57 protein-coding genes, 3 tRNA genes and 2 pseudogenes (2 of these 62 running past the window's edge) are annotated in these 54984 nt (G+C 69.0%); 32 read left to right on the top strand and 30 right to left on the bottom strand.

All coding sequences use genetic code 11. The features are described 5' to 3' along the window. The 4 genes from gyrA to ACQ7HM_RS05455 all read left to right on the top strand — a co-directional run. Window positions 1-293: the 3' end of a DNA gyrase subunit A gene (gyrA, locus tag ACQ7HM_RS05470; protein ID WP_434215199.1), read on the top strand. Its footprint begins 2221 nt before the window's first position; only the last 293 of its 2514 coding nucleotides appear in the window; the start codon falls outside the window, past its left edge; the stop codon is at window positions 291-293. 53 nt (window positions 294-346) lie between these two features. Beyond that, window positions 347-1429: a DUF3566 domain-containing protein gene (locus ACQ7HM_RS05465; protein ID WP_434215198.1), complete on the top strand. Its 1083-nt coding sequence runs from the start codon at window positions 347-349 to the stop codon at window positions 1427-1429. Window positions 1430-1483: 54 nt separating this feature from the next. Then, window positions 1484-1557: transfer RNA gene (locus tag ACQ7HM_RS05460), tRNA-Ile, on the top strand. Between the two features lie 125 nt (window positions 1558-1682). Continuing rightward, window positions 1683-1755 (top strand) — tRNA-Ala (locus ACQ7HM_RS05455). A 25-nt stretch (window positions 1756-1780) separates the two neighbouring features. Here the strand turns inward: ACQ7HM_RS05455 and ACQ7HM_RS05450 are convergent. Further along, on the bottom strand, window positions 1781-2188 hold the full coding sequence (locus ACQ7HM_RS05450; protein WP_434215197.1) for a DUF4190 domain-containing protein: 408 nt from the start codon (window positions 2186-2188) through the stop codon (window positions 1781-1783). A 279-nt stretch (window positions 2189-2467) separates the two neighbouring features. After that, complete coding sequence (locus ACQ7HM_RS05445; RefSeq protein WP_434215196.1) at window positions 2468-2932, bottom strand: hypothetical protein; 465 nt, start codon at window positions 2930-2932, stop codon at window positions 2468-2470. A 134-nt stretch (window positions 2933-3066) separates the two neighbouring features. Between ACQ7HM_RS05445 and ACQ7HM_RS05440 the strand changes: the two genes are divergently transcribed. Together ACQ7HM_RS05440 and ACQ7HM_RS05435 are read left to right on the top strand one after the other, a co-directional pair. Further along, window positions 3067-3594, top strand: a complete 528-nt coding sequence (locus ACQ7HM_RS05440; protein WP_434215195.1) for a peptidylprolyl isomerase — start codon at window positions 3067-3069, stop codon at window positions 3592-3594. A 155-nt stretch (window positions 3595-3749) separates the two neighbouring features. Next, the gene (locus ACQ7HM_RS05435; protein ID WP_434215194.1) at window positions 3750-4472 is read left to right on the top strand and encodes a rhomboid family intramembrane serine protease; all 723 of its coding nucleotides are present in this window, start codon (window positions 3750-3752) and stop codon (window positions 4470-4472) included. Between the two features lie 27 nt (window positions 4473-4499). Here the strand turns inward: ACQ7HM_RS05435 and ACQ7HM_RS05430 are convergent, their stop codons facing one another. Both ACQ7HM_RS05430 and crgA read right to left on the bottom strand, forming a co-directional pair. Continuing rightward, complete coding sequence (locus ACQ7HM_RS05430; protein WP_434215193.1) at window positions 4500-4988, bottom strand: PH domain-containing protein; 489 nt, start codon at window positions 4986-4988, stop codon at window positions 4500-4502. A gap of 75 nt (window positions 4989-5063) precedes the next feature. Beyond that, window positions 5064-5354, bottom strand: a complete 291-nt coding sequence (crgA, locus tag ACQ7HM_RS05425; protein ID WP_434215192.1) for a cell division protein CrgA — start codon at window positions 5352-5354, stop codon at window positions 5064-5066. A gap of 183 nt (window positions 5355-5537) precedes the next feature. Here crgA and ACQ7HM_RS05420 point away from each other — a divergent pair, with 183 nt between their 5' ends. Continuing rightward, entirely contained in the window at window positions 5538-6218 is a 681-nt protein-coding gene (locus tag ACQ7HM_RS05420) for an aminodeoxychorismate/anthranilate synthase component II (protein ID WP_434215191.1), read from the top strand. 18 nt (window positions 6219-6236) lie between these two features. Here ACQ7HM_RS05420 and pknB read toward each other — a convergent pair whose 3' ends face one another. The 7 genes from pknB to ACQ7HM_RS05385 form a co-directional block, all read right to left on the bottom strand. Then, window positions 6237-8141 carry a Stk1 family PASTA domain-containing Ser/Thr kinase gene (gene pknB, locus ACQ7HM_RS05415; protein WP_434215190.1) on the bottom strand — a complete coding sequence of 635 codons (1905 nt, stop codon included), beginning with the start codon at window positions 8139-8141 and terminating at the stop codon, window positions 6237-6239. A 3-nt stretch (window positions 8142-8144) separates the two neighbouring features. Then, the gene (locus ACQ7HM_RS05410) at window positions 8145-9527 is read right to left on the bottom strand and encodes a serine/threonine-protein kinase (RefSeq protein ID WP_434215189.1); all 1383 of its coding nucleotides are present in this window, start codon (window positions 9525-9527) and stop codon (window positions 8145-8147) included. Between the two features lie 22 nt (window positions 9528-9549). Beyond that, window positions 9550-11058 (bottom strand): peptidoglycan D,D-transpeptidase FtsI family protein, encoded by a 1509-nt coding sequence (locus ACQ7HM_RS05405; protein ID WP_434215188.1) that lies wholly within the window; start codon window positions 11056-11058, stop codon window positions 9550-9552. After that, window positions 11055-12482, bottom strand: coding sequence for an FtsW/RodA/SpoVE family cell cycle protein (locus ACQ7HM_RS05400; RefSeq protein WP_434215187.1), 1428 nt, complete (start codon window positions 12480-12482; stop codon window positions 11055-11057). Before ACQ7HM_RS05400 ends, ACQ7HM_RS05405 begins: the two co-directional genes overlap by 4 nt. After that, on the bottom strand, window positions 12482-13975 hold the full coding sequence (locus ACQ7HM_RS05395; protein ID WP_434215186.1) for a protein phosphatase 2C domain-containing protein: 1494 nt from the start codon (window positions 13973-13975) through the stop codon (window positions 12482-12484). Before ACQ7HM_RS05395 ends, ACQ7HM_RS05400 begins: the two co-directional genes overlap by 1 nt. Next, entirely contained in the window at window positions 13972-14442 is a 471-nt protein-coding gene (locus ACQ7HM_RS05390) for an FHA domain-containing protein FhaB/FipA (RefSeq protein ID WP_434215185.1), read from the bottom strand. Before ACQ7HM_RS05390 ends, ACQ7HM_RS05395 begins: the two co-directional genes overlap by 4 nt. Window positions 14443-14638: 196 nt before the next feature. After that, on the bottom strand, window positions 14639-16066 hold the full coding sequence (locus ACQ7HM_RS05385; protein WP_434215184.1) for an FhaA domain-containing protein: 1428 nt from the start codon (window positions 16064-16066) through the stop codon (window positions 14639-14641). A gap of 229 nt (window positions 16067-16295) precedes the next feature. Between ACQ7HM_RS05385 and ACQ7HM_RS05380 the strand changes: the two genes are divergently transcribed. Beyond that, window positions 16296-16378 (top strand) — tRNA-Leu (locus ACQ7HM_RS05380). Window positions 16379-16447: 69 nt separating this feature from the next. On the opposite strand, the gene ACQ7HM_RS05375 is transcribed toward ACQ7HM_RS05380, so the two are convergent. After that, window positions 16448-17062, bottom strand: coding sequence for a MarC family protein (locus ACQ7HM_RS05375; protein ID WP_434215183.1), 615 nt, complete (start codon window positions 17060-17062; stop codon window positions 16448-16450). A gap of 27 nt (window positions 17063-17089) precedes the next feature. Next, window positions 17090-18130: a beta-ketoacyl-ACP synthase III gene (gene fabH / locus ACQ7HM_RS05370; protein ID WP_434215182.1), complete on the bottom strand. Its 1041-nt coding sequence runs from the start codon at window positions 18128-18130 to the stop codon at window positions 17090-17092. A gap of 140 nt (window positions 18131-18270) precedes the next feature. Between fabH and ACQ7HM_RS05365 the strand changes: the two genes are divergently transcribed. Then, a complete protein-coding gene (locus ACQ7HM_RS05365) occupies window positions 18271-19011 on the top strand; it encodes a pirin family protein (RefSeq protein WP_434215181.1) in 741 nt (246 codons plus the stop codon). A gap of 23 nt (window positions 19012-19034) precedes the next feature. Here the strand turns inward: ACQ7HM_RS05365 and ACQ7HM_RS05360 are convergent, their stop codons facing one another. Further along, window positions 19035-19616: a TetR/AcrR family transcriptional regulator gene (locus ACQ7HM_RS05360; protein WP_434215180.1), complete on the bottom strand. Its 582-nt coding sequence runs from the start codon at window positions 19614-19616 to the stop codon at window positions 19035-19037. Window positions 19617-19636: 20 nt separating this feature from the next. On the opposite strand from ACQ7HM_RS05360, the pseudogene ACQ7HM_RS05355 reads away from it, so the two are divergent. Then, window positions 19637-20212, top strand: a pseudogene (locus ACQ7HM_RS05355) (nitroreductase/quinone reductase family protein); the annotation flags it as partial. 38 nt (window positions 20213-20250) lie between these two features. Here the strand turns inward: ACQ7HM_RS05355 and ACQ7HM_RS05350 are convergent. Genes ACQ7HM_RS05350 through ACQ7HM_RS05335 form a run of 4 tightly spaced genes read right to left on the bottom strand, consistent with a single transcriptional unit; the run spans window position 20251 to window position 23867 of the window. After that, window positions 20251-21222 carry a glycine betaine ABC transporter substrate-binding protein gene (locus ACQ7HM_RS05350; protein ID WP_434215179.1) on the bottom strand — a complete coding sequence of 324 codons (972 nt, stop codon included), beginning with the start codon at window positions 21220-21222 and terminating at the stop codon, window positions 20251-20253. Window positions 21223-21230: 8 nt separating this feature from the next. Next, window positions 21231-22001 carry an ABC transporter permease gene (locus ACQ7HM_RS05345; protein WP_434215178.1) on the bottom strand — a complete coding sequence of 257 codons (771 nt, stop codon included), beginning with the start codon at window positions 21999-22001 and terminating at the stop codon, window positions 21231-21233. Then, on the bottom strand, window positions 21998-23215 hold the full coding sequence (locus ACQ7HM_RS05340; protein ID WP_434215177.1) for an ABC transporter ATP-binding protein: 1218 nt from the start codon (window positions 23213-23215) through the stop codon (window positions 21998-22000). The genes ACQ7HM_RS05345 and ACQ7HM_RS05340 overlap by 4 nt, the downstream gene beginning before the upstream one ends. 1 nt (window position 23216) lies before the next feature. Further along, a complete protein-coding gene (locus ACQ7HM_RS05335) occupies window positions 23217-23867 on the bottom strand; it encodes an ABC transporter permease (RefSeq protein ID WP_434215176.1) in 651 nt (216 codons plus the stop codon). 332 nt (window positions 23868-24199) lie between these two features. Between ACQ7HM_RS05335 and ACQ7HM_RS05330 the strand changes: the two genes are divergently transcribed. From ACQ7HM_RS05330 to ACQ7HM_RS05315, 4 genes are all read left to right on the top strand, one after another. After that, window positions 24200-25192, top strand: a complete 993-nt coding sequence (locus tag ACQ7HM_RS05330; protein WP_434215637.1) for a TauD/TfdA dioxygenase family protein — start codon at window positions 24200-24202, stop codon at window positions 25190-25192. A gap of 43 nt (window positions 25193-25235) precedes the next feature. Next, entirely contained in the window at window positions 25236-25673 is a 438-nt protein-coding gene (locus tag ACQ7HM_RS05325) for an SRPBCC family protein (RefSeq protein WP_434215175.1), read from the top strand. Between the two features lie 129 nt (window positions 25674-25802). After that, complete coding sequence (locus ACQ7HM_RS05320; RefSeq protein WP_434215174.1) at window positions 25803-26846, top strand: diguanylate cyclase; 1044 nt, start codon at window positions 25803-25805, stop codon at window positions 26844-26846. A 47-nt stretch (window positions 26847-26893) separates the two neighbouring features. Next, a complete protein-coding gene (locus tag ACQ7HM_RS05315; protein WP_434215173.1) occupies window positions 26894-28405 on the top strand; it encodes an ATP-dependent DNA ligase in 1512 nt (503 codons plus the stop codon). A 10-nt stretch (window positions 28406-28415) separates the two neighbouring features. Here the strand turns inward: ACQ7HM_RS05315 and ACQ7HM_RS05310 are convergent, their stop codons facing one another. The 5 genes from ACQ7HM_RS05310 to ACQ7HM_RS05290 all read right to left on the bottom strand — a co-directional run bounded on the left by ACQ7HM_RS05310 (window position 28416) and on the right by ACQ7HM_RS05290 (window position 32790). Continuing rightward, window positions 28416-28739, bottom strand: coding sequence for a barstar family protein (locus ACQ7HM_RS05310; protein ID WP_434215172.1), 324 nt, complete (start codon window positions 28737-28739; stop codon window positions 28416-28418). Beyond that, a complete protein-coding gene (locus tag ACQ7HM_RS05305; protein ID WP_434215171.1) occupies window positions 28736-29158 on the bottom strand; it encodes a ribonuclease domain-containing protein in 423 nt (140 codons plus the stop codon). The genes ACQ7HM_RS05310 and ACQ7HM_RS05305 overlap by 4 nt, the downstream gene beginning before the upstream one ends. An 82-nt stretch (window positions 29159-29240) precedes the next feature. Continuing rightward, entirely contained in the window at window positions 29241-30125 is an 885-nt protein-coding gene (locus tag ACQ7HM_RS05300) for an SAM-dependent methyltransferase (RefSeq protein WP_434215170.1), read from the bottom strand. Window positions 30126-30134: 9 nt separating this feature from the next. Further along, window positions 30135-31553 carry an FAD-dependent oxidoreductase gene (locus ACQ7HM_RS05295; protein ID WP_434215169.1) on the bottom strand — a complete coding sequence of 473 codons (1419 nt, stop codon included), beginning with the start codon at window positions 31551-31553 and terminating at the stop codon, window positions 30135-30137. A 1-nt stretch (window position 31554) separates the two neighbouring features. Further along, window positions 31555-32790, bottom strand: a complete 1236-nt coding sequence (locus ACQ7HM_RS05290; RefSeq protein WP_434215168.1) for an MFS transporter — start codon at window positions 32788-32790, stop codon at window positions 31555-31557. Window positions 32791-32853: 63 nt separating this feature from the next. On the opposite strand from ACQ7HM_RS05290, the gene ACQ7HM_RS05285 reads away from it, so the two are divergent. After that, window positions 32854-33813 carry a LysR family transcriptional regulator gene (locus tag ACQ7HM_RS05285; RefSeq protein WP_434215167.1) on the top strand — a complete coding sequence of 320 codons (960 nt, stop codon included), beginning with the start codon at window positions 32854-32856 and terminating at the stop codon, window positions 33811-33813. On the opposite strand, the gene ACQ7HM_RS05280 is transcribed toward ACQ7HM_RS05285, so the two are convergent. Next, entirely contained in the window at window positions 33800-34006 is a 207-nt protein-coding gene (locus tag ACQ7HM_RS05280) for a tautomerase family protein (RefSeq protein ID WP_434215166.1), read from the bottom strand. The two genes, ACQ7HM_RS05285 and ACQ7HM_RS05280, sit on opposite strands and share 14 nt — an antisense overlap. A 122-nt stretch (window positions 34007-34128) precedes the next feature. After that, a complete protein-coding gene (locus ACQ7HM_RS05275) occupies window positions 34129-35043 on the bottom strand; it encodes a LysR family transcriptional regulator (protein ID WP_434215165.1) in 915 nt (304 codons plus the stop codon). Between the two features lie 141 nt (window positions 35044-35184). On the opposite strand from ACQ7HM_RS05275, the gene ACQ7HM_RS05270 reads away from it, so the two are divergent. The 6 genes from ACQ7HM_RS05270 to ACQ7HM_RS05245 all read left to right on the top strand — a co-directional run bounded on the left by ACQ7HM_RS05270 (window position 35185) and on the right by ACQ7HM_RS05245 (window position 41091). Beyond that, window positions 35185-36474: an MFS transporter gene (locus ACQ7HM_RS05270; RefSeq protein WP_434215164.1), complete on the top strand. Its 1290-nt coding sequence runs from the start codon at window positions 35185-35187 to the stop codon at window positions 36472-36474. A gap of 259 nt (window positions 36475-36733) precedes the next feature. Next, window positions 36734-37666: a hypothetical protein gene (locus tag ACQ7HM_RS05265; RefSeq protein ID WP_434215163.1), complete on the top strand. Its 933-nt coding sequence runs from the start codon at window positions 36734-36736 to the stop codon at window positions 37664-37666. Next, entirely contained in the window at window positions 37663-38445 is a 783-nt protein-coding gene (locus ACQ7HM_RS05260) for a hypothetical protein (RefSeq protein ID WP_434215162.1), read from the top strand. The genes ACQ7HM_RS05265 and ACQ7HM_RS05260 overlap by 4 nt, the downstream gene beginning before the upstream one ends. Next, window positions 38442-39527 (top strand): isocitrate/isopropylmalate dehydrogenase family protein, encoded by a 1086-nt coding sequence (locus ACQ7HM_RS05255; protein ID WP_434215161.1) that lies wholly within the window; start codon window positions 38442-38444, stop codon window positions 39525-39527. The genes ACQ7HM_RS05260 and ACQ7HM_RS05255 overlap by 4 nt, the downstream gene beginning before the upstream one ends. Beyond that, window positions 39524-40222, top strand: a complete 699-nt coding sequence (locus ACQ7HM_RS05250; protein WP_434215160.1) for an RraA family protein — start codon at window positions 39524-39526, stop codon at window positions 40220-40222. Before ACQ7HM_RS05255 ends, ACQ7HM_RS05250 begins: the two co-directional genes overlap by 4 nt. Then, a complete protein-coding gene (locus ACQ7HM_RS05245) occupies window positions 40219-41091 on the top strand; it encodes a DUF6282 family protein (RefSeq protein WP_434215159.1) in 873 nt (290 codons plus the stop codon). Before ACQ7HM_RS05250 ends, ACQ7HM_RS05245 begins: the two co-directional genes overlap by 4 nt. A gap of 10 nt (window positions 41092-41101) precedes the next feature. Here ACQ7HM_RS05245 and ACQ7HM_RS05240 read toward each other — a convergent pair whose 3' ends face one another. Beyond that, window positions 41102-41518: a YccF domain-containing protein gene (locus ACQ7HM_RS05240; protein ID WP_434215158.1), complete on the bottom strand. Its 417-nt coding sequence runs from the start codon at window positions 41516-41518 to the stop codon at window positions 41102-41104. Between the two features lie 81 nt (window positions 41519-41599). Here ACQ7HM_RS05240 and ACQ7HM_RS05235 point away from each other — a divergent pair, with 81 nt between their 5' ends. From ACQ7HM_RS05235 to ACQ7HM_RS05215, 5 genes are all read left to right on the top strand, one after another. Continuing rightward, a complete protein-coding gene (locus ACQ7HM_RS05235; RefSeq protein ID WP_434215157.1) occupies window positions 41600-42469 on the top strand; it encodes an SDR family NAD(P)-dependent oxidoreductase in 870 nt (289 codons plus the stop codon). 63 nt (window positions 42470-42532) lie between these two features. Further along, complete coding sequence (locus ACQ7HM_RS05230) at window positions 42533-43804, top strand: GAF domain-containing protein (RefSeq protein WP_434215156.1); 1272 nt, start codon at window positions 42533-42535, stop codon at window positions 43802-43804. A gap of 54 nt (window positions 43805-43858) precedes the next feature. Further along, the gene (locus ACQ7HM_RS05225; protein ID WP_434215155.1) at window positions 43859-44332 is read left to right on the top strand and encodes a winged helix-turn-helix transcriptional regulator; all 474 of its coding nucleotides are present in this window, start codon (window positions 43859-43861) and stop codon (window positions 44330-44332) included. Window positions 44333-44384: 52 nt separating this feature from the next. After that, window positions 44385-45827, top strand: coding sequence for an MFS transporter (locus ACQ7HM_RS05220; RefSeq protein ID WP_434215154.1), 1443 nt, complete (start codon window positions 44385-44387; stop codon window positions 45825-45827). Between the two features lie 90 nt (window positions 45828-45917). Continuing rightward, window positions 45918-46691: an acetoacetate decarboxylase family protein gene (locus ACQ7HM_RS05215; RefSeq protein ID WP_434215153.1), complete on the top strand. Its 774-nt coding sequence runs from the start codon at window positions 45918-45920 to the stop codon at window positions 46689-46691. 24 nt (window positions 46692-46715) lie between these two features. On the opposite strand, the gene ACQ7HM_RS05210 is transcribed toward ACQ7HM_RS05215, so the two are convergent. The 3 genes from ACQ7HM_RS05210 to ACQ7HM_RS05200 form a co-directional block, all read right to left on the bottom strand. Next, window positions 46716-47000, bottom strand: a complete 285-nt coding sequence (locus ACQ7HM_RS05210; protein WP_434215152.1) for a hypothetical protein — start codon at window positions 46998-47000, stop codon at window positions 46716-46718. A gap of 482 nt (window positions 47001-47482) precedes the next feature. Continuing rightward, complete coding sequence (katG, locus tag ACQ7HM_RS05205) at window positions 47483-49696, bottom strand: catalase/peroxidase HPI (RefSeq protein ID WP_434215151.1); 2214 nt, start codon at window positions 49694-49696, stop codon at window positions 47483-47485. 84 nt (window positions 49697-49780) lie between these two features. Continuing rightward, complete coding sequence (locus ACQ7HM_RS05200) at window positions 49781-50197, bottom strand: Fur family transcriptional regulator (protein ID WP_434215636.1); 417 nt, start codon at window positions 50195-50197, stop codon at window positions 49781-49783. Between the two features lie 113 nt (window positions 50198-50310). Here ACQ7HM_RS05200 and ACQ7HM_RS05195 point away from each other — a divergent pair, with 113 nt between their 5' ends. From ACQ7HM_RS05195 to ACQ7HM_RS05185, 3 genes and pseudogenes are all read left to right on the top strand, one after another. Beyond that, window positions 50311-51141 carry a DUF1206 domain-containing protein gene (locus ACQ7HM_RS05195; protein ID WP_434215150.1) on the top strand — a complete coding sequence of 277 codons (831 nt, stop codon included), beginning with the start codon at window positions 50311-50313 and terminating at the stop codon, window positions 51139-51141. Window positions 51142-51198: 57 nt separating this feature from the next. Beyond that, window positions 51199-51645: pseudogene (locus tag ACQ7HM_RS05190) on the top strand (GNAT family N-acetyltransferase); the annotation flags it as partial. Window positions 51646-51934: 289 nt separating this feature from the next. Further along, window positions 51935-52234: a GNAT family N-acetyltransferase gene (locus ACQ7HM_RS05185; RefSeq protein WP_434215149.1), complete on the top strand. Its 300-nt coding sequence runs from the start codon at window positions 51935-51937 to the stop codon at window positions 52232-52234. A 15-nt stretch (window positions 52235-52249) separates the two neighbouring features. Here the strand turns inward: ACQ7HM_RS05185 and ACQ7HM_RS05180 are convergent, their stop codons facing one another. Further along, entirely contained in the window at window positions 52250-52717 is a 468-nt protein-coding gene (locus tag ACQ7HM_RS05180) for an SRPBCC family protein (RefSeq protein WP_434215148.1), read from the bottom strand. Window positions 52718-52868: 151 nt separating this feature from the next. On the opposite strand from ACQ7HM_RS05180, the gene adh reads away from it, so the two are divergent. From adh to ACQ7HM_RS05165, 3 genes are all read left to right on the top strand, one after another. Next, window positions 52869-54392 (top strand): aldehyde dehydrogenase, encoded by a 1524-nt coding sequence (gene adh / locus ACQ7HM_RS05175; protein WP_434215147.1) that lies wholly within the window; start codon window positions 52869-52871, stop codon window positions 54390-54392. A 1-nt stretch (window position 54393) separates the two neighbouring features. Continuing rightward, on the top strand, window positions 54394-54807 hold the full coding sequence (locus tag ACQ7HM_RS05170; RefSeq protein ID WP_434215146.1) for a DUF779 domain-containing protein: 414 nt from the start codon (window positions 54394-54396) through the stop codon (window positions 54805-54807). Between the two features lie 120 nt (window positions 54808-54927). After that, on the top strand, window positions 54928-54984 hold the 5' end (the start) of the coding sequence (locus ACQ7HM_RS05165; protein WP_434215145.1) for a DUF779 domain-containing protein. The gene runs 330 nt beyond the window's last position; the window shows 57 of its 387 coding nt (coding positions 1-57); its start codon is at window positions 54928-54930; its stop codon lies off the right edge, out of view.

Raw genomic sequence — 54984 nt, 5'->3', positions numbered from 1 at the left:
CCATGGAGGACTATCCGGTACAGGGGCGCGGCGGCAAGGGTGTTCTCACCATCCAGTACGACCGCAGGCGCGGCGAACTGGTGGGTGCCCTCATCGTCGACGACAACAGCGAGGTCTACGCCATCACCTCCAACGGTGGCGTGATCCGCACGTTGGCGAAGCAGGTGCGCAAGGCCGGTCGTCAGACGAAGGGCGTCCGCCTGATGAACCTCGACGAAGGAACTACGCTCTTGGCAATTGCCCGCAACGCCGACGAGCCCGACGAGATCGACGGTTCGTCCGACGGGCGGTAGCGCGGACATCGTCTCCATCGGCAGACACCGCACACACGAGGTGAAGGAATAAGGTGACCACACCCAACGAGCCCGACGGACAGCGCACAGGGTCCGACCCGGTCGGTGGCCCCCACGGCGATCGGAACACCGACGATCGCGGAGTTTCCACCGGTGAGTGGTCGCGGACGCCCGGCCGTCCCGGCGCATCGGTGGCCGATCGCCCGCAGGGCGACCCCGGCGGCAACGGTGCAGCGGGTGCGACCAACGGTGATGCCCGTCCGTCGGCCTCCGATGCCGACGCGCAGCGTCCGTCCTCGGGTACCGGAGCCGGCGGGAAGCCGCCGTGGCAGCGTGTCGGTTCGCAGTTGCCGCCGACAGGCGGTCCGGTGCAACCCAACCGTCCCGACCAGGCGCCTGCGTCGGGTCAGGCGGCAGCCACCGGTCAGCAGCCGGCGAACCCCAAGCCGTACCGGCCGCTGGTGACGGGGACCGCGGCACCGAAGCCGTCGGGTCAGCAGTCGGCCGGCCCGACCGAGCGGGCGCCGATCTCGAAGCTCGACGCGCAGGGCAACGTGGGTCAGTCGGGGCAGCCGCAGGCGAATCGGGGTCGGAACTCGTTGGCCGGCAAGGTCATCGACGGTCCGACCCGCAACATCGATCGCAGCGACATCCCCGAGGATCTGCCCGATCTCGACGCGATCCACCATCCGACCACGGCACCGACCGCACAGGCGCCGCAGTCGGGCGCGGCGTTCCGTTCGGTGGAGTCGGTGGCCCCCGGACCGCGTGGTCCGTTGCGCGCGGCCGTGCAGCTGCGACGTGTCGACCCGTGGTCGACGTTCAAGATCTCGTCGGTGCTCGCGATCGCGCTGTTCCTCATCTGGATGATCGCGATCGGCGTGCTGTACGTGATCCTCGACGGCATGGGCGTCTGGGACCAGGTGAACAGCTCGTTCGGCACGCTGGTGTCGAGCGACACCACCGCCGACACCTCGTTCCAGATCACCGCCGGCGGTGTGTTCGGCATCGCCGCGCTCGTCGGAGCGGTCTACGTCGTGGTGTTCACCGCCCTCACCACGGTGGGTGCGTTCATCTACAACATGAGCGCCGACCTCGTGGGCGGTGTCGAGATCACCCTGGCCGACCGCGACTGATCGGCGCCGGTTTTGTTTCTGACGCGGACAGTCGGTAATCTTTCCGAGGTTCACGGGCCTATAGCTCAGGCGGTTAGAGCGCTTCGCTGATAACGAAGAGGTCGGAGGTTCAAGTCCTCCTAGGCCCACGTGGTCAAGATCGTTGTCGTGGTGGTCGGGCTGGTGACGACGCTGGTCGTCGGGCTCGTCGCCGAGTCGAAGCGGAACACGATCGTGTGGCATTCCCTCCCCACCCGCTAGAGCGATCTGGCACGGGGCCTTAGCTCAGTTGGTAGAGCGCTGCCTTTGCAAGGCAGATGTCAGGAGTTCGAATCTCCTAGGCTCCACAACCTCTTTCACGCGCGTCGCGCGTCACGAACCCTGGCCGGCGATGGCGAAGTACACCACGAGGCACAGCACCGCGGCGAAGATGTAGAACCATCCGATCCAGAGCGCGGCCGTCGCCAGCGACGAGCCCTGCTCCTTGCTCTCGCGGATCTGTCGGCGGGACACGTAGGCGCAGATGACGCCGAAGATCGAGGTGATCCCCAGGAACGACAGGATCAACGCGACGACGGACAACTTGTTGGTCGAGTTGCGGGGTGCGGCGCTCATCGCCTCGGACTCCTGCTCGGCCTCGGCGTCGGGTCTGATGAACTCGGCGGGGCGGTAGGGATCATGGACTTCTGTCTGTGCCTCGGAGGGGTGGGGCTCGGCCGGACGGCGCTCGGACATCATCGAATAGGCGGCGTTCGCCGTGGCCCCCGGACCGCTCAGCACACCGGGTGGCTGTGCGCGGGTCTGCGAACCGTCGCGGTCGAACGGAGGCCGTTGCTCGGGGCGCGGCCGATCCGGATGTTGCGGGGCGCCGTGCGCCGGGCCGGGTCGACCGGCACCGGGTGGCGGCGGGGCCTGACGATGCTGTGGACCGGTCGGTGGACGCTGATCACCCCGTCGGGGGTCGGGCTGGTTCGGCGCCGCGGGGCGTCGAGGGTCGAATCGCCCGGCGTCGGGGTGACCGCTGTCGTAACGCCCGTCCTGTGGATGCACGCCTACAAGCTACTCGGAGCGGCCGGCGCCGTCGGCGGCCGACGTGGGGACGTCCTCGACCCGGGGCGGATGCGCGGCCACGGGCGGCGGTGTCCGGCGGCCCGAGCGCAGCGCGACGGCCGCGGCACCGCCACCGGCCACCACGGCGATCCCGAGCACGATGAGGCCGGTGCGCGCGCGGCGTGACGGGCTCTCACGCGTGACGACCGACGGCAGGCTCGGCTTCGGGACCGACGGCAGCGACGGCGTGGGCACCGAGATGCGCGGGATCGACGGCGTCGTCGCACCCTTCTCCGATGAGTTCTTGCGGGCTGCGCGACGGGCCAGCAGGCGGGAGGTGATCATCCGCACCGGCGTCGACCACGGCGCGACATAGCCCAACGCGGCCGACCCGACGGCCGACCGCACGGGATGCTGCGAGCCGGTCGCGGCATGCGCGAGGCCCTTGTCTCGAACATCTGAGGTACCGATCACGGCAGCCACCTCTTCCCGTCGACGTGCCGTCGACCTACGTCGCCTCCCGCGGATGCGGACACTGTTGGCTCCACCCTGCCAGGCCGGTGTGAACCGCGGGACGCCGACACGGGGGCGGGTGGCACCATGGAGGGGTGAGTACACCACAGAAAACCGCGACCGCGACCCTGCACACGAACCAGGGCGACATCGTCATCGACCTCTTCGGCAACCACGCGCCGAAGACCGTCGAGAACTTCACCGGTCTGGCCACCGGCAGCAAGGACTACAGCCAGCCGAACGCCTCCGGCGGCGACAGCGGCCCGTTCTACGACGGCGCGGTCTTCCACCGCGTCATCGAGGGCTTCATGCTGCAGGGCGGCGACCCGACCGGCACCGGTACCGGCGGACCCGGCTACCAGTTCGGCGACGAGTTCCACCCCGAGCTGTCCTTCGACCAGCCGTACCTGCTGGCCATGGCGAACGCCGGCCCGGGCACCAACGGCTCGCAGTTCTTCATCACCGTCACCAAGACGCCGCACCTCAACCGCAAGCACACGATCTTCGGTGTCGTCGCCGACAAGGACTCGCAGGCCGTCGTCGACAAGATCGCGACCGCTCCGACCGACCGTCGCGACAAGCCGCTCGACGACGTGATCATCGAGAAGATCGAGATCAGCTGAATCAGTACCCACCGCCGCCGGGGTATCACCCCCCGGCGGCGGTCTGTGTCCGCCACCCCGACCGTCCGACGGGTCTCGCCTGCAGCCGGTGCGGGCGTCCGGCGTGCCCGCAGTGCCTGACCCCGGCGGCCGTCGGGCAGCACTGCGTCGACTGTGTGCGCCAGGCCGCCGGCAGCGTTCCCGCCGCCCGCATGATGGGCGCCACCCGACCGCTCGTCACCTACGGGCTGATCGCGGTCAACCTGGTGATCTTCGTGCTGACCGCCGCGCAGGCGCACAGTGCCTCCGACGTCGGGCCCGGCACGTCACGTGTGTTCTTCGACGGCGTCCTCTTCGGCCCCCTCGTCGAACAGGGCGAGTACTGGCGCCTGTTCACCTCGGGGTTCCTGCACTTCTCGGTGATCCACGTCGGTCTGAACATGCTGACCCTGTACATCCTCGGCCGCGATCTCGAGATGGCGATCGGATCCAAACGCTTCCTCGGCATCTACGTGACCGCGCTGTTCGGCGGTAGCGCGGCGGTGTCGGTGTTCTCGCCCGACGCCGCGACCGCCGGGGCGTCCGGAGCCATCTACGGCGTGATGGGCGGGCTGCTCGTGGCCGTGCTGCGCGCGAAGCTGCCGGCCGGTCAGATCGTCGCGCTGATCGCGATCAACATCGTCATATCGCTGTCGATACCCAACATCTCGCTGTGGGCGCACCTCGGAGGTCTGGCCTTCGGTGCCGCCGCCACGACAGGCGTCCTGATGGCGCCTCGCTGGGTGCTTCCGGAGGGACGACGCACCGCGGCGGCCGCGAGCCGCGTCGGATGGATCGCGATCGTGGCGCTCACCCTGGTGGCCATCGCCATCAGCGCGGTCGCCGTCGCCACCGTCTGACCGGCACGACCCCGGCGGTCGAGTCCGCTACGAGTCCTCGGGATCGCCCCCGCGGTAGCGCAGGTCCTTGCTGTCGGTGATGTCGTGGCCCAGATCGGCCAACGCCTCGGCGACGTCGACCGGTGCCGCCCCCAGTTCCCACCGACCGAGGATCACCAGTTTCTCGTCCGACCCGTTACCGGTCGCCTCGCCGAGGACGTCGATCTCCAGATTGGGTACCCGCCGCCCGAAACGGGGGTAGCTGACCACGCGGATCCGGTCGATCGACGCCCGCGGGTAGGTGTGACGACCGGTGACGGTGCGCACGGTGAGCGCTTCGCGCGTCGCGGCGAGGCGCGGCCGGATCAGCAGCGACGACACCCCCAGCGAGATCAGCAACAGGCCCGCGACACCCATGATGACCAGGCCCGCAGGGTCCGATCCGGACAGTGCGGCCGCGGCGAGCAACACGACGCCCCCGACGGTCAGTGCACAGCCCACGGGCACAGGTGTGGCCCACGACGCGGAGTTGTCCACAGCCTCTATCCCCAATGTGGATGAATTACACACATGTCATTCCCCAGGTTGGGGAGAGAGCCGACGTCGGAGCCGTCAGCGCCACTTCATCGTCATGAGAAGCCCGGTGATCATGAAGCCGAAGCCGATGAGGAAGTTCCAGGCACCGAGGTTGTACATCCAGTGCAGCAGCTTGCCGTCGGCACCGAGGCTCGACGGGGTCGCGACGAGGTAGAACACGATCAACCATGCGAGACCGATCAGCATGAGGCCGAGCATCGCGGTCACGTAGATCTGGCTCGAGGGACCGGCCTTCACCTTCACCGGCGTACGGCTCGCCGGGTTGATGGTGTAATCGGTCTTCTTCCGGACTTTGGACTTCGGCATGTCTTCCTCGCTGTGAAACCTCGGTCGGCCGCACCCCTCGCGGGGTGGCATCTGGGGCGACTCGATGGGGGTCGGTGGTGCTCACGGATTCGGTGTCCCCACGGTATCCCACCGGCCGTTTCCCACCGATCACGGCGAGAAACCGATGTGAGAACGCACCGTCCGCGGCGGTAGCGTGGCGGCGTGAGCACTCAGAACGGCGGTCCGTCGGTATCGGTCCCGTCGGTATTGGTCGTCGACAACTACGACAGCTTCGTCTACAACCTCGTGCAGTACCTGGGGCAATTGGGCGTGACCGCGACGGTGTGGCGCAACGACGACGAGCGGTTGTCCGATCTCGACGCCGTCGCCGAGCGGTTCGACGCGATCCTCCTCAGCCCCGGCCCCGGCACCCCACAGCGCGCGGGTGCCACCATGCCGCTCGTCGACGTCGCCGCGCGCACCGGGACACCGCTGCTCGGCGTATGCCTGGGGCACCAGGCGATCGGCGCGTCGTTCGGGGCCACGGTCGATCGCGCGCCGGAACTGCTGCACGGCAAGACCTCGACGGTGTTCCACGACGCGAGCGGTGTGCTCACGGGGCTCCCCGACCCGTTCATCGCGACGCGCTATCACTCGCTGACGGTGGTACCCGAGACGATCCCCGCCGAACTCGTCGTCACCGGGCGGACCGAGACCGGCATCGTGATGGCCATGGCCCATCGCGACCTGCCCATCCACGGGGTGCAGTTCCACCCCGAGAGTGTGCTGACCCAGGGCGGGCACCGGATGCTCGCGAACTGGTTGCGAATCAGTGGATTCGAGATCGACGAGACGCTCGTGTCGCGGCTCGAGGAGACCGCGGCCGCTGCCGTCGGTGCCTGAGCCTGAGCCCCGCCCCGGTCAGCCGGGTAGCAGGCTCGCCTGACCGACGACGACGTTGATCGCGCCGTTGGTGTTGATCAACGAGTTCGCGGCCGGCTGCTGGGAGATCACGCGACCGGCATCCGGTGAGCCCAGGCCGACGTTGCGCGGCGTCTGGTTGAGCGTCGTGTCACGCCAGCCGGCGGCGGTCAGGGTGTCGATGGCCTGCTGCACCGTCTTGCCGGTCAGGTCGGGCATTCGGAACTGATTGCCGCGCGAGACGGTCACCGTCACGGTGCTGCCCTCGTCGACCTGCGTACCCGAGGCGGGACTGCTGGAGAGCACGGTCCCGGCGGGCTGATCGGAATCGGCCTGCACGATCTGCGCCTTCAACTTGGCCTGATCGAGGGTCTCCGACGCCTGGTCGGAGGTCTGGCCGGTGAGCGTCGGGACCGCGACCCGACGCGGTCCGGTGCCGATCTGCACGGTGACGAGGGTGTTGACGGCCTGCGAGGTACCGACCGCCGGCGACAACCCGGCGACCTTGCCGCGGAGCTGGTTCGTCGAGGCCACGTTGCCCTGGCGGACGTCGGTGAACCCGAGGTCGCGCAGCGCCTTGGCGGCCTCGTCGTAGGTCTTGCCGGTGAGATCGGGAAGGTCCTGACGCACCGGTCCGGTCGAGATGTAGAGCGTGATCTGCGAGTTCTTGTCGGCCCGGACGCCCTCCGAGGGGGCGGTGCGGGTCGGGCTGCCCGATGCGACGTCGTTGCTGGACTCCTGCAGCTGGTTCACGCGGAACCCGAGCCCCTCCAGCGTCGACCGCGCCTCGGCGGCCGACATGGACGTGACGGCCGGGATCGCGACCTGATCGGCGGACGAGTCGGCCCAGGGGCGGGTGAGCAGGAGCGCGACGAGCACGATCGCCGCGACCACGGCGGCACCGATCGCGAGGATCTTCGGCATCGCACTGCGGCGACGATCGTCGTCCTCGGGCTCGGGACGCCGGTGCGACGTGGGACCCACCCGGGTCGACCGCGCACGCGGCACCTGCTCGATGACACCGGTCTTGTCCTCGTCGGAGAGCAGCATCGGCGCGCTGGGTCGCCCGCCGGCGAGCACCTTCATGAGGTCCGAGCGCATCTCGCCCGCCGACTGGTACCGGTTGGCGGGGTTCTTGCTCATAGCCTTGAGGATCACCGAGTCGAGCTGCGGGGGGATCTCCCGGCGGATGCTCGACGGGACCGGCGGGTCCTCGCGCACGTGCTGATAGGCGACGGCGACGGGTGAGTCGCCGGTGAACGGCGGCTCACCGGTGAGGAGCTCAAACAGCACGCACCCCATGGAGTAGACGTCGCTGCGTGCGTCGACGCTCTCGCCGCGGGCCTGCTCGGGGGAGAGGTACTGCGCGGTGCCGATGACCGCCGACGTCTGGGTCATCGCGCTGCTGGCGTCCGACATCGCACGCGCGATGCCGAAGTCCATCACCTTCACCGCGCCGGACTTGTCGATCATCACGTTCGCCGGCTTCATGTCGCGGTGCACGATGCCGTTCTGATGCGAGAAATCCAGTGCCGCAGCGACATCGGCCATCCAGGTCATGGCCTGGCGGGGTGACACATGGCCCTGGGCCCGCAGCACGTCGCGCAGCGTCTCGCCGTCGACGTACTCCATCACGATGTAGGGGATGGGACCCTCGGGGGTGTCGGCCTCACCGGTGTCGAACACCGACACGATCGTCGGATGGTTCAGCGCGGCGGCGTTCTGCGCCTCCCGACGGAACCGCAGATAGAAACTCGGGTCGCGCGCGAGGTCGGCTCGGAGCACCTTGATCGCCACGTCCCGGTGCAGACGCAGATCGCGTGCGCCGTGCACCTCGGACATGCCGCCGAAACCCAGCGTCTCACCGAGTTCGTAGCGGTCGGACAGGTGGCGAGGAGTCGACATCTGTCACCTCTCCGCGTCGGTGGGCGCGTTGCGATCGAGCCCGTCCGGGGTCTGACCGCCATGGTAGTTCTGGCCCAGACCGGGGATCAGCGAGCCGAGATCGGGCAGCAACCCACCCGGGGCGGTCGTCGTGGTCGTCGTCTCCGGGGTCGTGGTGGTCGTCTCCGGCGTGGTCGTCGTGGTGGTGGTCGTCGTGGTCGTGGTGGTCTCGTCGGTGGTGGTCGTCGGCTCCGGGGTCGTCTCCTCGGTGGTGGTCACCACCGAGGAGGACGACGGCGCGGGCGTGGTGCCGCTGCCGCTGTCGTTCGTCGCCAGCCAGTACCCGACGAGTCCCAGCGCGGCGAGCAGCAGCAACACCGCGACCGCGGCCAACGCCTTCTGGCCGCCCGTCCAGCTCCCGGTGTCGGGGGCCGGTGCCGCGGGGATGGGGCGACGCGAGGTCGCGGTCGGGGGCGGCGGACCGGCGGGACGCGGGATCGGTGCCGACATCTCCCGGGTGTGCGGGGGCGGTGCGGCCACCACGGCGCCGGCGCGCGGCGGCGGAGGACGTCGTCCGGCGCGCACGGCCGCGACCGCGTCGGCGAACTCGCCGCCGTTGGCGTAGCGCTGCTGCGGATCCTTCGCCATGGTGATGGCGATCAGTTCCCGGATGCCGCCTGGCAGGTCGCTCGGCAGCGGGGGAGCGGTCTCGCGGATGTGCTTCATCGCGACGGTGATCGCACCGTCGCCGAGGAACGGCCGCCGGCCCGAGATCGCCTCGTAACCCACCACTCCCAGCGAGTAGACATCCGACGACGACGTCGCGTCCTCGCCGAGAGCCTGCTCGGGCGAGATGTACTGCGCGGTGCCCATCACCATGCCGGTCTGGGTGACCGGCGCGGCGTCGACGGCCTTCGCGATACCGAAGTCGGTGATCTTCACCTGACCGGTCGGGGTGATGAGGATGTTGCCGGGCTTCACGTCGCGGTGGACGAGCCCCGCGAGGTGTGCGGCATTGAGCGCCCGGCCGGTCTGCTCGAGCATGTCGAGGGTGTTGGTCAGCGACAGCCGACCCATCCTGGCGAGGACGGCGTTGAGCGGCTCGCCGTTGACGAGCTCCATCACCAGATACGCCAGTGCCGGACCGCCGGAACGGTCCGGGGTCTCGCCGTAGTCGAAGATGCTCGCGATGCCCGGGTTGTGCAGACGCGCGGTGGTCTGTGCCTCGATTCGAAAGCGGCGCAGGAACTCCGCGTCGTCGGAGAACTCCGACTTGAGCACCTTCACCGCGACCCGACGGTCGAGACGGGTGTCGAGACCCTCCCACACCTGACCCATGCCACCGGTGGCGATCAACCGCATCAGCCGGTAGCGGTCGGCGATGGTGGTTCCACTCTGCAGACTCATCGGGTCCCCCTGTCATAGAGACTCATTGCGCGCCACCCACCATCGCGTTGATCACGGCTCGACCGATGGGTGCGGCCGACGAACCACCGGTCGACTGCACACCGCGATCACCGTTCTCGACGATGACCGCGACGGCGATCTGGGCGTTGCTCGACGGCCCGAAGGCGATGTACCAGGCATAGGGGGTGTCGGCGGCCTCCGACGTCGCCGAGTGCTCGGCGGTGCCGGTCTTCGAGGCGATGGTGACCGGGCCACCCGATCCGGTGGTGTTCCGCTCGGAGTCGACCATGAGGCTCGTCAGCGTCGCCGCCGTCTGCGCCGAGATGGGCTCGTTGATCGAGGTCGGCGCGGTGGTGTAGAGCGTCTTGAGATCGGGACCCTGCAGTTTGTCCACCAGGTAGGGCTGCATCCGCACGCCGCCGTTGGCCACCGTCGCGGCGATCATCGCGTTCTCGAGCGGGGTCATGCGCACGTCGCGCTGCCCGATGGCGCTCTGCCCGAGGGCGGCGAGGTCGTCGATGGGGCCGGTGGTCGAATCCGACACCGACATCGGCACATCCGGGGTGTCGGCGTCGAGACCGAAGCGGTTCGCGGTCGACTTCACCGAGGCGATCGGGTTCGACAGGCGCTCGGTGGCCAGCTGCACGAACGCGGTGTTGCACGAGTACTGGAACGCCTGACGCAACGTCACCTGTCCCCCACTCGATCCGGGGCAGGTCTCGCCGGCGTAGTTGGTCAGCGACGTCTCGGTGTTCGGCAGGGTGATCGAGCTGTTCGCGGTGAGCCGGGTGTTGTCGGGGTTCACGCCCTGCGCGAGCGCCGCGGCGGTGGTGACGACCTTGAAGGTCGACCCCGGGGGGTAGGTCTGGTTGATGGCCCGGTTGAGCATGGGCTGCGCCGTCTCGCTGGGGTTCTCGGGATTCCAGGCGTCCCAGCTGGTCTCGCGGACGGTCGCGTCGTGACTCGTGAGCTTGTTCGGGTCGTACGAGGGTGTCGAGACCATCGCGAGGATGGCGCCGGTGCTGGGCGCGATCGCGACGACCGATCCACGACATCCGCCGGAGCAGCCGGCGTTCATCGCGTCGTAGGCCACCTTCTGCAGCCGCGGGATCACCGTGGTGACCACGTTGCCGCCGCGCGGGTCGCGTCCGGAGAACATGTCGAGGAACCGCTGACCGAACAGCCGGTCGTCGTTGCCGTTGAGCAGCGAGTCGTAGCTCTGCTCGATGCCGGCGCTGCCGTACTGGAACGAGTAGAAACCGGTGACCGGCGCGAACGCCGCGGCGTACTTGCCCGGGTACACGCGCAGGTACTTCAGCCGGTCGCTGGTGGGCACCGACTGCGCGATGACCTCCTGGCCGGCGGTGATCTGCCCGCGCTGGCGCGAGTACTCGTCGAGCAGCACCCGCTGGTTGCGGGGATCGGCTTTGAGGTTGTCGGCCTTGAACACCTGGATGTAGGTGGCATTGGCCAGCAGGGCGACGACCATCACCATGACGGCGAAGACGACGCGTCGGATCGGGATGTTCACGCGCGCTTCACCACCTGGGTCTGTGCGAGTGCCACCGGGGTCTGCTTCTTCTTCGTGGTGTCGGGTTCGCGCGCGGCGTTCGACACCCGGATCAGCAGCGCCACCAACACGTAGTTGGCCAACAGCGACGATCCGCCGTAGGACATGAACGGCGTGGTGAGTCCGGTCAGCGGGATGAGTTTGGTGACGCCGCCGACGACGACGAACAGCTGCACGGCCATCGAGAACGAGAGCCCGGTGGCGAGCAGTTTGCCGAAGCTGTCCCGCACGGTGATGCCGGTGCGCAGCCCGCGGACGACGAGGATCAGGTAGAGCCCGAGGATGCCGGCCAGTCCGACGAGACCCAGTTCCTCACCGATGGTCGCGATGATGAAGTCGGTGTTGGCGAAGGGCACGATGTTGGGCCGGCCCGAACCGAGACCGGTGCCGAACAGTCCACCGGTCGCGAGCCCGAAGAGCCCCTGCCCGACCTGGTATCCGGTGCCGTAGAAGTCGCTGAACGGGTCCTGCCACACCTGGACGCGCACCTGGAGGTGCGGGAACAGCTCGTAGGCGAGGACCGCCCCGACGGCGAACAGCGCGACGCCGATGAACACCCATCCGGCGCGTTCGGTCGCGACGTAGAGCAGCGCGAGGATGGTCGAGAAGATCAGCAGCGGTCCGCCGAGGTCGTTGGCGAGCGCGAAGATCCCGATGGTCACGATCCACGCCGCCAGCAGCGGTCCCATGTCGCGGGCCCGCGGCAGGTCCATGCCCAGGAAGTGCTTGCCCGCGGTGGTGAACAGGTCGCGCTTGGACACCAGCAGCGACGCCGTGAAGATGATGATGAGGATCTTCGAGAACTCGCCGGGCTGGATGTTGAACAGCGGTGTGCGGATCCAGTTCTTGGAGCCGTTGATCTCCGACAGCGACGCCGGGAGGATCACCGGGATCGCGAGGAAGATCAGGCCGCCGAGGCCGAGGATGTAGCTGTAGCGCGACAGCGTGCGGTGGTCACGGACGAAGATGAGGATCGCGGCGAACGCGACCACCCCGAGCGCGGCCCACAGCACCTGTTGGTCGGCGTTGTTGGTCACCTCGGTGGCCTCGGCGGTCTCGCCGTTGCGGCCCGACCCGAGGTCGAGGCGGTGGATCAGCACCAGACCCAGCCCGTTGATGACGGCCACCAGCGGCAGGATCAGCGGGTCGGCGTACGGCGCGTAGCGGCGGATCACCAGGTGTGCGAAGCCGAACAGGCCGATGAACGCACCCGCGTACTTCAGCAGGTCGGTGGTGAGCTGCTGCTCCTGGGCGGCCTCGACGTTGATCATCGCGGCGAAGACCACGACCGTGGCCGCACCGAGCAGCATCAGCTCGGTGTTGCGCCCGGTGGGTCGGCGGATCGGCCCCGAGGTCGGGGTCTGGGTGACGGCTTCGGCTGACATCAGTGCCCCCGACAGACCTTGCGGCCACTGTCGTCGAAGCGATCACTGCTCGTGTCGATCGTGGTGGTCGGAGGGGCGGAGCTCACCGGGGCGCCCGGCGCCGGGGCGGGGGAGCCGGTGGGTGTCGCGGGCGGCGGGATGCTCGAGGCGGGTGCCGTGGTGCTCGGGGCACCGGTGGTGGTCGGTGGTGTGCCCGAACCGGTGCCGCCACCGAAGGTCGAGGTGCCGCACAGCGGCAGCAACGACAGCAACGACACGTTCTGCTTCGCCTCGTCGAGCGGCACGCTCGGCTTGCTCGCGCGCACGGTGTTCTGGCTCGGCTGCGACAGGTCGGTCACCGGCAGGCGTGTGCACGAGGCGGCGTCGCCGGCGTCGGTGAAGGTGATGGTCGGTGTCTCCGCCGTCAGGTCGCTCACGCAGGCCGACAGGCTGACCGAGTTGAGCGAGAACCCCAGCACCGAACCCTGCATGCCGCGGTACAGCACCACGTTGCCGTCGCTCTCGCCCACGTAGTAGTTCGAACGGATCACCGATCGGGCGACGAACCCGCCGGCGATCACGAGCACGATCAGGGTGATCGCGGCCGCGGCGAACAACCAGCGTCGACGGGGGCGTCGGGTCGCGACCGGCTCGGGCTCGACGGTCGGACGGGCCGGCGCCTCGCGCGGGGGACGCAGCGCCGCCGCACGACCGGCCGCGGTCGTCGGGTCGGGGGTGTAGTCCTCGTCGTCGTCGCCCGCGGCACCGGCGCGGATCGGACGATGGTCGCCGTAGTCGACGTCGGCGACGTCGGCCACCACCACGGTCACGTTGTCGGGCCCGCCGCCGCGCAGCGCGAGCTCGATGAGGCGGTCGGCGCAGTCACGGTGGTCGGCGACCGACCGCAGGGTGTCGGCGATGGTCTCCTCGGTGACGACGTCGGAGAGTCCGTCGGAGCAGAGCAGGTAGCGGTCGCCGGCCCGTGCCTCGCGGATGGTCAGCGTCGGCTCGACCTCGGTGCCGGTGAGCGCCCGCATGATGAGCGAACGCTGGGGATGGGTGTGGGCCTGCTCGGCGGTGATCCGGCCCTCTTCGACCAGCGTCTGCACGAAGGTGTCGTCGCGGGTGATCTGGTTCAGATCCCCGTCGCGGAGGAGGTAGCCGCGGGAGTCGCCGATGTGGCACAGGGCGAGCCGGTTGCCGGCGAACAGGATCGCGGTGAGCGTGGTGCCCATCCCGTCGAGTTCGGGCGACTGAGCGACCTGATCGGCGATGGCGGCGTTGCCGCTGCGGATGGCGTCGTCGAGCTTGCCGAGCAGATCTCCGCCGGGCTCGTCGTCGTCGAGGGGTTGCAGCGCCTCGATCACGAGCTGGCTCGCGACCTCGCCGGCCGCGTGGCCGCCCATGCCGTCGGCGAGGGCGAGCAGGCGCGCGCCCGCGTAGACCGAGTCCTCGTTGTTCGAACGGACCAGCCCGCGATCACTCCGCGCGATGTAGCGCAGCACCAGTGTCACGGGCGCAACTCGATCACGGTCTTGCCGATACGCACTGGCGTGGCGAGGGGGACCTTCACCGCCGTCGTCACCTTGCCGCGGTCGAGATAGGTGCCGTTGGTCGAGCCGAGGTCCTCGACGTACCAGTCGTCGCCGCGACGCGAGATCCGCGCGTGCCGTTCGGAGGCGTAGTCGTCGGTGAGCACCAGCGTCGAGTCGGCGGCACGACCGATGAGCACCGGTTGGGTGCCCAGGGTGATGCGCGTGTTCGCCAGCGCGCCGTGGGTGACCACGAGGTAGCGCGCCGCACCCTTCGGCCGGGCGGCGCCGCCACCGGAGCGGCGGCCCTTGCGCTCGTAGCGCGGGACGGGTCGTTGACCGGTCGCGGCGTAGACGTCGTGGCGCAGCGTGCGCAGAACGGCCCACACGAAGAACCACAGCAGCAGGAGGAACCCGATGCGGGTCAGTTGCAGCACGATGCCCTGCACAGCGGTTCACCTCCGGATGCGACGTCGTGGGGACACTTGTCGGTCGGTCGCGATGTCTCGACCTGCGACATCGGCCGCGCACCGACCATGGACTCACATCCTATGGGCAGGGTGCGAGTGAATCGGTATCTGTATGTGTCAGGTTGGCATCGCTTGCCGTCGGCGATGCGCCCGACCAGCGCCTAGGGCGCCGCCGTCACTGGAAGCGGACGGTGATGTCGGAATGCCCGACCCGGATGTGGTCGCCGTCGGCGAGTTCCCAGCTGCTGACCGCGACATCGTTCACGGTGGTGCCGTTGGTGGAGTTCAGGTCGTGCAGCAGCGCGACCTGGCCGTCCCAGCGGATCTCGACGTGGCGACGCGAGACGCCGGTGTCGGGAAGGCGGAACTGTGCGTCCTGTCCGCGGCCGATGACATTCGAACCGTCGCGCAGCGAGAAGGTGCGGTTGCTGCCGTCCTCGAGGCACAGCGTGACGCCGGTGGGGGCGTACGCCGGAGCGGCGGTCGCCGCGCCGTAGCCCTGCTCGTAGCCCGCGGGCTGGTAGCTGCCCTGGTCGTAGGCGCCCTGGTCGTATCCACCCTGGTAGGCACCGCCGCCGCGGGGCGCGTAGCCGCCCTGGTCGTAGCCGCCCTGCTGATATCCGGCGTCGCGGTAGTCGGCGTCGGCGTAGTAGCCGGCGTCGGCCTGCTGGTAGCCGCGATCGTTGCCCGCGGGTCCCTGGTCGTAGCCGGCCTGGTCGTAACCACCGGCCTGTCCGTAGCCGCCCTGCTGGTAGCCGCCGCCGGTGCGGTAGGCGCCCTGGTCGTAGCCGGGGCCACGGTCGTACGCCGGCGCGCCGGCCTCGGGGTGGCGCGGATCGCCGTAGTCGGCGGCGGGCGGGTACCCACCCTGATCGGCGGGCGCGTATCCCGCGCGGTCGCCGGGGCCGTAGCCACCCTGGTCGTAGCCCTGTCCGGGCTGCGCGTAGCCGCGGTCGTCGTAGCCCTGCTGGTCGTAGCCGCCGGTGCCGTACCCGGGCTGTGCGTATCCGCCCTGGTCGGGGGCGGGACGATCGCGACCCGGCTCCCGGTCCCCCTGGTCGTAGCCCCGGCGCGGGTCGTGTCCTGAGTTCTGGGTCATCGGGAATGCTCCTGGTTCTGCGATCGCGTTCGGTGGGCGGCCTGCGGCGGATAGGGGTTGACCTGCGGGTGGGCGCGGCGGTGCGGGCGGGGCCGGGTTGGCCTCCCGCGATCCCACCGGCTTGGGGACGGCGTCGGGGTCGATCGCACCGCGTGCCCGGAACTGTCCGGTGTGCAGTGACGGCGAGTGTTCGAACTCGACGATGACATCACCGTAGGTCTGCCAGCCGTTGTCGCGGATGAAATGCTCGAGATGCTTGGAGAAGGTCTTGCGGTTCAGCTCGTATTCGGCGGCCATCTGCTCGTGGTCGGTCGAGCTGACCACCACCGTGTAGCTGTTGGGGGCGAGCTTGCCGCCGTCACCGAGGCTCTCGAGGGAGTCCTCGGCCTCGCGCTGCAGGGCGCCCTCGACCTCCTGGGGGGCCACCTTGCCACCGAAGACGCGGGCGAAGCCGTCGTCGACGACGCCCTCGAGCTTGCGTTCGATCCTCTGCAGAATTCCCATGCCGGGGGCCTCCCTTCGCTCGTATCAGCGTGTCGCCGTGCCCCGTACGCCGTTTGATGATAGCGATTCTCCTGGGCAATCGTGCCATCGAGTCCCCATCCGTCCCGTCCGTCACAGCTCGCGCTGTCCTCCGATCGGACGAAAGCATGCCCCGAGCAGCGATTTAATCCGCTACCTCCCTGCGTGCTATCTTCTTTCAGTCCGTTTGCTTGCATGTCGGACGAGCCACGGGCGAGTGGCGGAATGGCAGACGCGCTGGCTTCAGGTGCCAGTGTCCTTCGGGACGTGGGGGTTCAAGTCCCCCTTCGCCCACCCACACACGACAGGGCCCCCGCTCCGGCGGGGGCCTTGTTCGTTCTCGTGCCCCGGTCGACGGCGGTTTCACCGCGCGTCGATGAAGCCCATCACCGAGTTGGCGATGAGCTGCACCGCGATGGCGGCGAGCAACAGACCGGCGATCTTGGCCAACAGGGTGACACCGCCGACACCGAGGACGCGGATGAGCACGGTGGAGAAGCGCAACACGACCGCGATGACCACGTGCACGGTGACGATGGCCGCGGCGATCGCGAGGTACACCGACCCCTCGCGAGGGGCCTGACTGACCGCGACGATGACCGCGGCGATCGCGCCGGGGCCGGCCAGCAGCGGCGTGCCCAACGGGACGAGTGCGACGTTCACGCCGTCGGAGGCCACCGGCCGCGAGGCGCCGCCGCCGTTGAGCAACTGCAACGCCACCAACAGCAACAGGAGTCCGCCCGCGCCCTGCAGCGCGGGGACCCCGATGTGGAGGTAAGCGAGGATGAACTTGCCGCCGAGGGCGAACGTGCTGATCACCAGCAGGCTCACCGCCGGCGCCTGCCACGCCGCGCGGTGCCGTTGCGCCGGCGTCTGATGGCCGACGAGGGACAGGAAGATCGGGATCTGCCCGGGCGGGTCCATGATCACGATCAACGTGATGAGGACCGTCGTGTACTCGGTGACGTCGAACCCCACGGAAGGGAGATCCCTGCGTCGGTGGGGTCAGTCGGCGATCGGCGGCAGCGTCACGACCTGGCCGGCGTAGGCGAGGCCGGCACCGAAGCCCATCAGCAACGCCGTCTGACCGGGCTGCGCCGCGCCCGAGCGCAGCACCTCCTCCATCGCCATCGGGATCGACGCGGCGCTGGTGTTGCCGGTCTGCCGGATGTCGTTGGCCACGACGGTCTTCTCGCCGAAGCCGAGGACCTTGACCAGTGCCTCGGTGATCCGGCTGTTGGCCTGGTGCGGCACGAACACGTCGATGTCGTCGACGGAGACCCCGGCGTTGTCGAGGGCGTCGCGGCAGGCCTTCTCGAGGAAGGTGATGGCCCAGCGGAACACCGCCGACCCCTGCATGCGGATGTAGGGACGTTCGCTGGTGCCGCCGACCTTCTCGGCCTCGGCGACCTCGCGGAAATAGGTCTGGAAGTCCTTGTCCTGCTTGATCGCTGCGGTCTGGCTGCCGTCGGATCCCCACGACACCGGGCCGATGCCCTCGGCGTCGGCGACACCGATGATCGCCGCGCCGGCGCCGTCGGCGAAGATGAACGCGCAGCCGCGGTCGGTGGGGTCGAGCAGATCGGTGAGACGCTCGACGCCGATCACCAGCGCGTAGCGCGCGACGCCCGAACGGACGAGTCCGGTGGCGCTCGCGAGCGAGTAGCAGAAGCCCGCGCAGCCGGCCGAGACGTCGTACGCGGCGCAGTTGTCGAGGCCGAGTTCGGTCGCGATCACCGCGCCCGCCGACGGACCCAGGACCATCTGGCTCGACGTCGCGAGCACGACGCAGCCGATCTCGTGCGGGTCGATGCCGGCGGCGGCGATCGCCTTCTTCGACGCGGCCAGACTCATGCTGATGATGGTCTCGTCCTCGGCGGCGAACCCGCGGGTCTTGATGCCCGAGCGGCTCTGGATCCACTCGTCGCTCGAGTCGATCGCGTCGACGATCTCGGAGTTCGGCACCACACGTCGGGGGCGGTAGACGCCCAACCCGAGCATGCGCACGTGTGCGGTCGTGGGGGCGGTCGCCAGCACTGCAGTCATCTTCTTCTCTCCTCACCGGTCGGTGCGCCCTCGCCACCGCAGGGCCGTCGGCCCCGCCCGAAATGGTGTCGGTCGTACGGGCGCACCATATACAGACATGGTGCCCCTCACGGCACACGCTGTGTACAGGAGGTCGCCAGATGACGGTCGAGGTGTTACCGGGCGCAGGTCGTCATCGATGGGACGACACGTGGTTGACGTCGATGCAGTCGTTCCCGGCGACCGGGAACTTCGACCTGGAGGCAGGCGCCCACGGCGTGTTGATGGTCCACAACGAGGACATCGTCGACGCGGGCGGCGGCTTCGACACCCATCGGCACCGTGACGTCGAGATCGTCACCTGGGTGCTCGAGGGCAGCATCGAGCACCGCGACTCCGACGGGAACTGCGGGCTCATCACGCCGGGGCTGGTGCAGCGGATGTCGGCGGGTCGCGGCATCACCCACAGCGAGCGCAACGCGTCGACCCGGCGCGACAACGTCGCGGCCCACGTGGTGCAGATGTGGCTGCCACCCGACGCCGACGGGCGCGACCCGGGCTACGCCGAGCGGGACTTCACCGATGCGCTCGCCTCGGGTCGGCTGGTGACGGTGGTGTCGGGACGGGCCGCGCATCGCGACACCGACGCGCTCTCCATCGGCAACCGCTTCGTCGCCCTGCACATCGCGCGACCTCGGGCGGGCATGACGATCGAGCTCCCACCGGCACCGTTCGGGCACCTGTTCGTCGCGCGCGGTCAGATCGAGGTGGTCGGGGAGTCGGCGACCCCGCTGGAGGTGGGCGATGCCGTGCGCTCGGTCGACAAGCCCGCGATGACGGTGCGTGCGGTCACCGACGCGGAGATCCTCCTCTGGGAGATGCACGCGTCCTTTGACCTCTGAGTTCGGCGGTCGGGGATCGGTGGTCAGGGATCGTCGAGCAGACCGTCGACGACGAGGGTGACCACGCGGAGCTGATCGACGGACCGGGGGAGTTCACCGGAGCTGACCGCGTGCATGGCCAGGCCGTCGACGAGCGCGAGGACGGCGGTCGCCGCATCCGCGCAGCGGTGCCGGTCGGCGACACCGGCGCGCACGAACGCCTGCGTCAGCGATGCGCGAACCTCCCCCAGCACTCCGCGTTGCAGTTCCGCGAGGGCCGGCGTGACCGCCGCCCGGGCCGCGAACGCGATCTGTACCCGGGCCTCGTCCCGCCGCCGGTCGTCGAGGGGGAGCAGTTGCGTGAGGGCGCCGATCAGATCGCCGCGCACGTCGTCGCCGAGTTCCACGGCGTCGACCCGGTCGCGGATCCCGGTCACCACGGCGGTGAACGCGGCGACGATCAGATCGTCCTTCGTGCGGAACCAGTGCTGCACGGTCCCGATGGCCACCGACGCCTCGGCCGCGACCTCGCGCACGGTCACGCGGTCGAGACCGCGCTCGGTCACCACCCGCAGCGTCGCCTCGACGATCGCCGCGGCGGCGGCGGGGGTTGACTTCTCCGGCATACGGAGGAACATACATTTGTATGAACCCATACAGATGTATGCCTGAGCGCGTTCGAGGATTGCCCACCGCGGTGTGCGCAGCACTGGCCCTGTCGTGGATCCCGTGGGTGATCGACCCGGGCAGCGGATGGGTCTCGGCCGCGGTGCAGTCGGCGGTCTTCGTCACCCTCGCGGTGTCGGGCGTGGTGTGGCCGGGCGGGAAGGTCCTCGCGGTCCGCTGCGCCCAACGATTCCTGATCAACCCGAGTGTGCGGATCCTCATGTCGGTCGGGCTCAACCCGCTCGGACTGGTCATCCTCGAGACGACGGGGCGCGTGAGCGGGCGGCATCGACGCACCCCTGTGGGTACCGGCCTGCGGGACGGTGTCCTGTGGGTGATCGCCGAACACGGCATGCGGGCGAACTACGTGCGCAACATGATCGCCGATCCCCGCGTACGGGTACGCGTCCGTCGCGGATGGCGACACATCTGGATCGACGGGGTCGCCACCGTGCTGCCCGACGACGATCCCCTCGCGCGTCAACGCAGGATCGTCGGCCGTAACCCTATGCGCGCGTTCAACGCCATGAACGTCCGACTCCTCGGAGCCGACCTGCTCACGGTCCGCATCGACCCGATCGACAACGGTCCCGGTCAGGGTCGGACGAAGCCCTCGGCGATCATCCAGTCTCGGGCGACGACGGCCGCCTCCTCGCCGCCCACGTCGACCTTGAGGTTCAGGTTCGTGATGGCGTCGGTGGTGAGCTTGTTCGAGACCGGCGTCATCACCTGTTCGATGGCCGGGTGGTCCTTCGCGAACGCCTCCCGCATGACGATCGCCGCGTTGTAGTTCGGGAAGAACTGCTTGTCGTCGGTGAGAAGCTGCAGACCGAGGGACTTGATGCGGCCGTCGGTGGTGAAGACCTCCCCGAAGGGACATTCGGTCGCGCCCGCGGTCGCCTGATAGATGATGCCGCCCTGCAGGATCGACACCGGCACCTTCGTCGGCGGGAAGCCGTAGGCACGGGCCATCCCCGGGAAACCGTCCTGGCGCGAACGGAACTCGGTCTCCAGGCACACACGCGCCGCGTTCGGGTCACGGTTCACGAGTGCGGCGTAGTCGCTGAGCGTCTTCACCCCGGTCCGCTCGGCAACGGCTTTGCTGGTCGCGAGGGCGTAGGTGTTGTTCATCGGCGCCGGCGCGGTCCAGACGAGCTTGTTCTCCTTGAGGTCCTGATCGCGCACCGCCTCGAACTGGGCGCGCTCACCGATGACGGGCTTCTCGTTGCCGAGGTAGTTGATCCAGCCGGTGCCGGTGTACTCGTAGGTGATGTCGACCTGCCCCGCGATCTCCGCATCCCGTGTGGAGCGCGATCCGACGATGCTCGTGAGATCCCGGACGTCGGCTCCGGCGGCCATCAGCGCGTACTCGATGATGTAGCCGAGGATGGCCTGCTCGGTGAACTCCTTGGAGCCCACGGTGATCTTCACCCCGTCGAGTGACGGCACCTTCTGGATCGAACCCGACGTCACGGTGAACGGCGGGGTGCTGCCCGAGGACAGACCGCAGGCGGCGGTCGCCAGAACCAGCAGCGACGACAGTGCCAGCAGCGCAACATTTCTCATACGGCGCGTCATACTCGCAGCCCCTTCGGTCCGAGCCAGCGTTCCGCCAGTGCACCGAACCAGTCGACCATCATCGCCAGGCACGCGGCGAGCACCGAGCCCACCACGAGCGCGACGTAGTCGCGCAACTTGTACCCGGTGTCGATGAGGATGCCCAGGCCGCCGGCGTCGACGAGAAAGCTCAACGTCGCGGTACCGACCGCCAGCACCAGAGACGTACGCAGTCCGGCGAGGATGTAGGGGATCGCCAGCGGGAACTCCAGGCGGACGAGGATGCCGGTCTTCGACATCCCCTGACCGCGGCCGGCGTCGATGACGGCGGGATCGACGCTCGCATATCCCAGCAGGGTGTTGGCCAGCACCGGCAGCAGCGAGTAGATGGCGATCGGGATCACGCCGATCCAGAAACCGGTGGTCGCGGTCCACAGGAACAGCAGCACCAGCAGGCCGATGGCGGGGGTCGCCTGGCCGATGTTGGCGATCGCCACGGCGATGGGCGCCAACCTCTTCAGCCGGGGACGGCTCAGCAGCGTGCCCAGCGGCACCGCGATCGCGACCACGATCGCCGCGACGACCACGCTGATGACCAGGTGCTGCCACACCAGCGACGACACGTACGAGGCGTTGATGGTCTCCTTCTGGGTGGCCGTGAGATCACGGGTGAACGCCCAGATCAGCACCGCCGCGGCGACCGCGAGCACCAGTACCGGCTGGATCAGCAGCCGCAGGCGACCATCGCCGAGTTCGGAGTCGACGTCGGCGCCGACCGTGGTGGTCATGCCGGGTCCGTCGCGACGACCCCGTCGGAGACGGACATGTCACTGCTGTCGGGGATGCGCATGTCGCGGATCGCGGCCATCAGCGTCTCGATCACGACGACGCCCTCGTAGCGCCCGTTCTTGCCGGTCACGATCGCCGAGACGCAGCCGGTGGAGAGGATCGCCTCGAGAGCCTGTTGCAGCGTCGACGACATCGACACGAGATCGGCCGCGACACCGACGTCGCGCAGCGAGCTCGCGCCCCGCAGGTGGTGGTCGCGGACCCAGCGCACCGGGCGATCGCGGTCGTCGAGGATGACGCCCCAGTCGTCGGGCGTGCGGGCGATCGAAGCGGCGAAGTCGGTGGGCGTGTCGTTCTCGTGTGCGGTGGGTCGTTGTTCGAGTTCGACGTCACGGACCCGCACGAGGCCGAGTTGCTGGAGGAGCGCGCCGCTGCCGACGAATCCCTCGACCATCTCGGTGGCCGGGTTGGCCAGGATCGCCTCGGGGGTGTCGTACTGCTGGATCGACGACGCCTCACCGAGGACCGCGATGCGGTCACCGAGCTTCACGGCCTCGCTGAAATCGTGGGTCACGAACACGATCGTGGTGCCGATCTCGGCGTGCAGGCGGATCAGCTCGTCCTGCAACGACGCCCTCGTGATGGGGTCGACGGCACCGAACGGCTCGTCCATCAGGAGCACCGGCGGGTCGGCAGCCAGCGCGCGGGCCACCCCGACGCGCTGCTGCTGTCCGCCGGAGAGCTGCCGCGGGAACCGGTGGAGGTAGATCGCCGGGTCGAGGCCGACCAGCTGCAGCATCTCCTCGGTGCGCGCGGTGATCCGCTTCTTGTCCCACTTCAACAGTCCGGGGACCAACGCGATGTTCTGCGCGATCGTCATGTGGGGGAACAGCCCGGCCTGCTGGATCGAGTAGCCGATGGAGCGCCGCAGCTCGTTGGCAGGGATCGACAGTGCGTCGCGACCGCCGATCCGGATCGACCCCGACGTCGGTTCGATGAGCCGGTTGATCATGCGCATCGTCGTGGTCTTGCCGCAGCCCGACGGGCCGACGAACACGACGATCTCGCCGGCGTTCACGGTGAGCGACACGTCGTCGACGGCGGCGGCCTTCTGCCCGGGATAGCGCTTGCTGACGTGGTCGAGGACGATGTCGACGCCCGCGGACCCCTTCGTGCCTGTCGCTGTGCTGCTGGTGGTTTCGGTGCTGGTCATGTCAGTCACGCAGACCCTTCGACGTCGTGAGTCGTCCGATGAGGAGGTAGACGGCGTCGAGCAGCAGAGCCAACACGACGATGAGAACGGTGGCGGTGAGCGCCATCGGGATGGCGGTGGGGCTACCGACCCGCGCGAGTCCGGTGAAGATCAGGTTGCCCAGCCCGGGCCCCTTCGCGTAAGCGGCGATCGCGAGGATGCCCATCGCCATCTGCGAGCTGACCCGCATGCCCGACAGCACCGCCGGCCACGCCAGGCGTATCTCGACGCGCGTCAACATCTGCAACCGCGACATCCCGGTGCCACGGGCGGCGTCGATCAGGGCCGGATCGATGGACGACAGTCCGACGATCGCGTTGCGCACGATGGGCAACAGTGAGTAGAGGATCAGGGCGATGATGCTGGGGACCACCCCGAGTCCGAACAACGGGATGAGCAGGCCCAACAGCGCGAACGACGGGATCGTGAGGATCACCGACGACACCGAGTTCGCCAGCGCGGCAACCGTCGGGTTGCGGTAGGTGGCGATGGCGACCACGAGCGCGATCAGGGTGGCCAGGATGACGCTCTGCACCACGGCACTCACGTGCTGGTAACTGTCGAACAGGAGCTGGCGTCGATGGTCGGTGAAGTAGTCCCACACGTCGTCCACGTCGAGTCGATCCTCGTTCCAACCCACCCCGGGAGGGGTGCGGCGGCGATGCGAGATCGCGCGACCGTGCGTGGAGGCCCCGGATTCGCCGAGTCTTGACGAGAGACCACCGCCTGCCGCGGAAGGGTCGCGAATCGGGTGTACTCCGACCGTGTTCCCGCCGTGGCGCGTTCGGATCAGTATGCGCCAAACCTTGCCGCGCATCGCCGATCGCACGGAACATGCAGGTAGGACCACGTGCCCGTACGTGCTCCGATGTCGGATTCGCCGGTGTCGGGGTGTCGGTACCCGGGTCTGATCCACCGATGAAAGGCCCTGCAGCTGTGACCACGATCCTGGAACCGACCCACTCCCGCTCGAGCACCCCGATCGCCGCGCGGTCGCAACCGTCGATCGCGGTGACCAAGCTGGGCCACCACCTCGGCGCACGGATCGACGGCCTCACCCTGGGCCCGGCCCTCGATCCCCGCGTCGTCGAGGAGATCCGGCGCGCGGTGCTCACCCACAAGGTCGTGGTCATCACCGGCCAGCACCACATCGACGACGCCGCGCAGTACGAGTTCGCCGGACTGCTCGGCACCCCCACGAAGGCGCACCCGACCGTCCTCTCCCGGGGTGAGGATCTGCTGCCGCTGGAGGGCGCGGCCAACTCCTGGCACACCGACGTCACCTTCGTCGACCGCATCCCGAAGATGTCGGTGCTGCGCGCGGTGGTCCAGCCCAGCTACGGCGGCGCGACCATGTGGGCGTCGACCGTCGCCGCCTACGCCGCGCTACCCGCTCCGCTGCGGGTGCTCGCCGACAACCTGCGCGCCGTCCACACCAACGACTACGACTACGCCGAGCACCTCACCGTCGGCGACTCGAGCGACCCCGAGTACCGCGCGGAGTTCACCAAGACCGTCTTCCGCACCGAGCACCCCGTGGTGCGTGTGCACCCCGAGACCGGTGAGCGTGCGCTCACCCTCGGCCATTTCGTCTCCGGCTTCGCCGGGCTCAAGACCTCGGAATCGGCCGACATCCTGCGGCTGCTGCAGGCCCGGGTCGAGCGGCCCGACAACACCTTCCGGTGGAACTGGTCACCGGGCGACATCGCCATCTGGGACAACCGCTCCACCCAGCACTACGGCGTGGCCGACTTCGGCGACGCCTACCGCAAGGTCAACCGTGTGACGCTCGCCGGCGACATCCCGGTGGGTGTCGACGGCCGACCGTCGATCTCTCTCGCCGGCGACGCGTCGGCCTACTCGGTGGTCGACACCTCGCGCCCGGTGTCGGGGTTCGTGCCCGCCAGCGAGCGCAGCATCACCGCGTCGGGCGACTGAGACCGCGTCCGTACCATCGGCCGCAGACGAACGAGGAGCTGACATGGTCGAGGTATCCCGCACTTTCACCGTCGCCAAGGACCGGGCGGCCGTCGCCGCCTACCTGCGCGACTTCACCAACGCGACGCAGTGGGATCCGGGGAGCCAGGACAACGTCCAGACCACGCCGGGGCCGGTCGCGGTGGGCACCGTCTGGCACAACACCTCGAAGCTGGTCGGCGTCACCACCGAACTCGACTACACGCTGGTGCGTGACGACCCCGACCACCTGCGGTTCGAGGGCGTCAACAAGACCGCCACGAGCAGCGACGACCTCGCGTTGGCCGACGCCGGTGACGGTCGCACGCAGATCACCTATCGGGCCAACGTGTCGCTGAACGGTGCGGCCAAGCTGGGCGAACCCATCATGTGGCTGGTGTTCCAGAAGATCGCCGGCGAGACCGTCCGGTCGATGACGTCGGCGCTGGAGGCGCTGTCGTAGGCAGCGTCCTTTCTCGCTCCGGCGGAGCCTGAAGGGTCGCCTCCGGCGCCCCATCTGTGGGATCGTGCCCATCGTGAATGCTCCGGGTGTGTCCTCGGAGCCCGGTGCGGATGAGGTGTGATGCAGTAGATGGCTGCGGCGAAACGTTCCCGGCTGGCCACCGCGCGCCTGCACGAGCCCCGTCTCGAGGTGGTGTCGCGCCGCACCATCGGAGTCGCGGCGATGACCTTCGGCGTCGTCGGTGTCGTCACGCGCTTCTATCAGGACCCGACCGACGTCGTGGGCATCGTGGTGTGGGTCCTCGCCGGACTCGCCGTCGTGGCGGGCGTCGTCTGGATGACATCCCGCGTCTTCGTCGACGGTGTCGGCGCCCGGGTGTTCGCGCTGTTCGCCGAGCTGGGAACGCTGGGTGTCATCTGCACCATCACCCCCCGGGTCGACGCGATCATCGGGTGCGCGCTCTATTCGGTGACCGGGGCCTTCTTCCTCTTCTTCCTGTCACGTCCGTGGCTCATCGCGCACCTCGTCTTCGCGAGCACGGTCACCATCGCGTTCACCGCGTGGGCGATCGCCGGCGGAGAGGGCGTCGCCTACACGCTGGCCCGGACGATCATCGTGCTGCTGGTGCTGATCGGTCCGACGCTCACCATGGAACTGGCGTGGTCGACCTTCCGTCGCCGATCCGATCTCGCCGCGACCGACTCGTTGACCGGCGTGCACAACCTGCGCGGCATGTGGCAGGAGGCCATCCCGATGATCGATCGGGTCTCGGGCGCCGACACCTCCGTGGCGTTCGCGGTCGCCGACATCGACGGTTTCAAGAAGGTCAACGACGCCCACGGTCACGACGTCGGTGACGAGGTGCTGGTGCGCGTCGCGCACGAACTCAGCGAGCACGTCGGCACGGCCGGCTTCGTGGCGCGCAGCGGGGGCGAGGAGTTCACCCTCGTGATGGGTGGACCGGTCGAGACGGTGCGCGAGATGGCCGCGACCATCCCCACCGTGTTCGACGGCGGGGCCGAGGCGCCGTCGGTCACCATGAGCATCGGGGTGGTCGCGGCACAGCCGGCGCGGTCCGGGCGGGAGGCCGCGCGTGACGCGCGCCGGCGCGCCGATCACACGATGTACGAGGCGAAACAGTCCGGCGGCAACCAGATCCGCCTCGGCTTCTGACCCCACGGTCGACGACGCGCGTCGTACCCGCCCGGTAGAACTGGGTGATGCGACTCCACGAGGTCATCGAGACGTCGGAGGCGGTCGGCGCCGTGAGCGGCCGCCGCGCGAAGATCGCCCTCCTCGCCGAACTCATCGCGTCCCTCGAACCCGCCGAGGTCGTGCCGGTGGTCGCCTGGCTCACCGGTCGCCCCCGACAGGGACGGATCGGTGTCGGGTGGCGCACGGTGTCGGCCGCGCGCCCGGAGCCCGCCGCACAGCCAGGACTCTCGGTGCTCGACGTCGATGTCGCCCTGACCGATCTCACCACCGTCTCCGGTGCAGGGTCGACCGCGCGCCGCCGCGATCTCCTCGCCGGGCTCTTCGGTGCCGCCACCGCTCCCGAACAGGATTTCCTCGTCCGGTTGCTCACCGGGGAGCTGCGACAGGGTGCGCTCGAGGGCGTGGCGACCGATGCCGTGGCCTCGGCGTTCGACGTCGACCAGGCGTCGGTGCGGCGTGCGGCGATGCTGTCGGGTGATCTCGCGGTGACCGCGGCGGCCGCGTTGTCCGGGGGCGCCGAGGAACTCGCACGGTTCACGCTCACCGTGGGTCGCCCGATTCGGCCGATGCTCGCCTCGCCGGGCGAGTCGATGGAGTCCGCCTACGCCGCACTCGGTCCCGACGTCGTCGTCGAACACAAACTCGACGGTGCCCGAATCCAGGTGCATCGCGACGGGGACGAGGTCCTCATCGTCACCCGCACACTGCGCGACATCACCTCGGCCGTACCCGAACTGGTCGATCTGGTGCGCGCGCTGCCGTGTCGATCGGTCGTGCTCGACGGAGAGACGCTCGCCCTCGAGGACTCCGGGCGTCCGCGTCCGTTCCAGGAGACGATGAGTCGGTTCGGATCCGCCGCGGGCGATCTGCTGCTGTCGCCGTACTTCTTCGACTGCATCCATCTCGACGGCGAGGATCTGCTCGACGCGCCGCTCGAGAAACGGATGGAGGCACTGGAATCCGTCGCCGGGCCACACCGGATCCCCGCGGTGGTGCGCCCCACCGCGGCGCAGGCGCGCGCACACTTCGATGCCGCGATCGCCGCGGGACACGAGGGGGCGATGGTGAAGTCGCTCGGTTCCACCTACGCCGCGGGGCGTCGGGGTAAGAGTTGGTTGAAGGTGAAGCCCGAGCACACGCTCGATCTCGTCGTGATCGGGGTGGAGTGGGGTTCCGGTCGGCGGACCGGCTGGCTGTCGAACCTGCACCTCGGTGCCCGCGACCCCGACGGCGGACCGCCCGTCATGGTCGGCAAGACGTTCAAGGGACTCACCGACGAGCTGTTGCGCTGGCAGACCGAGGAACTCCCGAAGCATCAGTCGCACAGCGACTCCCACACGGTGTACCTGCACCCTGAGGTCGTCGTCGAGATCGAGCTCGACGGGGTGCAGACCAGCTCGCGCTATCCGGGCGGCGTCGCCCTGCGTTTCGCGCGGGTGTTGCGGTACCGGCCCGACAAGGAGGCGGCCGACGCCGACACGATCGACGCCGTCCGCGCCCTGCGGATGGGTGGGTGAGCCGGCGCCGTCAGCGCAGTCGCAGCGGCACGCCGCAGTCGGCGAACACCTCGATGATGTGGTCGAAGACCGACCGGTCGCCGCGCACCTGCGTCGACAGCTGTGCTCGGGCGACGTCACTGTGGTGCCACTCGAACTCGAACGGACGGTCGTCGGGGGTACCGAAACCCCCACGGAGACAATCGGCCAAGGCGTCGAGGTTCGCGCCGAAGTAACCGCCCGGACCGTTCACCGCCCGCCCGATCTCGGTGTAGAAATCCTCGGGCGAGGAGATCGCGTCGCCGTCGATCTCGTACCGCACCGGGTCCGAGGGACGGGCGGGGGCATCGGTCATGCGTCCACTATCTCGCAGAACGAGCCGTAGTGGTCACCGGTGTAGTAGAAGTGCGGCGGGGAGGTGAGCGGCGTTCCGCCGGTGACGATCCGACGGGCACCACGGGTCGACGCACCGGGGGTGGGAACCGTGTACTCGTGGTAGTAGCTCGACGACTGCGCCGGCAGCACGCCCTCGCGGTTGGAGAAGACGACCCCGTCGTTGGCGGGGTAGGGGAACGGACCGCCGGAGTGGATGCGGTCGACCGTCTGCGATGCCTGCGCAGGCAGGTTCGACAGGTAGCAGTTCGAGATGGCCGCGTCCGCGGTCGCCGGGGTGGCGAAGGCGATGGCGCCGAAGGTGGCGAGGCCGGCCAGTCCGGTCGCCAGGCGTGTGGTGACGCGTCGGGGGGAGGTGCGCGAAGGCAAGGTCGTTAGCATGCACAACAGTGTGGTCGACACCGATGACACAGGGTGATCGTCGAGGTGAACGGGGCGTGACAACTCCCTCGGCGAGAAGTTCTCAGCGGCGATGCGCCACAACGAGATCGAGCGACTGCTGCATGCGGGTCCAGGGTGACTTCTCCGAAGCGGGGCGACCGTAGTCCGACAGCAATGCCACCAGGGAATCCGAGGTCGTCGCCCACCCGTGTGCGTCGAGCCAGTCCTGCGTGGCGAACTCGCCGATGTCGAAGAACAGTTCGTCCATCGTGACGCCGAAGGCCGCGCCGTCGAAGTCGGCGTGGTCGGGTTCGAACGGCTCACGCGGCACGTCGAGGACCAGGACACTGCCCGAGGGTGCGACCGATCCGATGGTGGTGAGCAGGGACTCCTGGTCCTCGGCGCGCAGGTAGGGGAGCAGGCCCTCGGCGAGCCACACCGTGGGTACGTCCTCGCGGAGACCTGCGTCGCGCAGCGCGCCGAGCCAGTCGTCACGCAGATCGCAGGCGACAGTGACCCGATGGGCGTCGGTCTGAGCGCCGAGTCCCTCGAGGACCTCGTCCTTGAACTGCAGGACGGCCGGTTGGTCGACCTCGAACACCGGTGTCCCGGGAGCCCACGGGAGGCGGTGGGCGCGCGCGTCGAGGCCGGAGGCGAGGATGACCGCCTGCGCGCACCCCGAGGCGGTCGCGTCGGCGACGGTGGTGTCGATGCGCAGGGTGCGCGCGGCCATCATGTCGCGGAGCATCGTCACCGAGTCGGCCACCGACGGGTCGGTCGAGACGAGTTGCTCGATGGCCTCCGGGGTGAGGGTGTCGTCACCCGCGGCGCGGACGAAGGCGTCGGCGAACCGGTCGCTGATCAGGGCGTCGGGGCGTCGGGTCTCGAGTGCCCGCCCGAGGGCGACGAGCAGGGCGGTCCGCCCCACGCTGGAGGTGATGGTCCACGTGTCCTTGTTCGTACGCATAGCTAAATGCTACGCCGGTCGGGAGGCCCCGGACAGGACGGTGTCGCCGACGGCGGCCGCGGACTGGGCGTCGGCGACGATCGGCCCGAGCAGTCGGCCGCCGTTGAGGGCCCGCAGCACCGACGTCGCCCCGGGGTAGGAGTTGTAGTAGATCCCGGCGCACTCGCCGACCGCGTAGAGGCCGGGCACTGCCGTGCCGGCGGTGTCGAGCACACGGCCCGCCGCATCGGTCGCGAGACCACCGAAGGTGAACGTGATGACGCACGCCAGCGGCCACGCGACGAACGGGCCCTCGACGAGGGGTCGCGCCCAGTTCGACTTGGGGGGCAGCAACCCCCGCGTACCCACGCCGTCGCGGACGAGAGGATCGAACACGCCGGGAACGCAGGCCGAGTTGAACTGTGACACCGTCCATTCGAGCTCCGCAGGTTCCACGCCGATACGGGTCGCGAGGGCCGCGACGGTCGGCGCGCTGTACGGGGGACGGTCGCTGAGCACGGTGCGCTCGATGCCGGGGATGTCGTGGATGCGGGCGTCGGCGACGAGGAACGCACTCTGGTGTGCGTCGCGCCAGATCCGGTAGGCGACCTCCTCGAACGTGTTGTCCGGGGTGTCGGATCCCTCGTCGAGGAAACGCCGGCCGAATGCGTCGACGACGATCCCGTAGGGGTAGGCCATCACGAGGGCTTCGGGCCGGGTCGACCGGGCGTCGGTCGGCTCCCCGTGGAATCGGTCGTACTGGCCCGCCGGCGCGGCCCCGTTGCGCAGCGCCACCTCGATACAGGTGCCGTCGTTGTGGGTGCCGCCCGGTGCGATGGTCCGCATCTCGCCGGCGGAGGGTCCCAGGAAGCGTTCGCGCATCTGTGCCGAACCCTCGAACCCGCCGGCGGCGATCACCACCGACCGGGCGCGCAGCGTCTCCGGGCCGGCCGGGGTGTCGAGGTGCACCGACCATCCGTCGTCGGTGCGGGTCATGTCCACGACGGTCGACCGGTAGCGGATCTCACCGCCGAGACGGGTGACCGATCGTGACAATGCGTCGACGATCGCCGCGCCGCCGCCCTGCGGCATGAGACGAGGACCCCGCGAGGTGAGGAAATAGGTCGTGTCGGTGATGAACCGCACGCCGTGCCCGCCCGCGAGCCAGTCGATCGTCTGTCGACATCCGTCGGCGAGGGCGGTGATGTGCTCGGTGGGGGTACGCCCCTCGCTCAGGGTGTGCATCCGGTCGGCGAAGTCGTCGGACGGGTCACCGTCGGCCGTCGTGCGGAAGAACGCCGACGTCCAGGCCGTGTTGCCCCCGCGGTGTGCGGCGGGCGCGCGTTCGAGAACGGTCACGCGCGCACCGCCGCGCTGTTCGAGGATGCTGGTGGCGGCGGCGAGTCCGGCTGCGCCGCAACCGATCACCACCACGTCTACGTCGTTCATCTCATGCTCCTCGGGTCTCGGGGCGGATGTGGCGGGGAAGGGTCGTCGCGACGAGTCCGGCGGCGACCGTACAGGCGACGCAGAGGACGACGACGCCGTTCCACCCGTGACCGTGGAAGGTGGCGGTCGCGACGGTGGCGCCGACACTGTTGGCGACGTAGTAGACGGTCAGGTAGAGCGCCGAGGCCTGAGCGCGTGCGGTCGTCACCGACGCGCTCGCGCTCGCCGACGCCACCACGTGCCCGGTGAAGAACCCGGCGGTCACGATGATCAGTCCGACGGCGATCGCCGCGAGGGAATCGGCGACCGTGACCACCGTTCCGATCGCCGCGAGGACGGCGCCGATCATCAGGGTGCGGTCGACGCCGATGGACCCCGCGACCTTGCCGACCCGTGGGCTGGTCATCGTGCCGACGAGGTAGATGAGGAAGAACGCGCCGACGGCGCCCTCGCTCAGCCCGAACGGTGACGCCTCGAGCCGGAACCCGAGGACGGTGTACACGGCACCGAAGACCACCATGAACAACGCGCCGAGGAGATAGATCCGCAGCAGCAGGGGATTGCGCAGGTGTCGGCCGAGGGTGCCGACGAGTTCACGGGGCGTCAACGGATCCGACCGTCGGGGACCCTCCCCGGGGATCAGCGTGCGGAAGACGACCGCGCACAGCATCGACAACACACCGAGCACACCGAGCGCGACGCGCCATCCCGCCCACTCGGCGACCAGGCCGGAGACGAACCGCGACCCCAGACCGCCGATGCTGTTGCCGGACAGATAGATCCCGATGGCGGCGGTGATGTGTCGCGGATCGATCCGGTCGGCGAGGTAGGCCATGGCGGTGGCCGGCAAACCCGCGAGCGCGAGTCCCTGCACCCCGCGGAGGCCGATCAGCCACCAGGCGTCGGGGCACAACGGCAGCACGACACCGATCACGGATGCGGTCACGATCGACCCCGTCATCACCGGCACGCGGCCCACGATCTCCGACAGGCTGCTCATCGGGATGAGTCCCAGCGCCACACCGGCGGTCGTCGCGGAGATGGTGAGGCTGGCGACGACGGGGCTCACCTGCAGCCCGGATGCCAACTGCGGCAACAGACCCTGGGTCACGTACAGCAGGAGGAAGACGCCGACTCCCGCGGAGAACAACGCCACCATGGCGCGCCGGTACTCGGGATCGGCCGGGAGCAGCAGCGCGGGTTCGGTGCGCGGTGGGGTCGAGGTGCGGCTTCTCATCGGGTCGACGCTAGGCAGCAGGGCGTCATGCGTCCAATGATGAATCGCCCTAACATTCATGCAATGACGCATGAGAGCGAGATCGAGACACCGGTCGACGCCACCACCCTGATGCCCAAGCTCGCCCAGTTCGCCGCCGTGGCGGCGTCCGAACACATGACCAATGCCGCTGCGGCGCTGGGTGTTCCGCAGTCCACCGTGAGTCGGTCGCTCGCCCGACTCGAGGCAGAACTGGGTACGCAGCTCTTCGTGCGCCAGGGCCGGTCGGTCCGGCTCACACCGGCCGGACGCACGTTCGCCCACCACGTGTCGCGGGCGATCGACGAGATCACGGTCGGGATCGCCCAGACGCTCGACACCGTCGACCCCGGTCGCGGCCGGGTGGCGTTCGGCTTCCCCCTCACCATGGGCGGCGACACCGTGCCGAGGGTGGTCCGCGACTTCCATCGTCACCATCCCCGCGTCCTTCTCGATCTCACCCAGGGCAGCGGTGAGGACCTGCTCGATGCGTTGCGTCACAACAGGATCGATCTCACACTCCTCACACCACCACCGGCCGCCCCGGAGATCGAGTCGGTGACGGTGCAGTACCAGTACCTGCGGTTGCTGGTGCCCCGAGGACACCGACTGGCCGAGCAACGACGAGTGCGGCTCAGCGAGGTGTGTGACGAACCGTTCGTGGGTTTCCCGGACTCGTACTGGATCAGTGCGATCGTCCGCGGACTGTGCGAGAGAGCGGGTTTCAGTCCACAGACGGTGTTCCGCAGCCGCGAGTCGGAGACCATCCGAGGGTTGGTGTCGACCGGGCTCGGGGTGGCCGTGATGCCGCCGACCGCCGCCCGGTGGCCGGGCGTCGCCGAGCTGGAACTCGTCGACGCCGACGCCTACCGCGAGATCGGCCTCGTGTGGTTGCGCGACCGGACACTGCCGCCGCCGGTGGCGCTGTTCCGCGACTTCATCGTGTCCCGACGGCATCAGTTCGCGGGCGGCCCCGGCGCCACGAGCGTCGTCAGCCCGCGCTGACCTTGGCCGCACGCTCGGCCAGGGTCTCGCCGCCGATCGACCAGCTGTCGTTGTCGACCTCGTCGATCGTCGCCCACACGCTGGCGGGCTTCGCGCCGGTGACCTCGACGTACACGGCGGTCAACTTCTCGAGCAGTTCCTTCTTCACCTCGGGGGACTGGCCGGGGGTCTGGACGATGTGCAGCAGCGGCATGGCAGTTCCTTGCGATGGGAGTGAGGACGACGGCCGATCGGCCCCGCCTGTGAACGTTTGCGACGCTAACAGCGGGTTCGCCGAGGTGCGCGCCGTGTGGGCGGTCTCACATAGCGAAGGAGCTATACCTCGGCGATCCACCGACTCGCGGCCGAGGCACGTGCGAGGACCTCGGCGTAGGTCGTCCCCCGGGCCGCGGTGAGACCGAGGCGTTCGACGAGGGGCGGTCCCCCGGTGACGGCCTTCCAGCGCAGGACGGGATCGGGCTCGATGGCCGAACGTGGACGCAGCGACACCAGATCGGGATTCGTCTGCAGCACGTGCTGGAACAGGATGTGCCTGCTGGTGTCGGCGACCACCAACTCGGGTGCCCACCCGTGCACACCGAGCGCCGCGAGCAGCGAACTCGCGTAGAGCGGTGCCGTGGCGGTGTCGAACCAGAGCAGCCGCTGGGTGGCCAGCCGCTCCCACGGCACCGCGTCGAGCTCGGCAAACGGGTGGTGACGGCCCACCACCACGCCGAGTTCCTCGCGCCACACCTCCGCGCCCACGAGACGGTCGGTGGCCAGCGGGAGGCGCGCCAGCCCGAACGCCAGTTCCCCGTGCTCGAGCAGCGTCGCCTGACGCGTGGACCCGGCCGATCGCAGCTCGATCCGCGCCGACGTCGCGACCACGTCGCGGGCCTGCGCCTCGAGCGCGACCTCCACGAGCTCGACGACGTGGGCCGGTACGCCCGAACACACTCCCAACGTCCAGGAGTGACTCGTGCGCACCGCATTGTCGACCGCGGTACGCAGGGCCGACGGCAGCGAGTCGACGCCCTCGAGGAAGCGACGACCCGCGGGGGTCAGGGCCATCCCTCCCGCCGACCGCGCGAAGAGCTCGACCCCGACACGCGTCTCGAGCTTGCGGAGCTGATGGCTCAGGCTCGGTTGCGCGATGTGCAGCTCCTTGGCCGCAGCCGACACGCTGCCCTCGCGCACCACGGTGAGGAAGTACCGCAGGTGGCGGAACGCGATCTCGTCGAGATCGCTCATCGGGGGCTCCGCACGTGGGTGGTCATAGCCATTCGACTATAGCCCGCAGCCCGAATGGGTCTTACCTTCCTCCGTCCCGGCGCCGATACCGTCGATCCCGATCGGACCCGTCTGTCGACTCGCCCGCGATCGGAGAACCCCATGGCACCCACACCGACCACCAGCGCGCCCGCGGACTCGAACGATGTCGTCGGATCCGCACTGATCGAGGCCGAACTCGAGACGCCGGCGCCGACCCCCACCCGGTCGCGGTGGTCGTTCTGGCTCGTCACCGCCGCGACCGCACTCGCGCTCGCGGCCAGCGGCACGCCGTCTCCGCTGTACGTCGACTACCAGGCCAAGTGGGGCTTCTCGTCGACGACGGTCACGCTGATCTACGGGATCTATGCCGGCGGTGTCCTGCTGGCCCTGCTCACCATGGGCGGCCTGTCGGATCGGATCGGACGCCGGCCGGTGATGATCGGCAGCATCGGCGTCCTCGCGCTGAGCATGGTGGTGTTCGTCTTCGCCGACAACGTCGCGTGGCTCTACGTCGCCCGGGCCATCCAGGGCGTCGCGACCGGGGTGTTCACCGGGGCCGCGGGAGCGGCGTTGTCGGAGTTGCACTTTCGTCGCGACCATCGCATTGCGTCGCTGGTCAACAGCACCGCCACCGCCTCGGGCATCGCGTTCGGGGCCGTCCTGACCGGAGTTCTCGCGCAGTGGGCACCGGCCCGTCTCGTGCTCCCCTACCTCGTCGTTGCCGGGCTGTCGGTGCTGGTGTTGGCCGGTATCGCCATCTGGGTCCCCGAGACCGTCGCGGCACGACAGTCACTCCGCAGCAGCCTGTTCCGTCTGCAGCGCCTGAGCCTGCCCGCGGGTATCCGACGCGAGTTCGCGATCGGCGGTCTCAGTGTGACGGCGGCGTGGTCGGTGGGCGGGCTCTACCTCGCCCTCGGCGGAACCATCGCCAAGGAGCTCCTCCATGTCAACAACCACCTGGTGGCGGGCCTGGTCATCCTCGCGGTGCAGGGCGTCGGCGGCCTCGGGCAGCTCGTGTGGAACCTCAGCCGGCCGACCGCGTCGGTGCGGTCGTCGGCGCTCGTCGGCTCCGCAGCGCTCATCGTCGGTCTGGTTCTCGCGTCGATCGCGCTGGCCACCTCGAGCTCGGCGGTGTTCTTCGTCGGTGCCGTCGCCACCGGCGTGGGGTTCGGGCTGGCGTTCATGTCCGGGACCCGGCGTGTCACCCAGGCCGCGCCCGACGCCCAGCGCGGCGAGGTGCTCGCCGCCTACTTCGTCATCGCCTACATCGCGATCTCGGTGCCCGCCATCATCGCCGGTCTCGTCTCGACCCATCTCGGGATCACCGAGACCTTCTACTGGTTCGCCGGTGTCACCTCGGTGATCGCGGCGATCGTTTTCATCGCCGGGTTGGCCGAGCGCGACCACTGATGCGAAAACGAATCGGTGGGGACGCAGGCGTGGATCGATCCGCCGACGGCGCGGATCACCACCTCACCAGCGCGATGATCTGGTCCGAACCGCCTGTTAACCGCCTGGTCACGAAGCCCGTGGTGACCTGAATCACGCCCGGATCGAGAAGCTTGTGGTGAGCAAGTAGTTTTCCTAACTTCTCCCTGGGACGCGATGGCGCCTCCCGCAGAACGTGTGGCACACCCACCGAACACTTCTGAAGCGGAGTAGGGCTCAAATGATCACCAACATCGATGTGACGCTGCGCGACGGCGGATATCGCAACGGATTCAACTTCACCCTCGACTATGCCCTCGACCACGCGCGCCGCAGCGTCGAATCGGGTTTCGACTGGGTGGAGATCGCCTATCTCAAGGGATCTTTCGACCCCAGCAAGAGCACGGGCCTCACCGGCCGCGGCGATCCCGACTACGTGCGGGCACTGGCCGACACGATCGGCGCCGACCACGTCGGTCTGATCGGACACCCGAAGAACATCGACCACTCCGACCTCGTCGAGGCCTATGCGGCCGGCGCGCGTCTGATCCGGCTGTGCGTGTCGCCGACGTCGTCGGCGGCCGATCTCGACCTGTTGGGTGCGGCCAAGGACATGGGTTTCACCGTGTGCGCCAACCTGACCCGGGTCAGCCGTCTGTCGGCACGGCAGATCGCCGAGATGTCGTTCCGACTCGCCGAGGCCGGTGCCGACGTCGTCTACCTCGCCGACTCGAACGGCAGCCTCCGTCCCACCGATGTCAGCTCGCTGGTCAACCTCGTGTCCACCGTCGCCCCGGCCGCGACCGGTCTCCACGCCCACAACAACCTCGGCCTCGCCCTGGCGAACGCGTTGGCCGCGGTGAGCAACGGGGCGACGTGGATCGACTCCTCGGTCCTCGGGATGGGCAAGGGCGCAGGCAACCTCATCGCCGAACAGTGGATCGCCTACCTCGACCGCGATCCGGCCATCGAGTCGCCGGCGGTGGATCTCGGTGTGCTGCTCGAGCTGTCGGACCACCTCGCCGCATCGGTCGTCGAGTCGCGTCCGGCGCTGCCGATGACCGATCTGCTCATGGGGCACTTCGACCTCTCGATCGAGCAGCGCGAACACTTCCGTGGCAGCCACCGCGACTCCGTGGTGGCCGCGCGTGATCTCCAGAGCATGGCCTCGTGAGGCGCCGTCGCCACGCGGTGGTCTTCGGACCCGTCCAACCCGCTTTCGACCCCGTCTTCTTCGACCCGGTCACTGGATGGCTGGGCGAGCAGGGGTACGCGGTCGAGATCCTCGACAGCCTGGCCGTCGTCGACGACCCGATGATGACGATCACCGACGTCGCCGACGAGTGGATCCGTCGACGACCCGACCTGGCCGAGGTGGGCCTGCTGTGCGGCAACGCCTTCGGAGGAGCGGTCGCCCAGGCGATGCTTCCCGCTCTGCCGCGTGACATCGCCGTGCTGGGGCTCTCCGCCCCGACGGTCGCCGACGATCGTCTCGCCGCGCGCCTCGGCGACGTCGCCCACCACGCGCGTATGGGCAATCTGGCCGGCGCCCTGTGGACGCTCGACGACTTCGTCCGGTCGGAGGCGATGCCTGCACCGGCACGGGTGGCGACACCGGTCGTCGCCGATCAGAATGCCGCCTGTCGACGCATCGAACTGGGGATGTCGCTGCTGACCGACCTCGACGTGAGCGCCGCCGTCGTCGCGCACACCGGCCCGGTGCTCAGCATCGTCGGGGAGCGGTCGCGACTGGTGACCCGGAGCCATGCCCGGGTGCCCGCGCACGGCGCGACGGCCGTGATCCCCGACGCCGGGATGCGTCCGCACCGGGACAACGCCGCTGCGGTCGCCGACGTCCTCGCGGCGCAGCGCGCCTATCTCGCAGGCGACGCGGACCATGCGGCGCCACAGCATCTTCCGACACATCGCATCGACACCATGGGGGCGGCATGACCACGATCGCAGTACTTCCCGGCGACGGGATCGGACCGGAGGTGACCGATGCGGCCCTGCCCGTGATCGCCGCGGCCGGTCTGGACTGGGACCTCGAGTTCGGCGACGTCGGGTGGAGCTGTTGGCAGACCGAGGGCGATCCGGTGCCCGAGCGGACCTGGGATCTGATCGACCGGACCGACGGGTGCCTGCTCGCGGCCATCACCAGCAAGCCGTTGCGCGAGGCCGAGGCCGAGCTGCCCGCGGACCTGCGCGGTACCGATCGTCGGTTCGTCTCCCCGGTGATCCAACTGCGACAACGTCTCGGGCTCTACGCGAACCTGCGTCCGGTCACCGACTTCCGCGACGACGCGTTCGCCTTCGAGGTGGTGCGCGAGAACACCGAGGGTCTCTACGCCGGATTCGACTACCACGGTCTCGACGGTGAGCTCTGGGACCTCGTCTCCGGGCACCCCAACGCGGCCGCATCGGGTGCCGCCGATTCCAGCGTCAGTCTGCGGTTGCAGACGCGGGTCGGCATCGATCGGTTGCTGCGCTTCGCGTTCGACCGGGCCGTCTCCGGCGGACACCGTCTCCTCACGCTGGCCGACAAGCCGAACGTGCTGCGCCAGAGCAGCAACTTCCTGCGCGGACGGCTCGAGGAGATCGCCGACGAGTACCCCGGGATCGACACCGAGATCGCGAACGTCGACGCCGTCGCGCTGTGGATGGTGAAGAGCCCCGAACGCTTCGGCGTGGTGGTGGCGGAGAACATGTTCGGCGACATCCTCTCCGACCTCGGCGCCGGGGTCATGGGTGGCCTCGGGCTGGCGAGCAGCGCGAACATCGGCGACGGCGGGTGTTACTTCGAACCCGTACACGGGAGTGCGCCGAAGATGGCCGGAGCCGGTCGGGCCAACCCGATCGCGATGATCCTGACCATCGCCCAGCTCGCCGACCACCTCGGCGAGACCGACTCCGCGACCCGCATCCGCGACGCCGTCCGTGCGGTGATCCGCTCGGGGACCGCGGTCACCTACGACCTCGGCGGGACCGCCACCACCGGCGTCGCCGCCAAGGCCATCATCGAGGAGCTCTCATGACCGTGACCACCGCCGTGCTCGACGACATCCTCGAGCGCCTTCGACACACCGACACCGCCGCGGTCTCCGACGCGCTCGACAGCCTCGGCATCCCGGGAGTCCTGCGCGGGATCACCTGTCGTGTACCGGGTGTCACCACCGTCGGGGTCGCCTACACCGTCACCTACGGGCCGGTGGCCGACAGCGGCGGTCGTGAGGGGGCGACCTTCCACAACGCCGCGAACTACATCGACGACGTCCCCGCGGGGTCGGTGATCGTCGTCGACAACGGCGGCAGTCTCGACTGCACGAACTGGGGCAACATCCTCACCTCGATGGCCCTCCGGCGCGGCATCGCCGGGACCGTGATCCACGGCTCCGCGCGCGACGTCGCCGAGATCCGTACGCACGGTTACCCCCTGTTCAGCACCGGGGTGTCGATGGTGAGCGGCAAGAACCGGGTCACGTTGTCCGCCATCGGGTCCGACGTCGTGATCGACGGCGTGCGGGTGAGCTCCGGTGACGTCATCGTCGGCGACGACAACGGGGTGATCCGGATCCCGCAGGCCATCGCCGAAGCCGTCACCGATCGCGCGGTGCGTGTCGACGAGACCGAACGCGCGATCGCCGACGCGGTGCGGACGGGGATGCGACTCGACGAGGCGCGGGCACAGTTCGGGTACGCGACCCCGTGGGAGCCGGCGTCGGCGCGGTGACCACACCGGTCACGCTGGATCCGCACCGTCTGGCGTTCGTCGACCTCCACCATCACGCCGGTGTCGACACCCTGCGGCGGCGCCGCAGTGTGGTGCAGACAGGGGAGGCCTACGCCGCGCTGTCGAGCTGGGTCGTGGTGAAGAGCCATCTCGTGCCCACCACGGCGACGGCGTGGGAGGCCCGGGAACGCGGGCTGCCGGTGTCGGGATCGGTCGTCCTCAATCACGGTGTGGGCGGGCTCGACACACGCGCGGTCACCACCGCGGTCCTCGCCCACGGTCCCGATGCACCGGCCCGCACGGTCGTCTACCTGCCGACGGTGACCGCGCACGCTCACCGGTCGGGTGGGAGCGCCTCGGCGTTCCACCCGGACATCGCGGCACACGCCGCCGGGGTGGCCGTCTGCGACACCGACGGCCGGCTCCGACGGGAGACGATCGAGGTCCTCGCGTGCTGCGCGGACCTGCCGGTGGTGCTCGCGACCGGTCACAGCACGCGCGAGGAGGTGCTGCGGATCGTCGACGCGGCGGTCGACCGCGGGGTGTCGCGGCTCGTGGTGACGCACGCGACGCACCCCATGGTGGGACTCACCGCCGCAGACCTCCGCGATCTCGCCGATGTCGAGGCCCTCCACATCGAGCTGACGGCACTGACCTACATCCTCGACCGACAACGTCCCGAGCAGTTCGTCGAGGCCGTCGCCGCGCATCCGCGGGTGCTCCTCAGCTCCGATCTGGGTCAGCCGACCACGGTCGACGTCGTCGACTGGCTGCCGTGGACGCTCAGGTGGTTGCGCGCGATCGGTCTCGACGACGACGCCGTCCGGGCCCTGCTCGTCACCACACCGGCGGCACTCATCGCGCCCTGAGGGCGTCGCGTCAGTACCGCACCGCCGGGTTGGTGACCGGGGGCGCGAGGCGGACGTCGGTGGAGACGATGCGCGACCCGAGGGGCAGCAGCGAGATGGGGATCATCTTGAAGTTGGCGATGCCCAGCGGGATGCCGATGATCGTGATGCACAGCGCGACACCGGTCACGATGTGGCCGATTGCCAGCCAGATGCCGGCGAAGATCAACCAGATCACGTTGCCCACGGCCGACGCGGCGCCCGACGACGGGTCCCGGACCACGGTGCGGCCGAACGGCCAGAGGGCGTAGTTCGCGACACGGAACGACGCGATCCCGAACGGGATGGTGATGATCAGGATGCAGCAGACGATGCCGGCGAGGACGTAGCCGACGGCCAACCAGAATCCGCAGAGCACCAGCCAGATGATGTTGAGGAGAGTCTTCATGTGTCCAGTGTGCCCGCGAATCGGACACCCTGCCCTCGCCGCCGATGACATCGACCGATGGCAGTCGTCTACCGTTTGCCCATGGCGAACGCAGTGACCTCGTTGACCAACCGCGTGGTGCGGACCGCGATGCAGCGACCGCGCTCGGTGCGCGACCTCGTCGACCTCACCCGCGCCCCGGCCGAGGGTCTCGAGGGCAAGACCGTCCTCATCACCGGGTCGTCCTCGGGCATCGGTGAGGCGGCGGCACGCAAGTTCGCCAAGCACGGCGCGAACGTACTGCTCGTGGCGCGACGGGCCGAGGAGCTCGAGACGGTGGCGGCGAGCATCCGCGCCGACGGTGGACTCGCCCACCCCATCCCCGCCGACCTGTCCGACACCGACGACATCGCCCGACTCATCGAGGCGGTCACCGCCGACCACGGCTGCCCCGACATCGTCATCAACAACGCGGGCCGCTCCATCCGTCGCGACGTCCTCGACTCGACCGATCGTCTGCACGACTACCAGCGCACGATGGCGATCAACTACTTCGGACCCGTGCAGCTCACCCTCGGGTTCCTGCCTGCGATGCGCGAGCGGGGCAGCGGACAGTTCATCAACGTCTCCACCTGGGGTATCCCGATGGGCGCGATGCCCAAGTTCTCGGCGTACGCCGGATCGAAGTCGGCGCTCACCGCGTTCGGCCGCAGCATCGCCGCCGAACTGCGTGGGACGGGCATCGCGGTGACGACGGTCTTCTTCCCGCTGGTCCGGACCCCGATGATCTCGCCGACCGACGAGTACACCGAGGCGCCGGCCCTGTCGTCATCGGAGGCGGCGCGCTGGCTGATCCATGCCGCGATCCACCGCCAGGCCGAGGTGATGCCGCGGGTCGCGCGGTTCATGCGACGCGTCGGCGCGGTCTCGACCGACGCCGCCGATGAACTCATCGCCCGCTCCGCCGTCTGACGCCCGGCCGCGGTCTGTGGCGGGCGCCACACATCGCCCCGTCGTGCTGGCACAATGGCGGCCGTGGCAGGCGCACCCAACGGATCGCTCGACCAGCCGGATCAGGTCCGGCTGGCCTTCGAGCGGTTCCTCGCCGACCGGTCCACGAGGCGGGATTCGATGCGCTCGGTGGTCCGCGACTCCTGGATGCGGTCGCTGCGCCGTGGCGTCGATCCCTCCGGCTCGACGGTCGCCGACATGTCCTCGGGCGACTTCGACACCTACCGCGCCGCGCACCCGATGACCGCGATGCGACCGCTGGTGCGCTCGCTGATGCTCGACGACATCGGCGGCGCGGGCGTCGTGGTGGCCCTCACCGACGAGGTCGGCCGGCTGCTGTGGCTCGAGGGCGACCATGCCGCCCGTGATCGTGCCGCCTCCATCGACTTCGTCGAAGGTGCCATCTGGTCGGAGGAGACGGTGGGCACGAATGCGCCGGGCCTGGCGCTCGCGGTCGATCATGGGGTGCAGATCGTCGGGAGCGAGCACTTCGCCGAGCCGGTGCAGGAGTGGAGTTGTGCTGCCGCGCCGGTGCACGACCCGGTGACCGGTCATGTCATCGGCGTCCTCGACATCACCGGGGGCCGGCAGGTGGCGGCGCCGTTCGCGATGTCGACCGTCCGGTCGGTGGTCGCCGCGATCGAGATGCAGATGCGGTACGGCGGAGTGGATCTCGGTCGGATCGCGGTGACGGAGGACGCGCCCGACGCGCGGCTGTCGGTGACCGACGTCGCGGGACTGCGGGTGGTGCTCGACGGCCGTACCCACCGGCTGAGCCCTCGTCACGCGGAGATCCTGCTGCTGCTCGCCCACCATCTCCACGGATTGGGCACCGAGGAGCTGGCCGCGAAACTGTCCGACTCGGGCGTCGACGCGGTGACGGTGCGGGCCGAGATATCGCGGCTGCGACGCGATCTCGGTGCCGACGTGGTGTTGTCGCGTCCGTACCGTCTCGGGGTGCATCTCGATTCCGATGTGCACCGGATGACCGAACTGGTGCGCGGTGGCGATGTGGTGGCCGCGATCGACGAGCTCGGCCGCGGAGGTCTGCTGGCCCAGTCCCACGCGCCGGGCGTGGTGGAGCTGTTCGAGGAGATCACCGCCGACATCCGTTCGGCGGTGATGCGCGGACACGAGCGACGGGCGTTGCAGGCGTGGACCGACTCGGTACACGGGCGCGACGACGCCGCGGCGTGGCAGGCGCTCGCGGCCGCGATCGGTCCGGATGATCCCGGCCATGCCCAGGCGCTGGGACGGGTGGCCCTGTTGGACAGGCGTTTCGGGCTGAGCAGCTGAACGGGCCCGCCGAGTCTGACCAGATCGGTATAGAGCCAGCGTAGTCTGGGACCCATGGCAATGAATCTCGACGGGGCACTCGCCGATCGCAGCCGATGGTCGGCGGAGGAGTGTTCGGTCGCCAAGGCACTCGAGGTCGTCGGGTCGCGCACGGCGATGCTGTTCCTGCGCGAGGCGTTCTACGGCACCACTCGGTTCGCCGATTTCGCGCAGCGCGTGGGCGTGACCGACGCCGCCGCGGCCACGCGGCTCAAGCAGCTCGTGTCCGACGGGATCTTCGCCAAGCGCCCGTATCAAGAGCCGGGATCGCGTCCGCGGCACGAGTACGTCCTCACCGACAAGGGACGCGATCTGCTCCCGGTGGTGCTGGCGATGATGGAGTGGGGCGACCGGCACCTGCAACCGCAGGGCCCACCGGTCGAGGTCGTCGACGCGGGCGGTGAGCGGGTGGGCGTCTCGGTACGCACGGCAGGCGGCGATGAGGTGGGTCTCGACGCACTGCGTCTGCGGCGGGGGCGTCGCGGCTGATCGATCGATGTCTGTATTGACCATACTGTAGTCAGGGCCTACCGTGACGACTATGGTCAACACCAGAGTGGCGGCGCCCGAGGCGTCCGCGACCCGCCGTCCCGGCATCGTCCTGTTCGTCCTGTCGCTGGCCGCGTTCATGGCCAGCCTCGACGTCTTCATCGTCAACGTCGCCTTCGACGACATCGGCCGCGATTTCGCGGGATCGTCTCCGTCGCAGTCGATCCCGCTCTCCCAGCTGTCGTGGATCCTCAACGCGTACACGATCGTCTACGCCGCGCTGCTGGTCCCGGCCGGTCGCCTCGCGGATCGGTTCGGCCGCAAGGAGAGCTTCCTGTTCGGCCTCGCCCTGTTCACCGTCGCCAGTGCCGCCTGTGCGGCGAGCGACGGTGTCTGGTGGTTGGTGGCGGCGCGCGTGGTGCAGGCGGTGGGTGCGGCGATCCTCACCCCGTCGAGCCTCGGCCTGGTGATCGCGGCGGCCACCCCCGCGAACCGCGCTCGCGCGGTGCGTATCTGGGCGGCCACCGGCGCATTGGCCGCCGCTCTGGGCCCGGCGTTGGGCGGCATGCTGGTCGAGGCGTCCTGGCGGTGGATCTTCCTCGTGAACATCCCGGTGGGGATCGTCGCCTTCGTCGGGGCGGTGATCGTGGTGGAGCGTTCACGCGACGACTCGCCGACCCCGTTCCCCGACATGCTCGGCGCCGCTGTCCTCGCGGTGTCGATCGGCGCGCTGACGCTCGGATTGGTCGAGGGGCCCGACTGGGGGTGGGCCGATCCACGCACTCTGACCGCGTGGATCGTGTCGGTGGTGGCGCTGGGCCTGTTCGTCGTCAGCTCGTCACGCCACCGGTCGCCGGTGATCGACGCGGCTCTCCTGCGGGTGCGCGCCTTCTCGTTCGCGAACGCCACCGCTGTCCTGTTCTCGATCCCGTTCGCCGCCTCTCTGCTGGTGAACATCCTGTGGATGCAACAGGTCTGGGGATACTCGGCGATCCGTACCGGCTTCGCGGTGGTGCCCGGACCGTTGATGGTCCCGCTGTTCACCGTCGTCGGACACCAGCTCGCCACGCGTCGGGTGCCGATCGGCGTCATCGTCGCCGTGGGGTGCGCACTGATGGCCGGTGGCGCGCTGCTGCTCGCGGCGTCGGTGGGCCAGACCTCGGACTACGTCGGCGACATGCTGCCGAGCCTGCTCATCGGTGGCAGCGGCATCGGCCTCGCCCTGCCCTCGATCCTGTCCTCGGCGACCGCCGACCTCCCGCCGACGCAGGCCGCGACCGGCAGCGCGGTGGTCAACATGAGTCGCCAGATCGGCACCGCGCTCGGGGTCAGCATCATCGTCGCCGTCCTCGGGACGCCGGTCGGATACGCGGCGGCCCACACCTCGTTCACCCATGCCTGGTGGACGCTCGCCGCGATCGCCGTCGTCGCGGCGGTCGTCGCACCGGGGATGACGCCCCGCCGCTCCCCGGCGCACTCAGTGCCCGCGACCTGAGTCCGGCCGACCCCTCCCGCTCAATGGAACGTTTCTGCTAGTTTGTTCCACATCGGCGTGGGGCTCACGCCGGCGGAAGGAAGTGACGACGTGGTCGCGAACCCCATCGCATCGAGCGAGTCGCGCTGGCGAGGGCTGGCGTCGACCATCCCCGAGGGTGTCACCACCTCCGCCATGAACGAAGCCCTGCCCGACGTCGGCAGTCCCGCACCCTGGTCGATCGCCGGTGACGGGGTGTTCTGGTCGGGGAAGGCCCGCCGCTCCGACCGCGATCTCCTCCCGCCGTCCCTGGCCCGCTTCGCGATACCGCTTCTCCGTGTCGGTTTCGCCGTGCGGTACAGCCACACCCCGGTCGGCACCTACAACGAACTCGGCGGCGTCATCGTCTACGCACGCCCCGGCGGCGTGTTCGGGCACATCCCGTTCCTGCCCGTCGACTCCGCGGCCACGATGCGCGGCGGTCGCGAGAACTGGGCGTTGCCGAAGGTACTGGCGGAGTTCTCGGGTGACCCGACGGAGTCGAGCGAGTTCACCGCATCCGGCGACGGGTGGTCGGTGGGCGTGCGCATCGGCGACGCCGGGCCCGCTCGCGCTCTCGCCGTCCCCAAGGCGCTCGGCTGGCCGGTCCTGTCGACGGTGATCGTCCCCGCCCTGAGCGGCATGGAGCAGGTGTTCGCCGACGGGTCGCGGGCCCGCACGGGTGCCCTCGACATCCCGGACTTCGACATCACCACCGCCGAGACCACCGTGACCGTCGCGACCACCGGGAGTGAACCGCTGCGGCGACTCTTCGGCGACCGCGCCTACCGCGGCAGCGTCATCACCTACCGCGATGTCACCCTCGGCGCGCCCCGGATCCGCTGAACGGTTCAGCTGCTGAGCTCGAGTTCAATGCCGACCGATTTTATCTATCTCCATTACTGCACCTAGATGCGAGATTCCCATTGCGCCACCGAGAGCGCACCCCACAAAAACACCGATACCAACGCCTAAGCCCTGCCAGAAGCCCTCCACAGCAATTCCGGCGGCGATCGATGCAACCACGGTTAAAACGACGGTCGTGAGGACTATTAGCCCGAAAAGGACCCCCCGGTGTGCGACGTACAGCCAGACCAACAAAGCGAAGATTGCGACGACCAGAAGCGTTCCTAGAATATTCATCTTGAAATTCAAGCAGACCAGCTAAAAGGCTGTGCGGCAATCCAGTTCACGTTTTCGATCTTAGTTCGCGACGAGATCGAAGGCTGTTGCCATGGCACGCGCTCTGCATCACGATACCGCGAATGCCGGGAATACGGTGATGTGGTGCTGGCTAGCACTACACCGTGGCTCGACAAGCCATCTTTCAACGACTTAGCCCGGGCGCCGCGCGGCTTGCTCGGGCCGTTCCGAGCGGGCCGACCCCGGACCGCTGACAGCTAGTTCGCAATCAGAACGAGTTGATGCCTGCCACCGCAAGGTTGTGATTGAGATAGGGTTTGCGGTCTTGTACGCCAGGCATTGGCGACCCGTTTCGTAGTGCGGATGGTGTTCCCCTCCTCAGTACTGTCCCGATGCCGGTCGCCCGCCGAAGTGCGCCGCGAACAAGTCCTGACACGACGACACCCCGCCGACCGGTGCGGTCGACGGGGTGTCGTGGTGTGTCGAGCTGAGTGTCAGCCCTGCACGTCGAAGCGATCGGCCATCATGACCTTGTCCCACGCCGCGACGAAGTCGTGCACGAACTTCTCCTTCGAGTCGCTCTCGGCGTAGACCTCGGCGACGGCCCGCAGCTGCGAGTTCGACCCGAACACGAGGTCGTTGCGGCTACCGGTGTACTTCTCCGCACCGCTGGAGCGGTCCTTGCCGACGTAGGTGCCCTGCTCGTCGCCGACGGGCTCCCACACGGTCTCCATGTCGAGGAGGTTGACGAAGAAGTCGTTGCTCAACGTCTCCGACTTGTCGGTGAGGACACCGAGCTTCGAGCCGCCGTGGTTGGCGCCCAGGACACGCAGGCCGCCGACGAGCACGGTCAGCTCCGGTGCGCTGAGGGTCAGCAGGTTGGCCCGATCGACCAGTGCGAACTCCGCGGGCAGGCGGTCGCCCTTGCCGAGGAAGTTGCGGAACCCGTCGGCCTTGGGCTCGAGGTAGGAGAACGACTCGACGTCGGTCTGCTCCTGCGTCGCATCGGTACGACCCGGGGTGAACGGGACGGTGATGTCGACGCCACCGTTGCTCGCGGCCTTCTCGAGTGCGGCCGCGCCACCCAGCACCACGAGGTCGGCGAACGAGACCTGCACGCCGCCTGCACTGTTGAACGACTCCTGGATCGACTCGAGCGAACGGATCACCTGGGCCAGCTCGTCGGGCTCGTTGACCTCCCACCCGGCCTGCGGCTGCAGACGGATGCGACCGCCGTTGGCGCCACCGCGCTTGTCGCTGCCGCGGAACGACGAGGCCGCCGCCCATGCGGTCTTGATCAGCTGCGAGATCGTGAGTCCCGACTCGAGGATCTTCGCCTTGAGCGCCGCGATGTCCTCGCCACCGATGAGGTCACCGGTGACCGCGGGAACCGGGTCCTGCCAGAGCAGTTCCTCGCTCGGCACCTCGGGTCCGAGGTAGCGGACGACGGGCCCCATGTCGCGGTGCAGCAGCTTGAACCAGGCGCGGGCGAACTCGTCGGCGAGCGACGAGGGATCGGCGAGCCAGCCGCGGGTGATCTCCTCGTAGATCGGATCGACGCGCATCGCCATGTCGCTGGTGAGCATCATGGGCGGGTTCTTCTTGCCCTCGACGTGCGCGTCGGGGACGAGATCGGTGGCGGCACCGTCCTGCGGACGCCACTGCCACGCACCGCCGGGTCCCTTGTGGACCTCCCACTCGTAGCCGTAGAGCGTCTCGAGGTAGGAGTTGTCCCACTGGGTCGGGGTCGGCGTCCAGGCACCCTCGATGCCGGAGGTGATGGTGTACTCGGCGTTGCCGGTGCCGAAGCTGTTCTTCCAGCCCAGGCCCATCTGCTCGAGAGGTGCGCCCTCGGGCTCGGGTCCGATGTACTTCTCGGGATCGCCTGCGCCGTGGACCTTTCCGAACGTGTGTCCGCCGACGACGAGAGCCGCGGTCTCACGGTCGTTCATGGCCATGCGGCCGAAGGTCTCGCGGATGTCGTTGGCCGACAGCTGTGGGTCCGGGTTGCCGTTGGGGCCTTCGGGGTTGACGTAGATGAGGCCCATCTGCACGGCGCCGAGCGGCTCCTCGAGCTCGCGGTCGCCGGTGTAGCGCTCATCGCCCAGCCAGGTCTGCTCGGGACCCCAGTAGACGTCCTGCTCGGGCTCCCAGCGGTCCTCGCGTCCGCCACCGAAACCGAAGGTCTGCAGGCCCATCGACTCCAGCGCGACGTTGCCGGTGAGCACGATGAGGTCGGCCCACGACAGGCTCTTGCCATACTTCTGCTTGATCGGCCACAGCAGGCGGCGCGCCTTGTCGAGGCTGGCGTTGTCGGGCCAGCTGTTCAGCGGGGCGAAGCGCTGCATGCCGGCGCCCGCGCCGCCGCGACCGTCGTGCACGCGGTAGGTGCCCGCCGAGTGCCAGGTCATGCGGATGAAGAACGGGCCGTAGTTGCCCCAGTCGGCGGGCCACCAGTCCTTCGAGTCGGTGAGGACCTCGTTGATGTCGGCCTTCACCGCGGCGAGGTCGAGGCTGTTGAACGCCTTCGCGTAGTCGAAGTCCTCACCCAGCGGGTTCGCGACGGCCGGGTTCTTCTGCAGGATGCCGAGGTTCAGGTTGTGCGGCCACCAGCCGCGGTTGGTGTTGCCACCCTCCACCGGTGCAGCGTTGCCGTGCACCACCGGGCAACCGCCCTGCGCGTGATCAGCAGGCTGGTCCTCGTTCATCTCTTTTTCGCGTGTTTCGTGGGCTTCGGTCACGAGATTCCTTCCGGTGGTTGACAACTGGCTGTGGTGCAGACGGGTTCGCGATCAGCTCGCTGGTCGCGCCCGGCGTTCGGTGGTGCACTGCGGGCAGTATCCCCAGTAGATGACCTCGGCCTCGTCGATCACGAAGCCGTTGTCGGTCGACGCGGTCAGGCACGGTGCCTCGCCCACGGCGCAGTCGACGTCGGCGATGGCGCCGCACGAGCGGCACACGACATGGTGGTGGTTGTCGCCGACACGGGACTCGTACCGGGCGACCGACCCCGCGGGTTCGATGCGGCGCACCAGACCCGCGCGGGTGAGGGCGCCGAGGACGTCGTAGACCGCCTGCCGCGACACCTCGGGCAGGACGGTGCGCACCGAGGTGAAGACGGTGTCGGTGTCGGCGTGGGGATGGGCGGCGACCGCGTCGAGGACCGCCACGCGCGGGCGGGTGACGCGCAGCGACGCTGCGCGCAACATCTCCGTGTGATCGGTCGCCGGGTGCACAGCACCACTATGCGTGACTTTTCTGGACTCAGTCAAGACTCGCGGGGATGAATTCTCGATGACGTCGGACTTCCTAGGGTGGCGGCATGCGGAAGTTCGGCGTCGGGGGTGTGGTGCGCGCCGTCGACGACGCCACCGGCAACGCCTGGTTCGAGGCCGCCGCCCGCGCCGGTCACGTCACGAGCGGCGTCGTCCACGTCCTCATCGCCTACGTGATCGTGCGCATCGCCCTCGGCGCCGGCGGCAATGCCGACCAGTCCGGAGCGCTGTCGACCGTCGCGAGCACCACCGGCGGCACCGTCGCCCTGTGGGCGGCCGCGATCGCGTTCGTCGCGATGGCGTTCTGGCGGGTGGCCGAGGCCGTCGTCGGCGTCCACGCCACCGAGCCCAACGGCCCCGACGACGAGGGGGCGTCCGGACTGGCCGACCGTGGCAAGGCGCTGAGCCTCGCCGTCGTCTACTTCGCCTTCGCCTGGACGGCGGTGCGTTTCGCCCTCGGCGAGGGCACCTCGAGCGGCAAGGAGAACGCCGGCCTCAGTGCGCGGCTCATGAGCTCGGGCGCAGGCAAATTCGCGCTCGTGGTCGTCGGGATCGTCGTGTTCTGTGTCGGCGGTTATCACGTCTACAAGGGCATCAGCAGGAACTTCATGGATGACCTGTCCCTCGACGACAACGCCGCGGTCCGCACCACCGGGGTCATCGGATACGTCGCCAAGGGAGTCGTGCTCGCCGTCGCGGGCGTCCTCGTCGGTGTCGCGGTCGTGAGCGCTGATCCGTCGAAGGCCACCGGGATCGACGGCGCGGTCAAGACACTCGGCTCCGCGCCGGCCGGCCAGATCCTGCTCTTCGTCGCGGCCGTCGGTGTCGCCACCTACGGCGTCTACGCCTTCGTCATGGCCCGCTACGCGCGCATGTAGGACCGCGTCCCGACAATCTCGTTGCGTGATGTGTCGACACCTCCGCAGAATCAGCGGATGGCCGCCCTCACGATGCCTGTTCTGGAGGGCGCAGGAATCCGACTGCGACCGTTCACGTCCGCCGACACGGCGGCGGTCGTCGCCGCGGGGCGCGACCCCCTCATCCCGTGGATCACGACTGTGGCGGCCCAGGGGGACGACGACGATGCCGTCGCGTTCGTCGAGCGCCAGCATCAGCGGGCTCGCGACGGCGAGGGCTGGTCGTTCGCGATCGCCGACGCCCTCACCGACGAGGCCATGGGGCAGATCGGGGTGTGGGTCTCGCTGCCTCGTCACGGTCGGTTCCACATCGGCTACTGGCTGGCCGAGGAGTTCCGCGGCGCCGGGGTGATGTCCCGCTCGCTGCGGTTGGCCACGGATTTCGTGTTCGGGCTCGAGGGTTTCGTCCGGGTCGAGCTCTTCATCGAACCGTGGAACACCGGTTCGCGCGGCGTGGCGCGCACCGCCGGCTACAGGTGCGAGGGGCTGCTGCGCGGCAGCCACCTCATCGACGGCGAACCCCGGGACATGCTGCTCTACGCGCAGACCGTGCTCGACGGCGATGAAGCGCATCGGTCTGGATCGCCGCCGGAGACGGTCACAGCGGTGGCCGACGTGGCCGATGCGCCGGAGCTGCTCGTGCTGCAGCGCTGTTGCTGGGTGGCCGAGGCATTCGCGAACGACACCTTGGACATCCCGCCGCTGCGCGAGTCGCTCGAGGAGGTCGTCGCCTGGATCGGTGACGGTGTTCACGGTGCGAACCGGACCTCGCTTGATCGGCGCCGTGCGGGGCCGCCCGGTCGGCGACACGTGGGAGATCGGCCGGTTGATGGTGGCGCCGGACATGGCCGGCCAGGGGCTGGGCCGCCGACTGCTGGAGCAGATCGAACGGGCTGCGCCGCGGACGATCTCCCGATTCGAGCTGTTCACCGGAGCGCGGAGCGTTCGCAACCTCGACCTCTACCGCCGAGCGGGGTACGAGGTGGTCGACACGACCAGTCCCACCGGCCACATCTCGGGTGCAGTGACCCTGCGCAAGCCGGTGGTCCGATGAGTCCGTCCGTCAGGGTCAGGCGAAGCGCGCGGCGAGACGCGTGAGGGTCTCGCTGATGCCCTCGCCGTTCTTCTTGTCGTAGCCGGTGAGCGTGAGCGCGGCCGGGAGCTTGGCGGTGCCGTAGTTGAACGACTCGGTCACCGTGGTGACGCCGGGGGTCTTCTCGTCGAGCTCCCACCGCCACTTGTGGCCCATCGGGTGCTGCCATTCGACGACCTTGTCGGGCACGATCTCGGTCGCCGTCGAGGTGATCTTGTAGGGGAAGCCGAACTGCTTCATGCCGACGCTGAACTTCGCGCCGGTGGTCAGGCGGTCAGGACCCTTCACCGCGGAGTCACGAACGGTGCCCGAACCGTCGAGCTCGTGGTGGCGGTGCGGGTCGGCGACCAGGGCGAAGATCTCGTGGGCCGGCGCGTTGACCTGCACCTGGCGGGCGACGATCTTCGGGCCGATGTCGACGGAGGTCACGGTGGAGTTCGTCATGTCCCTCACGCTACGCATCCGCTCCGACTATGCAACGGGCTTGCAACGTCGATCGGCGTAGCGTCTGTGGTGCACATCACAAGTACCCCGTGCGGTGATGACGACGACTGGTCGTACCAGCATGCGCGGGCCAGGACAGGGAGGTCCAGACATGGCAGTGTTCGCCAACCCCGGAACCGACGGCGCGGTGATGAACTTCGAGTCGCGCTACGACAACTGGATCGGTGGCAAGTGGACGCCGCCGGTCAAGGGTCAGTACTTCGAGAACCCCTCGCCCGTGAACGGCAAGACCTTCTGTGAGGTCGCCCGTTCGACCGCCGAGGACATCGACCTCGCACTCGACGCCGCCCATGCCGCCGCCCCCGCCTGGGGCAAGACCTCGGTCGCCGAACGCTCGCTGGTGCTGCTCAAGATCGCCGACCGCATCGAGGCGAACCTCGAGAAGATCGCCGTCGCCGAGTCGTGGGACAACGGCAAGGCCGTCCGCGAGACGCTCGCCGCCGACATCCCGCTCGCCGTCGACCACTTCCGCTACTTCGCGGGAGCGCTTCGAGCACAGGAGGGTTCGCTGTCGCAGGTCGACGAGGACACCGTGGCCTACCACTTCCACGAGCCACTCGGCGTCGTCGGCCAGATCATCCCCTGGAACTTCCCGATCCTCATGGCGGTCTGGAAGCTCGCCCCGGCACTGGCCGCAGGCAACGCGGTCGTGCTCAAGCCGGCCGAGCAGACGCCCGCCTCGATCCTGTTCCTCATGTCGATCATCGGCGACCTGCTGCCCGACGGCGTCATCAACATCGTCAACGGTTTCGGTGTCGAGGCGGGCAAGCCGCTCGCGTCGAGCAACCGGATCCGCAAGATCGCGTTCACCGGTGAGACCACGACCGGCCGGCTGATCATGCAGTACGCCTCGGAGAACATCATCCCGGTGACCCTCGAGCTCGGCGGCAAGAGCCCGAACATCTTCTTCGCCGACGTGATGGCGTCCGACGACGGGTTCCGCGACCGCGCCCTCGAGGGCTTCACGATGTTCGCCCTCAACCAGGGCGAGGTCTGCACCTGCCCGAGCCGCGCGCTGATCCAGGAGTCGATCTACGACGAGTTCATGGATCTCGCCGTCGCCCGCGTCGAGAAGATCAAGCAGGGCAACCCGCTCGACACCGACACCATGATGGGTGCGCAGGCCAGCAACGATCAGTTCGAGAAGATCGTCTCCTACCTGAGCATCGGACAGGAGGAGGGCGCGAAGGTGCTCACCGGTGGCGAGCCGTTGAAGCTCGACGGCGACCTCGCCGGCGGCTACTACGTGAAGCCCACGGTGTTCGCGGGCAACAACAAGATGCGCATCTTCCAGGAGGAGATCTTCGGACCCGTGCTGTCGGTCGCGACGTTCTCCGACTACGCCGAGGCCATGTCGATCGCCAACGACACCCTCTACGGGCTCGGTGCGGGCGTCTGGTCGCGTGACGGCGCGACCGCCTACCGCGCGGGCCGCGAGATCCAGGCCGGTCGAGTGTGGACGAACACCTACCACGACTACCCGGCACACGCGGCCTTCGGCGGCTACAAGGCCTCGGGCATCGGGCGCGAGAACCACCTGATGATGCTCGAGCACTACCAGCAGACGAAGAACCTCCTCGTCGGTTACGCCCAGGGAGCCAAGGGCTTCTTCTGAGATGACTGCCACCGACAGGGTTGTCGCCACAGAGTCCGCGGTGGAGCTCCTGACCAAGTTGTCGGAGCTCCACGGCGGCCTCATGATCCATCAGTCCGGTGGATGCTGCGACGGTTCGGCCCCGATGTGCTACCCGGCCAACGAGTTCCGCGTCGGGCAGCGCGATGTGTTGCTCGGCGAGATCGACCTCGCCGATCCCATTCCCGCCGTGCGGGTCTGGATCCAGGGCGACCAGTACGAGGTGTGGAAACACACCCAGCTGATCCTCGACGTGGTGCCGGGCCGAGGAGCCGGGTTCAGCCTCGAGGCGCCCGAGGGTGTGCGGTTCCTCGCCCGTTCGCGGGTCTTCAACGAGGCCGAGAACACCTGGCTCGACGCCTGCCCGCCGCGGCGGGGAGCGGAGTTCGCGACCTGAGTCCGGACCCGCCTGCCGCGTGACCTGCACCGCCGCCCCGGTTCGTCTGTGATCGAGACGACCGGGGCGGTCTGCGTCCTACCGGTCGCGCTGCGCACCCCGACGGTTCACCATGGATCGATGACCGTCGACGACCTGCCCGTCTCCTCGCACGACCTCGTGCTGGCGACCGGCGCC

This window comes from Williamsia sp. MIQD14 (genome assembly GCF_051025635.1).
Taxonomy (GTDB): domain Bacteria; phylum Actinomycetota; class Actinomycetes; order Mycobacteriales; family Mycobacteriaceae; genus Williamsia_A.
Note: the sequence above shows the minus strand (reverse complement) of the source record. Positions and strands in the feature narration are given on the sequence as shown.

What these genes read in the sequence shown, in the direction of transcription:
- crgA (WP_434215192.1), bottom strand. Translation starts at nt 5,354, where the DNA reads ATGCCGAAGTCCAAAGTCCGGAAGAAGACCGATTACACCATCAACCCG.
- pknB (WP_434215190.1), bottom strand. Translation starts at nt 8,141, where the DNA reads ATGTCGACTCCTCGCCACCTGTCCGACCGCTACGAACTCGGTGAGACG.
- ACQ7HM_RS05410 (WP_434215189.1), bottom strand. Translation starts at nt 9,527, where the DNA reads ATGAGTCTGCAGAGTGGAACCACCATCGCCGACCGCTACCGGCTGATG.
- ACQ7HM_RS05400 (WP_434215187.1), bottom strand. Translation starts at nt 12,482, where the DNA reads ATGTCAGCCGAAGCCGTCACCCAGACCCCGACCTCGGGGCCGATCCGC.
- ACQ7HM_RS05385 (WP_434215184.1), bottom strand. Translation starts at nt 16,066, where the DNA reads ATGGGAATTCTGCAGAGGATCGAACGCAAGCTCGAGGGCGTCGTCGAC.
- fabH (WP_434215182.1), bottom strand. Translation starts at nt 18,130, where the DNA reads ATGACTGCAGTGCTGGCGACCGCCCCCACGACCGCACACGTGCGCATG.
- ACQ7HM_RS05365 (WP_434215181.1), top strand. Translation starts at nt 18,271, where the DNA reads ATGACGGTCGAGGTGTTACCGGGCGCAGGTCGTCATCGATGGGACGAC.
- ACQ7HM_RS05360 (WP_434215180.1), bottom strand. Translation starts at nt 19,616, where the DNA reads ATGCCGGAGAAGTCAACCCCCGCCGCCGCCGCGGCGATCGTCGAGGCG.
- ACQ7HM_RS05350 (WP_434215179.1), bottom strand. Translation starts at nt 21,222, where the DNA reads ATGAGAAATGTTGCGCTGCTGGCACTGTCGTCGCTGCTGGTTCTGGCG.
- ACQ7HM_RS05345 (WP_434215178.1), bottom strand. Translation starts at nt 22,001, where the DNA reads ATGACCACCACGGTCGGCGCCGACGTCGACTCCGAACTCGGCGATGGT.
- ACQ7HM_RS05340 (WP_434215177.1), bottom strand. Translation starts at nt 23,215, where the DNA reads ATGACCAGCACCGAAACCACCAGCAGCACAGCGACAGGCACGAAGGGG.
- ACQ7HM_RS05325 (WP_434215175.1), top strand. Translation starts at nt 25,236, where the DNA reads ATGGTCGAGGTATCCCGCACTTTCACCGTCGCCAAGGACCGGGCGGCC.
- ACQ7HM_RS05320 (WP_434215174.1), top strand. Translation starts at nt 25,803, where the DNA reads ATGGCTGCGGCGAAACGTTCCCGGCTGGCCACCGCGCGCCTGCACGAG.
- ACQ7HM_RS05315 (WP_434215173.1), top strand. Translation starts at nt 26,894, where the DNA reads ATGCGACTCCACGAGGTCATCGAGACGTCGGAGGCGGTCGGCGCCGTG.
- ACQ7HM_RS05310 (WP_434215172.1), bottom strand. Translation starts at nt 28,739, where the DNA reads ATGACCGATGCCCCCGCCCGTCCCTCGGACCCGGTGCGGTACGAGATC.
- ACQ7HM_RS05305 (WP_434215171.1), bottom strand. Translation starts at nt 29,158, where the DNA reads ATGCTAACGACCTTGCCTTCGCGCACCTCCCCCCGACGCGTCACCACA.
- ACQ7HM_RS05300 (WP_434215170.1), bottom strand. Translation starts at nt 30,125, where the DNA reads ATGCGTACGAACAAGGACACGTGGACCATCACCTCCAGCGTGGGGCGG.
- ACQ7HM_RS05295 (WP_434215169.1), bottom strand. Translation starts at nt 31,553, where the DNA reads ATGAACGACGTAGACGTGGTGGTGATCGGTTGCGGCGCAGCCGGACTC.
- ACQ7HM_RS05290 (WP_434215168.1), bottom strand. Translation starts at nt 32,790, where the DNA reads ATGAGAAGCCGCACCTCGACCCCACCGCGCACCGAACCCGCGCTGCTG.
- ACQ7HM_RS05285 (WP_434215167.1), top strand. Translation starts at nt 32,854, where the DNA reads ATGACGCATGAGAGCGAGATCGAGACACCGGTCGACGCCACCACCCTG.
- ACQ7HM_RS05280 (WP_434215166.1), bottom strand. Translation starts at nt 34,006, where the DNA reads ATGCCGCTGCTGCACATCGTCCAGACCCCCGGCCAGTCCCCCGAGGTG.
- ACQ7HM_RS05275 (WP_434215165.1), bottom strand. Translation starts at nt 35,043, where the DNA reads ATGAGCGATCTCGACGAGATCGCGTTCCGCCACCTGCGGTACTTCCTC.
- ACQ7HM_RS05270 (WP_434215164.1), top strand. Translation starts at nt 35,185, where the DNA reads ATGGCACCCACACCGACCACCAGCGCGCCCGCGGACTCGAACGATGTC.
- ACQ7HM_RS05265 (WP_434215163.1), top strand. Translation starts at nt 36,734, where the DNA reads ATGATCACCAACATCGATGTGACGCTGCGCGACGGCGGATATCGCAAC.
- ACQ7HM_RS05255 (WP_434215161.1), top strand. Translation starts at nt 38,442, where the DNA reads ATGACCACGATCGCAGTACTTCCCGGCGACGGGATCGGACCGGAGGTG.
- ACQ7HM_RS05250 (WP_434215160.1), top strand. Translation starts at nt 39,524, where the DNA reads ATGACCGTGACCACCGCCGTGCTCGACGACATCCTCGAGCGCCTTCGA.
- ACQ7HM_RS05240 (WP_434215158.1), bottom strand. Translation starts at nt 41,518, where the DNA reads ATGAAGACTCTCCTCAACATCATCTGGCTGGTGCTCTGCGGATTCTGG.
- ACQ7HM_RS05235 (WP_434215157.1), top strand. Translation starts at nt 41,600, where the DNA reads ATGGCGAACGCAGTGACCTCGTTGACCAACCGCGTGGTGCGGACCGCG.
- ACQ7HM_RS05225 (WP_434215155.1), top strand. Translation starts at nt 43,859, where the DNA reads ATGGCAATGAATCTCGACGGGGCACTCGCCGATCGCAGCCGATGGTCG.
- ACQ7HM_RS05220 (WP_434215154.1), top strand. Translation starts at nt 44,385, where the DNA reads ATGGTCAACACCAGAGTGGCGGCGCCCGAGGCGTCCGCGACCCGCCGT.
- katG (WP_434215151.1), bottom strand. Translation starts at nt 49,696, where the DNA reads ATGAACGAGGACCAGCCTGCTGATCACGCGCAGGGCGGTTGCCCGGTG.
- ACQ7HM_RS05200 (WP_434215636.1), bottom strand. Translation starts at nt 50,197, where the DNA reads ATGTTGCGCGCAGCGTCGCTGCGCGTCACCCGCCCGCGCGTGGCGGTC.
- ACQ7HM_RS05195 (WP_434215150.1), top strand. Translation starts at nt 50,311, where the DNA reads ATGCGGAAGTTCGGCGTCGGGGGTGTGGTGCGCGCCGTCGACGACGCC.
- ACQ7HM_RS05180 (WP_434215148.1), bottom strand. Translation starts at nt 52,717, where the DNA reads ATGACGAACTCCACCGTGACCTCCGTCGACATCGGCCCGAAGATCGTC.
- adh (WP_434215147.1), top strand. Translation starts at nt 52,869, where the DNA reads ATGGCAGTGTTCGCCAACCCCGGAACCGACGGCGCGGTGATGAACTTC.
- ACQ7HM_RS05170 (WP_434215146.1), top strand. Translation starts at nt 54,394, where the DNA reads ATGACTGCCACCGACAGGGTTGTCGCCACAGAGTCCGCGGTGGAGCTC.